A 57,671-nucleotide genomic window follows, 5' to 3' on the forward strand; every position below is an offset into this window, starting at 1 on the left:
GTCCGCTAGTACGCCTGCGGACCGATTCGCGTTCCGACGGAAAATGGTCCGCAGGGGTACCAGCGGACCCTACGAGACTGCAGACGCCCGTCCCCCGCCAGTTCCACACCACGGGCGGCGTACCGCCCGTGGCACCCGGCACGATAACATCCCGCCCGCCGCAGCCGGTCGCCGCGCGGTTAACCCTTGATCCCCAACACGTCCCATCTCATAATCCGACCCAACGGACGGCATACTGATCTGCGCGCGCCGGTCAGATTGTTCACTAGTAATGCAGCAGCAGGCCCCTGACATCACTTCGAACGACCTGATCGACTACCTGATGCAGCACTTCGGGCGGTTTGTCTCGGCCGACGAGAACCATGCGTTTTACCGCTACGTGATGTATGGGCCGCATGACCCAGGTCCGCCGGACTCTGGTGGCCTGGACGAGCCTGGCCTGGTCGTGAGACAATTACTGGCGGACGGATCGATCGAGTTCAAGCGGCGCATCGCTGAGCGCATTCTGCGAGAGCACGGGGACGCCGTGTTCTTGAATCTCTGCCCGCGCTGTCGGGGACTGTGCCGGACTCCGAAGGCGCTTCAGTGCTTCCGATGCGGTCACAGTTGGGAATAAGGATAAGGGGAAATAAGGATAAGGGGACATCACTCAAATTTGGGATTTGAGTGATGTCCCCTTATCTATTCCCCGTCCCTGTGCTTCCCCACCGACCGCCATTACACACAGACAGGTACCACCCTGTGCCACCCGCCGCGCCGATCATCAAGCCGCCCCCGCCCCGCCCGCACGATAGCATCCCGCCCGCCGCAGCCGGTCGCCGCGCGGTTAACCCTTGTCCCCAACACGTCCCATCTCATAATCCGACCCAACGGACGGCATACTGATCTGCGCGCGCCGGTCAGATTGTTCACTAGTTATGTGGCCATGGCCGAACGTCTCGTGAATCTTCGGCTGGTACACGGAGACGCCCGCGAGGTCCGAGCTGGGATGGCGGTCATCGGTCAGCGCAGTCCTGCGCACACATGGCTGGAGTCATGCGGACATTCGTTTCAGCCGGCGGACCTCAAGGCCAGTCACGCCAGGGCATTGTGGTGCTCGCCAGGTGAGCCGTGGGAACATGTAATATCGATCAGACCTCGAATCGGTCATGTCACGCAAACACGACTGTCTCATGACGTTCACGACGCGATCGGCTGGGGTTTGCGGCGTTGGCCAGTGAACGATGTCGTGATCATACCGCTCTTCTGGCGCGAGCCGGAGTTGGTCTCGTTCAACATCCTGCTTGCACTGTGGATATTGTCGTTCTCGCCGAAGCATAGGGTTGGGCGTGAACGACTGGACGTAACCTTCACAATCGCGTCGCTTGATTCCGTTGAACCGTTTGATTTCTGGCTGCGTGACGAGTGCCGTCAACTAAGAGCGGGAATTTCGAAGCTGATTATCTCGGGCACTGCCGGCGGCGAGTTCGCGCTATTCGCCCGGTTTCAGCCCACGTTCGATCAACCTCGATTCGCGGTCGCCGCCGGAGCCACATAACCAAACGCTGCAATGGACCGGCCCCGCGTTGAGCATTCTGGTAGATTGAAAGTCGGTCGGCGCGGTGCCGGCCATTGAACGTTGGTCCGTTATCCGGCAAAGATGAGCCTCTCGTACCGAACAGTCACGCAGTCCGCCCGGGTGCGCGGAGACATAACCGGCGTATCGGACTGGTTTATTGACGCGCCGCTCCAACGGCCCAACCGTAAGAGCGACATTTGGCACTTCGCGTCGGACGAATTGTGGACGCCTCTTGGAATTCCTTTGCGTGTTTCGGTGACGATCGGTCCGAAGAACTCGCTGCAAGTTTGGTCTGTTCAAACAAAGTTGTTAGAGGTCGGCATCGTAGACCTGACCATCCACGTAGAGCTTTGGCTTCCGACCGATGAGCGTCTCAGGGTGTGGACGGAAGAGAGTCGCACGGCCTCCGCGAATGCCGGATAACCACGCACTGGAACGGACCGGCCGGGCGGGTCGGTCCTTGTGAATCGTCAAATGGTCGAGCGCCCGGCCGGCCGTTCAATGCTGGTCCGTTATATCGCGGAGTCTATTCCCTTGTCGGAGCCGTTAACGAACCTGATCGACGTCCTGATCCGCACGCGGCAATTGCTGCTGCTGCCGGAGAACGACTTCTGTTGGTCACGATGGGACGACGCCGAATCCGCCGTCCGGGACATCGACGGGTTCATCCGAGTCTTACGCGAAGGAGACCTTCCGCCCAGGATGGACCTGAGCATCCTCTTCGCTCCGACGGGTTCGATACAGGACGTCAGTTTGAGTAGCGGTTGGGGCGACGAATTCATCGCCCTGTCGGAACAGTTCGACCGTGCGGAAGAAAGAGCGTACGGCCGCGCGGCCGCGGGATAACCCCGCACTGCAACGGACCGGCCGGGCGGAACGGTCCTTGTGATTCCAACGCGGCTCGGTGCCCGGCCGGCCGTTGAATGCTGGTCCGTTAAACCTTCTCTAAACGAGGTCCCATGCGTTTTGCTGCTCTTTCGATCGCGTGCCTGCTTGTCGTGAGTCTCTTGCCACCGGCGGTGTTCGTGCGAGCGGCCGAGGAGCCCGGGCAGTCACAGATTACCGTCCGGCCCGGCGGCGATTTGACGGCGCAGGAGTTGGCCACTCTTCTCGACGCGCACGTATGGAAGCTGAACGTATCTCTCCCCGAGGGCGCGAAGGAAGTTTCCATCAGGCTTGATCAGCAAGCCAACGGAAAGGATCGCGTCGGTTTTGGCGCCGGCATTAACACGCCACTGATGGCGGATACGAAGCGTGAGGTGCTTATCGCCATTGTCCCGATCGGCGGCGGCCTCTCGGAAGCCGAGAAAGTGCGGGTGACGATCATTGGATTCGGCATGGTGGCAAGTAGAACGGATGACAACCCGCTGCGCAAGCTCGGCATCGGAGGACCGGTGGGATCGCCTGAAGCAGCGGGTGATGGGACCTTCAACCTAATAGGCGGCTATGAAGGCGGCAACATTTCCAGCCCGGTTTCCAAGGCGGACAGGGTCATTTCTCTTAAAATCGAGACCCGGTGACGGCGAGAAGGTATGACCCGCCGTTGCACTGGACCGCGGCCGCGAAGCGTTTACTCTAATTCGAACGGTCGTCGGCGCGGCCGCGGCCAGTGAACGGCAATCCGTTATGTGCCGGAGGAGCCCGCGTGGCTGACGAGCTGCTGCAAGCTGACGAGGTCGTGGCACAACTGTCCGGTGGCGAGTGCGCTGTCGTTCACGAGGCGACGGGGACGGAAGTCTGGATCTTCCACGAGGCCGGCAACGGGTCCGAGCCATACCACATCAAGGCGCCCCTCCCCGACGTCCCGAAGCGAGCCGTCTTAGTGCAAGCCCTGCCGCTCGGGTTCGCTTTAACGTCCGACGATTCGTCGCTCGGGCCAGTCTTCCAACTGCAACGGCGGTGCTTCGGCGTCCGAGCGGCGGCACACAAGGCGCTGGGTCTGGCAAGGATTCTTGCCGGCGCGCCGTCCGATGCGCGGCTATGGATCACGACGACCGAGTACGACAATCGAGAGCCGCCGACGCCCGGCACATAACCCGCCAATGCACCGGACCGGGCCGGCGGTATAGTTTCTGTCGGTCGAACGCGGCTCGGTGCCGGCCGGCCGGTGATCGGCCCTACGTTATATCGCGGGGGAGCGGTCCTCGATGTCCAAGCAACTTCTCATCCTCGACGTGGACGAGACGCTCGTCTACGCCGACGAGAAGCCGCTAGCACGCGCCCCTGAATTCCGTGTCGGTCCGTTCCACGTCTACCGGCGTCCGTTCCTTCGCGAGTTCGTCACGGCCGTCGCCGATTGGTTCGACCTAGCCGTATGGTCCTCGGCCTCTGGCTCGTACGTTCATGGCGTCGTTGAGAACGTATTTGGTGTGCCGAACGCACTACGTTTCGTCTGGGCGTGCGACCGATGCACGCGGCGATATCATGCCGAGTTGCAGGAGCACTATTACGCGAAGAATCTATCAAAGCTTCGGAAGCTCGGGTTCGAGCTCGAACGGATTCTGATGGTGGACGATTCACCAGAGAAGCTTTCACAGCACTACGGCAATCACATCCGCGTGTCTCTGTTCACGGGCGACGAGTCAGATACCGAATTGCGAGATTTGCTGCCGTTTCTCGACTCGCTGCGAACCGCCGAGAACGTTCGGCAGATTGAGAAGCGATTCTGGCGGCAGTGACGTAGGGTCCGCCGGTACTCCTGCGGACCGTTCCCGTCCCCGACCGAGAGGCGGTCCGCAGGAGTACCAGCGGACCCTACAAGACTGGGTAATACGTCTACGGGGACGATATAATAGTAGTTATGCAGCACGAGGCGACTGCTCCCCCGACGCTGCCGTACGGCACGCCGCCGCGAAGCCGCAGGTGGCGCGTGTTCGCGTTTCTGATCGGTGGCAGCGTCGCGCAGTTTGCGCTGCTGCTCGTGCTCTCGTCTTATCGAGAGGTACGGTGGGTTGATCGGGTGGCGTGGGTGCTAGAGTGTCCGCTGTTTCGGATCATGTGGGACCTCGGCCTGCCTGTCACGAACACCAACGGCTACGCGCTCGGCCTGTTGAACGGCCTTTGCTGGTCGTCGTTCGCGGTCCTGGTCGTATGGTTGGTGCGGCGTGCGCGACGTGCTGCATAACCCGCCAATGCACCGGACCGTGCCGGCGGTATAGTTGCTGTCGGTCGGATGCGGCGCGGCGCCGGCTCGGCCACTGATCGGCCTCTCGTTATCCCGCTATGGCATCATTAATCGCCATCACTTCCGGCGCGGCGGACGGAGGGCTGCTAGCGCTCTGTCTCTTTGGGGTCGCCCCTGTCGCCCTGTTTGTACACTTGCTTGTGCGTCGGTTCGTTTTCGTCTCGCTGGTGATTTCGCTCGTGTTCGGCCTGTTTCTGCTTGGCCTCTGGCTCTATTTTGATGCAGGGGTTCCCGGGAGGAGATGGGTGAGCTTTCGGCTGGTGTGGGTCGGTTTCATAATCGCGATGGTCGTTAGCGCAATCGCAGGAATCCCCACGCTACTCGTCGGCGCATTCGGCGGTCCGAGAAGGCGGGATAAACAGCCGCTGCAGCGGACCGGCGACGAGGGTAAACTGTAGTGACGTAGGGTCCGCCGGTACACCTGCGGACCGTTCCCGTCCCCGACCGAGAGGCGGTCCGCAGGAGTACCAGCGGACCCTACAAGACTGGTTGTCTTTCAATCGGCGATCAGCGGCCGCGGTAGCCATTTGCTTTCGTATCGCATGTTGGCCCCGTCTCGGATTGCGAGCTTCGCGAACACGGCTTCGACGTATGGCCAGAAGAAGTGCTCATGCTTCTTGGCGACGTCGATTTCCGTCTCGCCCGTCGGTAACACAGCAAGCGCCCCCTCACGCTCGGCGATCCTCCAATGCTTCTCCGCACCGGTCCGGACGGCTTTCTTGAGCGAGGCGTAGTCCCGGCGGACGAATGCATCCACGATGGCTGGAGATGGCCACGCGAACGTGCGATCCGGCTTGTATTTCGCAAACTTCGCCGCCTGATCCCGTACCCGATCGTCGTCACCCAACACCCGGCCGGCGAGGATTCCCGTCCAGCTCTCGTGGAACTGATACCGGCTCGACTCGTCGGCGATGAACACCTTCTCCGCGACGCTTTCGGCTAACGCGACGTCGTCAGACAGGATGGCGCATTGCAACCAGAAGCTATCGAAACATTCTCGCAGTGCCCGGCCGGGCGCAAACGGGTGCACGTCGATCACCTTCGCGGCGCTGAGCGCAATCGCGCGAAGCACGTCATGCGAAGCATTGCGATCTTGGGAGCGATGCCACTCCAGGAACGCATAGTTGATCGCCGCACGGCATGCATGCATCGGCGGAGCCAGCCCCAGAGTCTCTACCGCTGTAAAACGCGGCTCGGGGAGGTCGACGCGAGAGAATGCGCGGAACAACTCCAACCGATTCCCGATGTTCTTGAATACGAGGTCCTTGCCAGCCATGGATCCCACCGTCCTACACGCTATACGCGCAAACTGTTCGTCCCCCGGTAGGTGGCACCGTGTGGGTACGGCCAACGGATGGGTGGATGGCTGCCGATGCCATTCTACCGCGTCGACGCATGGCGGGCCGCACGATCGCACAGGTTGCGCGTACACAACCTGTACCACCCAGCCGCCTGTGAAGGCAAAAAAGGTTATTCCCACTCGATCGTCGCCGGCGGTTTGCTGCTGATGTCGTACACGGTCGGAGATAAAGGGGTCGGGAGTCTATAATGCGGTGGAACAATGACTCCCGCCCCCTTGGTTGTCCCTTCCCCCGACAGCGGATAAGGACCAGCCTACTGGTCTCTGCCACCCGCCGGCCGTCGCAGCAGCAGCAGCACGGCGGTCCCACCGATGAAGGTGAGCGTTGCCGGCTCGGGCACGGACGTGCCGTTCAGTCCGATCGACTGCGCGAACGCGGCGCCCGCGTCATAGTTCAGGTCGAAAAAGTTGGAGTTGCGCAGGCTTGGCCCGGTGCTGGTGCCGATGCTGTTGGCACGCTCGGTCGAGGCGAGCAACAGGCGATTCTGCGTTTGCGAGAACGGCGTGAAGGCCACCCAGTAGTCCCCGGCCGGCAACGTGAGCGCCGCCGGTAACGAGGCCGTCAGGCTCGCCACGGGGTAGAGGTCGAAGATCACCATTTCACCCGTGAAGGCGGCCGACGCCGACGTGGTTCCGCTGGCGATCACGGTGCCGCCGTTGCCCGCGGACATGCCTTGGCGGATGTCGAATCGCCCCTGCGTGATCGCGCCGACCGACTCGCCGTCCTGCACGACGATGTTGGCGAACAGCCCCTGCACCGTCCACGTCTGGCTGGCGGGCACGGTGAAGGCGTTGTAGTTGCGGTCGAAGTAGTTCGCCGGGCTCTCGTAGTTCGGCGCGTGCCCCTGAAAGGTGGCCTTGCTGACGTCCCCGCCGTAGAACAACACCGCCGCCGACACGTGCGACGTCGCCATCGTCCAGGCGACGATCCCACCGCCCAACATCCACTTCCACGCGCTTCGCATCACGTTCCTTTCGGTAATCATCAAAGAAGGCCCACCCTAGCGGGCCCATCAATAGACTACTAAAGCAACGCGATAAAGTATTGCAAGACTTTGTTGCAAACCCCAGCAGTAATGTAGGGTGGGCACCGCCCACCGTTTCCCCCTTCAGTCATCATCATTAGCGGTGGGCGGTGCCACCCTACCGGCCCGCATCTTCCGCTTCACACGTGCCGCAGCTTGTTCAACCCGTTGAGCGCCGCGACCTTGTAGGCCTCGGCGAGGGTGGGGTAGTTGAAGACGTTGTTGACGAAGAAGTCGACGGCGCCGTCGAAGGCCATGACGGCCTGGCCGATGTGGATGAGTTCCGTCGCGCCGGTGCCGATGGCGTGGACGCCGAGGATCTTGTGGGTTTCCTGGTGGATGAGGAGCTTGAGCATGCCCTCGTAGTCGCCGAGCAGTTGGCCGCGGGCCAGTTCCTTGTACTGGGCGATGCCGGCCTCGTAGGGGATGCCGGCGTCGGTGAGTTGCTTCTCGGTGCGGCCGACCATGCTGATCTCGGGGATGGCGTAGATGCCGTAGGGGAACAGCTCGGGCAGCGACTTGGTGGGCACGCCGAACGCGTGGCAGACGGCCAGGCGGCCCTGTTCCATGGCGGTGCTGGCGAGCGCGGGGAAGCCGATGACGTCGCCGGCGGCGTAGATGTGCGGGACCTCGGTCTGGTACTTGTCGTTGACGTGCAGGCGCTCGCGGTCGTCGGCGTGCAGGCCGGCCTTGTCCAGTTGCAGCGCGGCGGTCGTGCCCTGCCGGCCGACGGCGTAGAGCAGGGCGCTGGCGCGCAGGTGCTTGCCGCTTTCTAGCGTCGCCTCGACCGAGGGGCCATGCAGCGGGCCTTCGCCGGTGGCGATCTTCTCAATCTTGGCGACCTTCTCGCCCATGCGCAGCGTGATGCCGGCGCGGCGCATGTGGTACTGGAAGGCTTCGGTGATCTCGTCGTCCAGGAAGCCCAAGACGCTGGTGCGGCCCTCGACGAGCGTCACCTTCACGCCGAGCGTGGCCATCATGCAGGCGTATTCGACACCGATGACGCCCCCGCCGACGACGATGAGCGTGCGCGGGAGCTCGTCGAGCTTCAGCAGGCCATCGGACGTGAAGACGTGGCCGGCTTCGAACGGCACGTTGCGCGGCGTGGCGGGCCGGGTGCCGGTGGCGATGACGAAGATGTCGGCCTCGACGATCTCGAAGTCGTTGGGCCGATCGACGCGCAGGCGCTTGGGGCTTTCGAACTTGGCGTCGCCCCAGATCAGCTCGACCTGGTTGCGGTCGAACTGGTCGCGGATAAGGTTCAGTTCGTTGTAGATGACCTGCTTGCTGACGTAGATGAGGTCGGAGACGGTGATGTTCTTCTTGACGCGGCCACTCTCGCCGCCGAACAGGCTGCGCGTGTTGGCGCCGGTGAGGTGCAGCACGGCCTCGCGCAGCGACTTCGACGGCACGGTGCCGGTGTTGATCGACGCCCCGCCGACGACGTTGTTCTTTTCAATGATGCAGACTTTTTTGCCCAGCTTGGCCGCCTGAATGGCGGCCTTCTGGCCGGCGGGCCCGGTTCCGATGACGGCACAGTCGAATTGGCGCATAAGGTTGATTAGCCCGGTGGAGGTTCCTTGGGCCAATCATAGGCGCGGGGAAGGGGGATGCCAGTTTCCGGCCCCTCTCCCGGTACTCCGGGAGAGGCTGGGTGAGGGTGATTCGAACTGCTGACGGTTCGTGTTATTCGCAATCACCCTCACCCTAGCCCTCTCCCGGAGTACCGGGAGAGGGGACCAGATAGTGAGTTTCAGGCCGCTTGGAGCAGCAGGCCGGTCTTTGTGCCCCACCGCAGCTTGCGGTAGGCCTGCACCATCACGTGGCTGCTTTGCAGCAGCGGTTGGAGCGTGTCGGCGGACAGATCGGACTGGTCGACGATCAGCCGCAGGCGCGGCAGTGGGTGGGCGTCGATCGACAGTTGGGGCAGCGCCATCGCCACCAGGCCGCGGTTCTCAATCAGCCAGTTATACGCACGGCCGATGAGCTTCAGGTCGCCCAACCCCGTGCGGGCGGCGGCCAGCAGGACCAGGCCATGGTTACGATCGACGGCCAGGCGGGCTTCGGGGCACATGGGCGGGCGGACGGCGCACTCGACGAGCGAGCCGGCCTCGTGCTGCACGATGGCCGACAGCAGCGAACCGGGGGAGGCGTCGGTGCCGGTGAGGTCGACGACGTCTTCGATGACTTCCATTTTGTCCGCCACGGGTTGTACGAGTTTGAACGGGTCGGTCTGGCCCACCAGCGGCGCGATCGCGCGGGCCGGCGCGGTGCCTGCTGGCGCGGGGCCCGTGGGGGTGGATGGGACCATTCGCGGGGCATCCATCGGGATGTCGGCGATGTGGCGGACGCTTTCGCCGGGTGGCAGGGGTTCGTCGCTCACCAGCGCGGCCAGCTCGGCCTCGTCGGTCTCGCTGGTCACGTGCAGTTCCTCGGCGATGCTCGAGAGGAAGTGCCCCACGATCTCCCAATGCGTCACGGCGTCGCTGCCGTCACTTGCACTGCGGGCGCGAAGCAGGGGCAGTTCGATGAAGTTGTTGACCGCCGACACGCGGGGCTCGCAGTCGATCGGCCACTTTAAGAACTGCTGGCAGACACTGGCCAGCTTGGCGAAGACGCGGTCCGACTCTTCATCATCGTCGCCAATGGTTGCCAGCGACAGGCACGGCGCGTTGGCCTTCGATTCAGCGTCCATCGTCGCTGCGGGGCGGAACTCCGTCAGCCCCTTCAGCGTGCGGTAGCAGGCGACGACGCCGTCGTGGTCGCAGGTGCTCAGCAGCAGCCACTGCCCGATCTGGCCCAGGATCTGCCGCGCCTCGGGCGAACGGGGGTTGGGCAGCAGGACGAGCCACTGCACGACATCTTCGTGCAGCTCGTTCATCGCGTCGGCCACGTGCGAGAGGTCGCATTCCTGCCCAAGCACAGGAATAGCGACCGGGTCGGTCGAGGTCGAAGCTTCATCGCCCTCCGTGGCGAGTTCGAAGCTCGACAGGCGCAGCTCCGCTGCGTCCAACTCGATCAACCCAACGCGCCCCACCCGGCTGGCCAGGTGTCGCGCGTATTCCTTCACCCGATCGAACTGCGACGAGCCAAGATGGTTGGCCAGCACCGCCGTCACGGGCACGTGGCGGATGGGGGCGTCGGCCGGTGCGCCGCACATCTGGGCGAACTCCTCGGGCGTCAGGTCGATGCTGACGTCCAGCTTCTTCCCGCCCGGCGGCACCCGCGTTGGCCGTGGTGCGCCACCGGTCTGCCGGTCGCGCACGCTGCTGAGGAACAGGTGCCCGATCTCGCTGAGGTTCTGATGGGGGTTCGGTTGGTCGGACATGGGAATTTTCGATTTGCGATTTTCGATTTGCGATTGTGAAGTTCGATTAGCGACGCCGACCTGATTCGCACAATCGCAAATCGGCAATCGCAAATCGAAAATCCCAACTACGCCACTTCCACCACGTTGTTCAGTTCACCGAACTCGTTCGACTCGACGGCGGTGTTGTTCGGGTCGTTGAGCCACTGGCCGTCAACGACGAAGCGGTACTTGTAGCGGCCGCGGGGCAGGGGCAGCGTGGTGGTCCACTGGCCGGGGGCCTTGGAGACCAGCGGCGTGCCGACCAGTGACCAGCCGTTGAAGTCGCCGGCGATCTGCACCTTGCGGGCCGAGTCGAAGCGGGCGGAGAAAAGGACCTCTTCACCCACCTGCTTCACGCCGTAGAAGTCTTCGATCTTCTGTTCGGTCGACTTCGCGGGTGCCGGGGTGACCGTGGCGGTTGGGTGGCCGAAGATCGACGTGCGCGGTGCAATCTCGGGCCGTTCGAGCACGGCAGTATTCGATTCGGTGATGACGGCGGGTGCCGCAGCGGTCATGCCGCCGCGACCAAACTGGATGTTCGTCAGTTGCGCCAGCGCCTTGGCCCGCTGAACCAGTTCCGCCGGACGCGACATCTTCTCCATCGGCGTCGCTTCCACTTCGCTCGGGCGGTGGCCCATCAGCTCGCGGGCGAGGTTCACGAAGTCCTTGTAGCCACGGCTGCCGGGGTCGTACTCGGTGATCGGCTGGCCGAAGCTGGCGGCCTCCTTCAGCTTCGTGTTGAAGTTGACGGTGCTCTCCATCAGCTGGTCGCGAAACTTGTTGCGCAGCTCGCTCAGCACCTCGCGGGCCAGCTTCGTGCGCGTGTCGTACAGCGTGGGCAGCACGCGGATCAGCACGTCCTTCTCGCACTGCTCCTTCAGCACCTGCAGCGTCTCCATCTGCTTGGCCAGGCCGTGCAAGCTGAAGAAGCCCGTCTCCACGGGCACGATGCATTCGTCACAAGCGCGCAGCGCGTTGAACGTCAGCAGCCCGACGCTCGGCGGGCAGTCGATGATGCACCACTCGTAGCTGTCCTTCACGCCGGCCAGCGCCTTGGTCAGCCGATCCTCGCGACCCACCCGGCCGGCGAAGACCTGCTCGAACGCGCTCAGCTTGATGTTGCTGGGGGCCAGGTCGAAGTCGCTGGCGATCTGCCAGACGACCTCGTTGAGCTTGGCGACCTTGCCATCGCCGGGCTCGATCAGCGCGTCGTAGATCGTGCGCTCGATCTGCTCCTCCGGCACCGCCAGCCCGACGCCGCAGTGACCCTGAGGGTCGATGTCGACGAGGAGCGTCTTCTGTCCCAGGCGCGCCAGACAGGCGGCCAGATTGATCGCGGTGGTCGTCTTCCCACAACCGCCCTTTTGATTGATGATCGCTACGATTCGCATCTCAAACCTTCCTTGGTTTGCCGCCGGCGCGCACGCCATGCGGAAAGTTCGCCAGTCCCTTGGCCCCTGAGTTTCTAAGAATGGACGGAATGCCCGGTTCCGATAATCACATCGGTGGACGGCCTGTGGAAACTTGAGAAAAGCTTTGTTTAAGCGTTGCCAGGGCAGGTTGTCGTACGTGTATTTGCGGTGCGGCAGATGTGGATAAGTCCGAGTTCGACGAAAAACGCGCCACGCGAGGGTGTCCTCCCAAAGGGAGCCTTGCCGACCTGAGGGATCTGGAATGACGAGCGATTCGCGCCAGTGGGAGATCCCTCAGGTCGGCAAGCCTCCCATCGGGATGACAGGCTATGACACGCTCTAGTTCATCGAACTTAGGCCGCCACACTTTCGCTGGACGTTAGCCTCAGTACCGTCGGTACGTCAGCAGCCGGTGCCGGCGCGCCATCCGGCCGATACTCCGGCACGCACCATGAGAGCGCCCGCACCGCATCTGCCCTGCTGCCACGGCTGGCAGTGTCCAACACCGTCAGCATCTGGTCGATCTCGCTCGCCGACGCGGTCGGCAATTGCCAGACGCGAATCATCGGGTGATTCGTCGGCACGGCCCGCTCGTAGTCGCAGGCGAGTTCCTCATACAGCTTCTCGCCCGGCCGAATGCCGCTGAAGCGCACTTCGATGTCGTCGCCGGGCTTCAAGCCGTTTCGGCGGATCAGCTCGTGGGCCAGGTCGAGGATCTTCACCGGCTGGCCCATATCCAGGATGAACACCTCGCCACCGCGCGCGATTGCGCCGGCCTGCATGACCAGCTGGCTGGCCTCGGGGATCATCATGAAGTAGCGCTTCATCTCCGGATGCGTCACCGTCACCGGCCCGCCGGCGTCGATCTGCTTCTGAAAGATCGGCACCACGCTCCCGCTGCTGCCCAGCACGTTGCCAAAGCGGACGGCGACGAAGCGGGTGGGGGAAGTGCCGAATGCCGAATGCCGAGTGCCGAATGAAAATGAAGCAGCGGAAGGGTCTTCCTCTTTCCTTCCACATTCGGCAATGGGCATTCGACATTCAGCATCGTTCAACGACTGCACATACAGCTCCGCCACGCGCTTCGTCGCGCCCATGACACTGGTGGGGTTGACGGCCTTGTCGGTGCTGACCATCACGAACGCGGCGACACCGTGTGCAGCGGCGGCGTCGGCGAGGGTTTTGGTGCCGAAGATGTTGTTCTTGATCGCCTCTCCGGGGTTCAGCTCCATCATGGGCACGTGCTTGTGCGCGGCGCAGTGGAACACCACCTGCGGTTGCTCGGCGGTGAAGATGTCGCCGATCCGGCCGGCGTCGCAGACGTCGGCAACGTACGGGCGAATGTCGGCGCCCATCCAGCGGTCGCGCAGCTCGCGGTCGATCTCGAACAGGGCGTTCTCGGCCCGCTCGACCAGCAATAGCCGCTGCGGACAGAACCGGATCGCCTGCCGGCAGATCTCACTGCCGATGCTGCCGCCCGCCCCGGTCACCATCACCCGTTTGCCGGCCAAAAATCGCTGCAACTCGGGGGTGTCCAGATTTACCGGCGGTCGGCCGAGCAGATCGGACAGGGAAATTGTCGCGCGCGCAGGCGCTGGGTTTCCCTGAAGGAGCCGGCTGACGAAGCTGCGGAAAAGCGATGCGCTCATGCCCGTACTTCGGTTATCGGTTCGCAAGTCGTTTCTGGATCAATTGATCAGGCAATCCGTAACATTTGGGACGCCACGGCGTCGTTGGAAAGCGGCCACGTCTTTACGGAATTTGAGGGCGGTTGCGCTGTTTTTATTGGCCAGGATGCTGCAACCTTTTCCGTCCAGATGCGTTCTAACTATGTCAGTGTTAGCGGGTCTTATCCAGCGACGCGGCCACGAAGGCCAGCCGAAAGGATAAGACGATGAAGACCGAGTTAAGCGACGATTTCGATGCTGCCCGCCCTGCCGGTAGCGCCGTAATGTGGATCGCGATTTTCAGCTACTTCGCTGTGTGCGGCATCCTGCTGGCGATGAACTGATTCGACTTGACTGACCCGCGGTTCGACCGCCTATGATACGAAAATAGCAACGGCACATTGAGAGGCCGGCGGTGGTTCAAGCCGTCGGTTTCTCTACCGGTCCTACCCTCCCCCTGAGGCCCCCAGCGTCTTCCCCGCGCTGGGGGCATTTTTTTGTGCTGTACTTTGGGTCGGAACGCAGAGGCGCGGAGGAAGAGGCGCAGAGTGACGCAGAGAAAGCGCGTTAAGGCTGGCGGACAGATCCCTGTCGCCTCTCCCGCGCTTGTCATCCCGATGGGAGCCTCAGGCGACCTGAGGGATCTCGAACCACGGACGGTTCGCGGCCGTGGGATCCCTCAGGTCGCTACCGCTCCCTTCGGGATGACAGTGCCTTGACCGCTACGATTGAAGTGAGAGTGCTCAAGCCTTTAGAGTGATGCTCTAAGGATCGTGAATAATTCCCGCGTTCGATGAGTTTCGCTGTCCTCCAAGTCTCTCTTCCTTCCGTCATTGAAGTTATCGATAGAAAAAGGGCGACGGTCGCATTCGACCGCCGCCCTCTGCTATCTACCGCAATTTCCTCAGCGTCCTCTGCGACTCCTCTGCGCCTCTGCGTTGAACCCGCAGATCGATCACTCATCCAGCGTGCCGAACGGCAGGTCCGCGGGCATCGCCTTGGGGCGCTCGAACGGAATCGCCGGCGCGATGAACTTGCTGCTGTCGGATGAATCCTGGAAGCCCTGCATCAGTTCGAGCACGCTCAATGCCAAATCGCCGCTGGCGCGGTGCGGGCGGCCACTGCGGATGGCGTAGGCCATGTCGGCGGCGCCGACGCTGCGGCCGTAGCCCTTGACGAACGTGTGCGGCAGGTCGGTCCAGTCGTTGCTGCCCCAGTCGGCGACGCTGACGGTGCCGTCGAACGTGTTGGGGTCCGGCACGCGCATCGTGCCCTTGTCGCCGAAGATCGTGATCGGCTGGTTGCCGTTGTAGTGGGCGCCAGGCGCAGCGAAGCTCTGGATGATCGTGCCGACGACGCCGTTCTCGAACTCGATCAAACCGGTGACGTGGTCGGGCGTCTCAACCTTGATCTTCTTCCCCTTCTTCGGCTCACTGGTGATCGTGCGCTCGGGCACGCCGACGGTGGTCATGCCGCTGATGCGCTTCACCTTGCCGAACATGTTCAGCAGCGCGGTGAGGTAGTACGGCCCCATGTCGAACATGGGCCCGCCGCCCACCTCGTAGTAAAACTCGGGCGACGGGTGCCAGCTTTCGTGACCACGGCCCATCATGAACGCGGTGAACGCGTGCGGCCGACCGATGGCGCCCTCCTCGACCGCCTTGCGAGCGGTCTGAATGCCGGCGCCCATGAACGTGTCGGGCGCGCAGCCGATCTTCACGTTGGCCCTGCGGGCAGCCTCCAGCAGTTGCACGCCTTCAGCAATGTTCACGCCGAGCGGCTTCTCGGCGTACATGTGCTTGCCGGCGGCCACGCACTGCAGGCCAACCGGCACGTGCGCCTTGGGAATCGTGAGGTTGATGACGAGCTCGACCGATTCGTCCTTCAGCAACTCTTCGACCGAGCAGGCCTTGGGAATGCTGTACTGCTCGGCCGCCTTCTTGGCAGCGTCGATGTTCAGGTCGGCGCACGCCACCACTTCCACCATCGGGAAGTTCTTGGCCATGCCGAAATACGCGCCGCTGATCTTGCCGCAACCGATGACGCCGAGCTTTACTGTCTTTGCCATGTCCTGGTTCCACCTGTAAATGTATGGGCGGGAAGTCTACCGCGGGGTGGTCGCGCTCACCATAGCCTGCCCGCACTGGCAGTTGGGTGGCTTCAACTGATGTGGCCGCAATGACGACGGCCGCTTGGTTTCCATGATCGCGCCGCAGCGCATGCACGACCAGACATCACCCGCCTTGGCGGCCTCGGGTGATGGTTCGTCGATCGGCAGCGGCTTGCCACCCCCACCGCTGCCGCCACCAATTTTATCGCCGACGTGATCGGCGTTCGTCACGTCGGCCTTGCGGTCCATGGCGAGGTTGGCCAGCTTGTCGGCCAGCTCATTCTTGTGCCGCAGGTTGTGATGGAATTTCGCCGACTTGAACTGGCGGATGACCTGCTGCGCTTCATCGAAGAGCACGCGCATGTCGGGGCTCTTCACGCGGTAGACGCCGGTCATCTGCTTGATGATCAGTTCTGAATCGCCGGTGATTTTGACCGCCGTCGCGCCGAGTTTCTGCGCTTCCTGCATCGCGGTGATCAGCGCCCGATATTCAGCCACGTTGTTGGTCGCGCGGCCGATGAATCGACCGAGCGTGACGATCGCCGTCCCATCCTCTGCCCGCACCACCACGCCGATTCCCGCCGGGCCTGGATTGCCGCGTGATCCACCGTCAAACTCCAACGTGAGCGTCTCATTCATTGCCGCCGGTTGTACCACGCGTGAGAACGGATTCCACACCACGACTAGACCTGACCTACACGTGCCTCCCTTGACCTTCCCGCCGCGTTCGCTACGCTTTCTTGCGGCCAATCAAGGTGGCCGACGGTCCGCGTGAAGGGAATTTCCCACCTGTTTGGCGTCGTCACAACTTCGCCTTCTTTCCTGCCCTGGATACGCGGACACCGGGCGTTGCCGAAGGAAGGTGCCTCATGTTCAAGTCGCTCCCCGAGCGTCCGAATCTCGATTTCTACCGCAAGGCCGCCCGCAAGCACCTGCACACAATGCGGGTCACGAACCCGCACGCGAACCTCGCAGCGGCCCAGTTGGCCATTGCGCGCGAGAATGGTTTCCCCAGTTGGCGCAAACTACGCATGGCGATCGAGCGCAAGTCGGCCCTTGCGCCGGTGCGGGCGGCGAACGCAACGCTGGAACCGGAACACGTGAAGGCGTTCGCCGACGCGTTGGCGCGCGATCGCGGTGACATCGACGCGATCCGCGCGTTGTTAGATGAATACCCGGCGCTAGCGAACTGTCAGCCTTGGCTACCCCAGTGGCCGCACACGGCGATCGAGGCGGTTGCGCACCAGTGCGTGTGGCATCGCCCGAAGATGCACGAGATCGCCAAGCTGCTGTTGGAGCGCGGCGCCGTCGCCGACCTGCCCACCGTTGCCCGGGCCGGGCTGCTGACCGAGGTGCGCAAGCGGCTGGACGCCAACCGCTCGCTGTTGAACGTGGCCGACGCCAAGGGCCGCACGGCGCTCTACCGCGCCGCCTGCAAGTACGGCGCAATGCCCGAAACCGAACCGGTGATCGCCGAGCTGCTGCGCCGCGGCGCCGAGGTCGACATCTTCACGGCTGCGGCGCGGTTGATGATCGACGAGTTGGAATCCATCCTCGCCGGCGACCGCGGCGCCGCCCGGGCGGTCGATTCCGAAGGCCTGACGGCGTTGCACTGGGTGACGCGCACCGATGCGAACGATCCGCTGCAAGTCGAGATCGCGAGCCTGCTGCTCGACCGCGGCGCGAACGTCGACGCGCCCGCGAAGGAGGGTGACGGCATGGGCCCGCTGCACTGCGCGGCCGAGTGGGCGTCGTCGAACGAGCTGATCGAGTTGCTGATCGACCGCGGCGCCGACGTGAATGCCCGCACGGAAGGTGGCAAGGGTTGGACGCCGCTGGACTTCGCGCTCGATCGCAACCGCGCCGGTGCGCGCGACGTGCTGCGCTCGCGTAACGCGCGCACGCGACAGCAGCTCGATGCGGCCCCCGATGCGTCGGCCGATGGTTTCCTGAAGCTCGTGCACAGCGGCGACCTGCCGGCCGTCGTCGCGGCGCTGGATGCGGAGCCATCACTGGCCAACACGCGCGCGGCCCATCCGCAATGGGGTGGCCGGCCCCAAGCCTTGCACATCGCGATCGAGCGCGGCGATAAGCCGATGTTCGACCTTCTGCTGTCGCGCGGTGCCGATCCAAAGGGTGACAACGCGCTGTACGACCACTGGTCGCCGCTCATGCTTGCGATCCACTGGAAGCGCGACGACATGCGGGCCGAGCTGCTTCAGCGGGTCGATGCCAGCCTGATCGACGCGCTGATGATGGCCGACGACGCTACATCGCTGCGCATCCTGCAGGCCGGCGCCATCATGCTGCAACGCGCGATGCCGAATGACGCAACGATGCTGCACTTCGCCCGCACCCCCGCGGCCGCTGCGCGATTGCTGGAACTGGGCGTGCCGATCGGGGCGACCGATAAGTACGGCAAGACCCCTCTCGACCTCGCCGCCGAGCGCGGTGATCGACCATTGATCGACTTTCTGATCGACCGCGGCATGACCGCGTCGCCGCAAACGTTCGCACGCCTGGGCGACTTGCCGCGCTTGAAGAAGGCCGCGGGGGATGGGCCGATTGATGCCGCCACGCTTCGCGCCGCCATCAACAGTGGCGACGAGAAGCTCGTGAAGTGGGTGCTGTCGCGCGGCGTCGACGTCAATCAGACAAACGACCACGGCGCGACGCCCCTGCACGAGGCCGCGTTTGCGGGACACCTGCCGATCGTGAAGCTGCTGGTGAAGGCCGGCGCGAACGTGCACGCGGAGGACGACACCTACAACGCCGCCGCCGCCGGGTGGGCGCAGCATGCCGCCGAGCATCTCAAGCGGACGGCGTGCGTGGAGGTCAGCGCATACCTCGAGAAGCAGATGGCGAAGAAGTGGTCGGCCAAGGCCCTGCCGCCCCACCGGCAGTCGCACAAGGTGGCGGGTTGGAAGCCGATCATGGATGCCGCCTTCAACGGCGACGCCGCCGAGATCGAGACGCTGCTGACCGCCGGTGCCGATCCGAACATCGTCAGCACCACACCAGCCGCGCATCGGCCGTTGCACCGCGCGATCGAACATAAAAAGACCGCCCCGCGCGGTCCTGGTCACGAGGCGGCCGTAAAGGCGCTGCTGGCAGGCGGGGCCGATCCGAAGCAACGCGCCACTGCCGAGCGCGTGACCGCGTTGGCACTGGCGGCGATGGGTTCACCGGGTTTTGTGCCGTTGCTGGTGGAGGCGTTCCAGCCGTTGGATCTGTTCCACGCCTGCATCCTGCTGGATTTGCCGCGCGTGAAGACGCTATTAAAGGCCGATCCGGCTACCGCGACGGCACGGGATGAGAATGGCTTCACGCCGTTGCACTACGTGACCGCGTCGGCGCACTTCTCGCAGTCGCCGAAGCACCTGGCTAACCAGCTGGCAATCGCACAACTGCTGATCGATAACGGCGCCGACGTCAACGCGACCTACGTCTGGCAAGGCGGCGGTGAGTGGCCGATCCCGGTGCTGTATCGCGCGTGCGGGCTGCACGATAACCCGGCGCTTACGGAACTGCTGCTGAAGGCCGGCGCGCAGCCCTTCGACAACGAGTCGGTCTATCACGCCGCCGATGAAGGCCACGACGCCAGTCTGGCCGCCATCGCCAAGCACGCCGACAAAAAGAAACTGGCGGCCGAGTGCTCGAAGTGCTTGGCGACGCAGATGCACTGGGGCAAGTCGCGCGGCGCCGCTTGGCTTCTCGCCCATAGGGCCGATCCCAACGCGCTTCACGAAGGGTCGGGCAACTCCGCCCTCCACTCAGCCATTATCCATGGCGCCGCCGCGAAGGTAATCACCATGTTGCTATCACATGGTGCGGACCCGAAGCTGAAGAATCGCGACGGGCAGACCGCGATCGATTTGGCAAAGGCTTCGAGCAAGGCTCGGTTGTTGGAACAGTTGAAGTCGTTCAAGAAAGCCAAGGCAAAGTAGGCTTGGTTCCCTCTCCCGGAACGCCGGGAGAGATTTGAGACGTGTCATCCCGATGGGAGGCTTGCCGACCTGAGGGGTCGCCCAAGGCCCCGAACCGTCCGTGGTTCCAGATCCCTCAGGTCGGCAAGCCTCCCATCGGGATGACAACCGGGCGCGAAGCGACAGAGTTTTATCCGTTAGTCTAGCCTGTAGGGTCCGCTCAGGAGGAAGCCAAGGCGGCTTGAGCCGGATTGCGAATGAAAAAGAGCGGGTCCCACACTGTGGGACCCGCTCTCATTCTACTTCCAAAATCTTACTTCCTAATCCATCTGCTTCGGCTGCTCGGGGGCCGCAGGCTCAGGGGGCGTCGACTCGCCAGGGGCTGGATCGGCCGGGGCTTCAGGAGCGTTGAACGCTTCCGGCGCCGCGGGGGCAGCGGGCGTTTCGGGTTCGTCGTCCTGAACTTGAATCGAACGCAGGATGTCCGACGCGTCGCTCTGGCGGCCGGCGCTGGCGGAGGGAATCTTGTCCTTGGCCATGCGCGGGGCGGGCTTGGTGTCGTCGTCATCCTCCACCTGCACCGATCGCAGCACGTCCACCGCGCTGCTCTGCCGACCGGCGGCGGCGGGCGGGGCCTTCTTCTTGAGCTCCTTACGCTCCTTCGGCTTGTTCACGGCCTCGGCCGGCGTCAGGTTTTCGGGAATGTACAAAATGCGGCCACAGCTGGGGCAGAAGACCAGCTCGTCGCGCGTGTGCAGTCGGTTGTAGACGTCGCGCACCAATTCCATGTGGCACGCGTTACAGAGGTATTCCTCGACGCGCTTGTCCGGGCGAATCAGCGGGCTCATGGCCTCGCCGTCGTACCGGTCGGCCAACCGCATGAAGGCGTCGCGGGCGCGGGCGGGAATCTTGCTGGCCAATTCGTCGCGAACCGGCGTCAGCCGGTTCACCTCGTCCTGCAAAGCTTTGGTCGTGTCGCCGATCTGTGATTGCAGCGCAACCAGCTTTTCCTGTTCGCTTGCCAGCGCGGTCTGCGTCTCGGCAGCGGTCGCCTGATCGGTCTCCAGCGACTGCATTACCTTCAACGACTCTTCCTCCAGCTTGGTCTTGTCCACCTTGCCGGTATTGATCTCGATCAGGAACGCCTGATATTCCTTATTGTTACGCGCGGCCTGCTGCTGGGTGCGGAGCTTTTCGATGTGCGCGTCGCGCGACTTCACCTCGAGCTCGTACTGCCCCACCTTGGCCTGCTGCTCGCGAATTCGGGTCTGCAGCCCCTTGAGCTTCTCGCCGGCGTCGGTGACGCGGCGCTGCTGCAAACGGACGTTCTTCGTGGCGGCGTCCAGCCGCGCCTGCGCGTCGCGCAGGTCACCTTCGGCACGAAACAACTGAACCAGAGCGATGTTCGTCGGACCCATATTCGAATTTCCCTCAGCGAAACCAGCAGGGCAACCATTATGCCCAAATGCCCGACGATGGGAAGGGGTGGCCGATTCATTCGGAATTGTCGTTTGCAGACAACGGGGTTGGCGGCGACCAGTCGAGAGTAATCAGTGAGCGAGGCGGGAAGGACCAAGATTCCCGTTTCACCGCCCCCTATCCACTGACCCGGGTCCACTTTTTTCAACCAGCTTTCAAATTCCTTGGTGGGATCACGGTGGCTCTGTCGCGTGAACGGGATTCCCCGCGGTAGGATTGCGACCCGTGCACCGCCGCCGCCGGTTGCTTTCCGATGAAGAACGGAGAGCGTGACCGGGTTCAAACGCCCTTTTCGATTGATGGAGACCGCGCCTCATGGCCAACGAGATCGCTGCCCGCGAGATGGAAATGTCGTACCTGCGGGTGCTGGCCGAGCAATATCCGACCATCTCGGCGGCGATTGCCGAGATCGCGCGGCTGTCGGCGGTGTTGACGCTGCCTAAGGGCACCATTCACGTCATTAGTGATGTACACGGTGAAGACAAGAAGCTGCGCCACGTGATCAACAACGCATCGGGCACGCTGCGGCCGCTCGTCGAGAAAATGTTTGCGCACCGCATGAGCGAGCGCGAGCTGCGAGAGTTTCTCACGTTGATCTTCTATCCCGCCGAGGTCACCGAACGCCTCGAGCAATCGCTGACCGACCCCCAAGCGCTTCGCGAGTACGCGACGCGCACACTGCGATATCAACTGGATTTGGCCCGCCTGCTGGCGTCGCGCTACAGCCTGCGGCGGGCGATCAAGTCTTTCCCAAAAGCCTACGTGGAACTCGTCAGCGAGATGCTGCACACGCACACCGATGACCGCGGTGACTTTCTAGCGGCGTTGGTCGACGAGCTCGCGGAGCGCGGCAGCGCGCTGGAAATGGTGCACGTGATGGGCCGCCTGGTGCGCAACCTGGCGGTGTACGAACTCATCATCGGTGGCGACTGCTGGGACCGCGGACCACGCGGGGACCGGGTGGTCGATTACCTGCGGCAGCAGCCGAACGTCTCGATGATCTGGGGCAACCACGACGCCGCCTGGCTCGGCGCGGCGCTCGGCAATGACGCGCTGATGTGCACGGTGTTGCGGCTGTCGTTGCGCTATCGCCGACTGGCGCAAATCGACGAGGGGTATAGCATTCCGCTCACGCCGCTCGACACGCTGGCGCGCAGCGCGTACGGCAACGATCCGGCGATCCACTTCATGCCGAAAGCGGAAGGCTCACGCCCGAAGTTCCTCGTCGCCCGCATGCAGAAGGCGATCGCCGTCCTTCAGTTTAAGCTGGAGGGTCAAATGATCGAGCGTCATCCCGAGTGGCGCTTGGACCACCGCCGGTTGCTGCACTTGATCGACTACGGCAAAGGGACGATCACGCTCGACGGCCAGACGTATCCGCTGCGCGACACGCATTTTCCGACCATCGACCCGGCCGATCCCTACCGCCTGACGGAGTTGGAAGAGGAGTGCGTCCGCCGGCTGCGCCACAGCTTCAACATGAGCCAGAAGCTGCAGGACCACATGAAGTTTTTGGTCGGCCAGGGATCGATGTACGAGGTGCGCGACGAGCACCTGATCTTCCACGGCTGTGTGCCGTGCGACAAGGACGGCAACTTCCTGCCCATGCCGATCGACGGCCGCGAGTTGAAGGGTCGTGAGCTATTCACAGCCATTCAAAGCGTCGCCGTTCGGGCGTTGGAGAAGCGCCGGCCCGACGATTTGGATGCGTTGTGGTACCTCTGGAGCGGCCCGCTGTCGCCGTTGTTTGGCAAGGACAAGATCGCGACGTTTGAGCGCGACTTCATCGAGGACAAGCACACGCACCACGAGACGAAGGACCCCTACTTCGAGCTGATTCACGAAGCGAGCTTTTGCCGGAAGGTTTTGGCCGAGTTCGGCGTCTGCCCAGACCGCGGGCTGATCGTGAATGGCCACGTGCCGGTGAAGATCGAAAAAGGCGAATCCCCGGTCAAACGCAGCGGTAAGGCGATCACCATCGACGGTGCCTTCAGCGAAGCCTACGGCGACCACGGCTTCACCTTGGTGCTGGAGGCCGACCGCACCCTGCTCGCCAAGCACCACCACTTTGATTCGGTTGAAACCGCGATCCGCGATGGCGTAGACATCATCCCCAACATCACGACCGTACGCGAGGGCCCCGTTCGCCGAATGTCCGATACGGAGCGCGGGCGGCAGATTAAGGCGGACATCGAATCGCTCGGCCGATTGATCGAGATGTATCGACAGAACGTGCTAAGGCAGCGGGAGGTTTGATGACCGCTATCCCTGCGCTGCGACCGGCGGGACGGTAATCTGCGACAAGCCGATCGAGAACGAGGGCACGCGAAGTCCGGAAGATCGATCAAACGCGCCGTTGCCCTTAATCGATGCATGCCCCGTCAGTCCGGCGACAGAGGTGGGTACAGTGCCCGCGGGAAGCAGACCGATCAGAATGGAAAGATCGATCTGACCGTCCACCGTCGCCTCACCGGCACCAGCAGCAAGCGAGCCGCAGGACACTCGCGCGTGCAGATGATCACCGATGTCGATATTCAGTTGAAGCGATGAGTTGGCGATGGTCATCAGATCGTCGTTGCCGTCCAGGCGCCCGGTCCCCTTCAACTGGCCCAGCGAGGCCGGCTGGTCAGTTCGACCGACAGATTCGCAGATGAGCGTAAGGTCGAACCCGTTGTTCGCACGCGACACGTCCATCAAGATACCGTCCACCACGGCCTCGTAGTCGGCTTGGCGGTATCGGACCTGACCACCCACCAGCAGCACTTTCTCCACTTCAACCGCAATGCGGCTGCTGGTGTCCGCGCTATTCTGCGTATGCGTGTCAGGCTTGACGGCGGAATTGGCGTCATCGTCCTCGCCAGGCGGCTCAGGCGCGAGGCGTTTGGGCAGGTTAAATGAACCATCGGGTTGGCGGATGAGGGAAACGATTGGCCGTTCGATTGTGATCGACTTGATGACGATCTCGCCGCGCAACGCTTTGGAGAGCGACAGTTCCGCCCGCAGCCGGTCCACGGTCAACAGCGGCACGCTCTGATCGTCGCGGGTAACGACCCGCATCCCACGTGCATCAATCGAACCGCCCAAAAGCGAAACTCGCAGATGCTCGAACGAAACGTCCGCCCCCAGGAGACTGGAGATACGACGTTGAATGGGGTTCTGGAGAAGAGCCATCGAAAATGTCCCGCTTTGGTGTCGCGCTTATGTCCGAGACATTCAGTCTCGCATCAAAACTTCTCGCTTCAGCCTTAAGCTAACGGACAAGAACCCCGCGTTGAACAGGGACGTCTCATCTCGAGGGGAGGCTTGCCGCCCTGCCGGATCTCCCAAGGCCTAGAACCGTTCGTGGTTCGAGATCCCTCAGGTCGCTTAGGCTCCCATCGGGATGACAACTGTGCGCGATCTGCCAGAGTTTAGTCCGATGGCATTTAATGAAGCCGCCCAGTCTTGGTAGCGATCCGGTGCACCTATGAATCGACGATCTTACACTCGTCAATGGGGTGGACCAGTTGAAACAGTGAAAAGTCGGAAGCGCAATGGACGACAACTGACACGGCCGGCAGAGATGGGAAGAGGTACCAACGAAAAGAGCCCGACCTCTTTCGAGATCGGGCTCTTCTAAAGATCTGCTCTTTAGCAAGTGAATAGTCGGTTTGCCGTACTGTTGATGTCACCACCAAAATCCAGCCGTTTAACGGGCTGACGAGGTTGTGCCTGACATTTAGACCATAGATCGCTCTATGGTAAATTCTAAGTAATCCCTTAGAAAGGAGGTGATCCAGCCGCAGGTTCCCCTACGGCTACCTTGTTACGACTTAGTCCCAGTCACCGAACCTGGCGTAGGGACCTCTGTGATGAGGCCACTTCGGCCATTTCCGGCTCCCATGACTTGACGGGCGGTGTGTACAAGGCTCAGGAACACATTCACCGCGGCGTAGCTGATCCGCGATTACTAGCGATTCCAACTTCACGGAGGCGAGTTGCAGCCTCCGATCTGAACTGGGGCGTTATTTCTGCGATTTCCATGAACTCGCGTTTTAGGTTCGCTTTGTGAACGCCATTGTAGCACGTGTGTAGCCCTGGGCATAAAGGCCATGAGGACTTGACGTCATCTCCACCTTCCTCCGGTTTGACACCGGCAGTCCCCTTAGAGTCCTCAGCATTACCTGTTAGTAACTAAGGGCAAAGGTTTCGCTCGTTAAGGGACTTAACCCGACATCTCACGACACGAGCTGACGACAGCCATGCAGCACCTGTACTAGTTGTACCCCGAAGGGCCTACTCTACTTTCATAGAGATAATCCTAGCGTTTCAAGCCCAGGTAAGGTTCTGCGCGTTGCTTCGAATTAAACCACATGCTCCACCGCTTGTGTGAGCCCCCGTCAATTTCTTTGAGTTTTAGCCTTGCGACCGTACTTCCCAGGCGGTCGACTTAGCACTTTTGCTTCGACCGCAATACCGTCAGAGGTACTGCGATCTAGTCGACATCGTTTACGGCCAGGACTACCGGGGTATCTAATCCCGTTCGCTCCCCTGGCTTTCGTGTCTCAGCGTCAGCACACTCCCAGCAACCTGTTTTCACCATTGGCGTTCCAAATGATATCTACGCATTTCACCGCTCCACCATTTGTTCCGGTTGCCCCTAAGTGGCTCAAGATTCCCAGTATACCCAGCAGTTCCACGGTTGAGCCGTGGGATTTCACAAGATACTTAAGAACCCGCCTACACACGCTTTAAGCCCAGTGATTCCGCCTAACGCTCGGCACCTCTGTCTTACCGCGGCTGCTGGCACAGAGTTAGCCGTGCCTTCCTCTGGAGTAGATCAGAACTTTCTTACTCCTGACAGTGGTTTACATTCCGAAGAACTTCGTCCCACACGCGGCGTCGCTCCGTCACACTTTCGTGCATTGCGGAAGATTCGTTACTGCAGCCCCCCGTAGGAGTCTGGGCAGTGTCTCAGTCCCAATGAGGCCGGCCAACCTCTCAGTCCGGCTACGCGTCGTCGCCTTGGTAGGCCGTTACCCTACCAACTAGCTGATACGAAATCGCCTGCTCCCAGACCGGCGGACCTTTGAACACCTCACCATGCGGTAAGGTGGTGTCATCTGGTATTACCCATCCTTTCGGATGGCTATCCCAGAGTCCGGGGCACATTAGCGATTCATTACTCTCCCGTTCGCCACTGAACACGTATTGCTACGTATTCCGTACGACTTGCATGTCTTAGCCACGCCGCCAGCGTTCAGGCTGAGCCAGAATCAAACTCTTCAATTAAATTTCTTGGCCCCATCGACATCCTCCAACGCCATGCGAGCCTTGCGGCTTGATGACGACTTACGGTTTCAGTGATGGGTTTTATCCTCGAAACGAGTTGATCCATCCCGGTCAGGTTAAGACAAACCCGACCAGTTTGTTACTGCCACTCCGCCGGCTACGACGGGTGGTCAGCCAGCAGAACACAACCGATGAAAGTCATGCTCCACTGGATATTCGCAAAGGCTCAAACATTCTCTAACTGGCTGCCCCAAGTGCGTGACACTTGGGGACTTTCTCAAAATTGATCAAGGAAGATCACTTTGTGGCACCACGAGAATGTTTGAGATCCTCAGATGCGCTAACCAACAGCTTGCCTTGCGGCCCCACTGCTGACTAACGACTTGGATTCGTGCATAAGCCACCATGTACACATGGCTCTTATGCTCACATCCTCGCGGCATTCCGACTATTCACTTGTCAAAGAACTTCACTTAATTTGGTGCCGAATCATATTCTGATTCGTCATCATTTTCAACCTGTTTCGCGAAGATTTTTTTAGTCGTTCGCGTCAGTCAGGTTGTTCTTATAGTACGCTGGCTAACCACTTTAGGTTCGCTACATACTCCTGATTTTCACTCGCGACTTGCGTCGCTTGCGTCATCAGGTTCGACTCGGTTTCCCGAATCGGGTCGCGGATAATATCGTTTCGTTTCGCGTTGTCAACCGGCTGTTTGAAGATTTTTTTAGCGTCTCTTCAAGACAGCAAACTCGACAAAACTACGGCGACGATTCAACTTTCCCGGCAAAGGCCCGAGAAGAATCGTCGGCCAAACAATATCCACTTTTAAAGTTACTTTCGTAACTGGCGGCACCGACCGTCTTTAACCGCCTCAGTTTTGAACACCGAGGCCAGTCGTTGCCGTTGGTTGGTGAACTCGACAGGGGAGATTATGCCGAGCGACTGGCGGTTCGTCAAGGGCTCGTCATCAAACTTTTCGAACCTGTCCCTAATCTTACGGCAATCATCCTGATTGGTTCGCCAACGCGTTCCAAATGCCAAGTTTTCTTTGGATCGGATCGGCAATGCCCGTTACGATCGCGCAACACCCTTTATACAGAACATCTTCCCATGAGCGACACCCAGCGATGCCCCAACTGCAGCAAGCGGCTTCCGCCTGCAAAGACCCTCAAATTCTGCCCGTTCTGTGGAAGCAAACTGAACTTCAGTAAGAGCAGCAAGGCCAATGCTGCGGATGAGCCAGTGCTGCTGGATGACTTCCCTGAGTTGATCGAAGCACCAGTGGCTCCGCTTCCCCCGACACGGCAGCAGAGCTTGGATCCAAGGCTGATCAAGCTCGGTATCTTGGGCGTCTTGTTGCTGGCCGTGGTGGTGGCCGGGGCGTACTTCATCACGTTGATGACCGGAGGTGACAACTCGCTGGCCACGGCGACACCGCCACCGGCGGCTCGACCGGTTGCCCCACCTCCCCTGCTGGAGTCACCGGCCGCAACGGTCGAACCTGCGCCCGCTCCCCTACCGCCGCCCCAGCCAGCTCCGGTGCCGGTCAACCTCGTCACACCGGCGTACGCCAAGCTCATGCCGCAGCCCGCGGTGATGGATCCGAAAGCAGTTGCCGTCACCGGTTCGGCCATCGACGCGTCCATGCGGCGCGGCGTCGGGTTTCTCCTGTCTCAGTACAAGGGGTACCAGCTCGCCGAGGTACAGAACGAGGCTTGGCGCGAAGGCATGCACTGCCTGGCTGCTCAGGCGTTGGTCTACGCGTCATACATGATGGACGACCCGCGACTTTCGCTGCAAGGCGACTTCATGCGCGGCGTGCTGGATTACCTAAAGACGTTCGAGTTCGAGGGCAACTATGAGGTCTACGGTCGCAGCCTTCGCCTGTCGGCGTTGTCGCTGGCCCGTCGCCCGCAGGATCGCCCGATCATGACCGCCGACACGCAGTGGTTGCTAAAGGCGACCGCGTCTGGCGCGTTCACCTACACTGCGGCGCCAGAGGGTAGACACCCCGACGGAATGGACAATTCCAATGGGCAGTACGGCGTGCTGGGCCTCGGCGCGGCGGTCGAGGCGGGATTGATCGTGCCAGGACAGTTTTGGATCGACGTCCACAAGCTGTGGCTCGAACGGCAGAACGAGGACGGAGGCTGGGGGTACTATGCCAATGACAAGCAGTCGACCTCGTCAATGACGGCGGCGGGCGTCACCTCTCTGCTGCTCGCTGCACAACCTGGCGCCCAGACAGGCGTCGGTCGTGATCTGGTCGCCGGTGACGCCGCCGTGCAGCGTGGCATCGCGTGGCTCGCCAAGGGCGACAACCTGACCGAACTCGGACCGCACCGGCACCCTGGATACACGCTGTACGGCATCGAGCGCGCCGGGCTGGCCTCCGGTTACCGCTACTTCGGCGACAAGGACTGGTACCTCACGCTGCTGCCCAAGGCGCTCGCTACGCAGCAGGAGAACGGCTCATGGATCGGAGAGGCCACGCCGATCGGTGAGACCGCGTTTCACCTGCTGTTCATGTCGCGCGGCTCGCTGCCCATCCTGATGTCCAAGCTGCAGTATGAGGGAAAGTGGGATGCCCGGCCGCGCGACGTGTCGCACCTTACCCGCTACGCCGGGACCAACCTCGAGCGAGGGTTCAACTGGCAGATCGTGCCGTTCACCCAGCCGTGGCAGAACTGGACCGGCAGTCCGGTCGTCTTCATGTCCGGCAACGCGCCGCCGAACATCGACGAAAAGGGCATCGAGAACATTCGCGGCTTCATCGAGCACGGTGGTCTGCTGTTCAGCAACGCTGATGGCGACGGGGCCGCCTTCACCGCCTGGATCGAGGCGCTGGCGGCGCGGTTGTACCCCCACTACCCCATGCAGGACGTGCCCGAGAACCACCCGATCTACCGCGTGGCGGCGATCATCAAAAACAAGCAGCCGTTGCGCTACGTGACCAACGGGTCGCGCATCCTCATGCTGCACAGCCCCACCGATGTCGCCAAGTTCTGGCACCCGGTGAACGAGCGCAACAACCCGGACGCTTTCGGCCTAGGCGTCAATGTCGCCGTCTTCGCGACGGCCCGCACGCCGTTCCGCGACCGGTTGCAGCAGATCTTCGTCAGCGACGACGAGCAGGTGACGGCCGAGTTTCCGATCGTGCGCATCCCCAACGATGCCAACTGGAACGCGGAGCCCACCGCGTGGGATAATTACGGCCGCTGGCTGAAGGGCGAGGCCTCCATCGGCATTGCCGCGACGCCCGTCGAGCCGACGAAGTTGGATCCGTTCGAGCAACCCATCGCGCACCTGACCGGCACCACCGCCTACGTTCCGTCAAAGGACCATCTCGACGCGATGCGCAGCTACGTATCGGCCGGCGGAATTCTGTTGGTCGATGCGACGGGTGGCGCCGAGGATGTCGCCGAGTCGATGTTGAAGGTGGTGAACGACCTGACCGAAGGCGCGGAGATGCAGCCACTGACGCCGAAGCACCCACTGATCTCCCCCAGCGGCGACTGGGCCGACGTCGGCGAGGCAACGGTGTGGCCAACCGTCGGCGGTCGACCTGACGGTGTCGATCTGTCGCCACGGGTGGCCAACGTCGGCGAAGGGTTCGTGATCTACTTCGACCGCGACCTCACGACCGGCCTGATGGGCGGCAACGCCTGGAACATGCGCGGCTACACGACCAACTGGGGCCGCCAAATGATGAAGAACCTCATCATCGCGGCGATCGAACGAGGGAAGACAAGAACGAAGGAAGTACCGGCGAGTGGGCCAGCGGCCGCCCCGTCTCCGAACCCGTAACCAAGGGCCAGCAGAGGACAACTCGGGCAAGATGCATTAACCGTGGCATGGGCGTCTCGCCCATGCCACGGTTAAAGCCGGTTTGCCGCTAATCTCCTACCGCCCTGCCTTCGGCGGGCGGCGAGTGGGCTTGGGGGCGTTCTTCTTCGGGCGGGGCAGCTTGGTCCGTACATCGATCTTCTTCCCACCCGCTCGCCCGGGGGCGGAGGCGTCGGTGTCGGGCAGCTCTTCGACGCCTTCCGGTCGCCGGGCCTCGCGCCCGCGGAACAGGAGCTTGATCGGCACCTCGGCGTAGGGCAGCAGCTCGCGCATCCGGTTGATCATGAACCGCTGGTACGACTCAACGATGATCTCCGGGTTGTTCACGAAGACCACGATCGTCGGTGGCGCCACCTCGGGCTGCGTCACGTAGAAGATGCGCGCCCGCCTGCCGTTCTGGCTCGTGGGGCGGCGCTCTTCCATGATCGTCTTCATCACGCGGTTCAACTCGCCCGTACCGCAGCGGTAGGTGGCCTGCTTGAACAGGTTCTGCGCCAGGTCCAGCACCATCTGGACGTTCTTGCCGTCCTTGGCGGTGATGAACGACACCGGCGCGTAGTTCAGGTGCGGCAGCTCCTGGTCGAGGTAGTTGCCGTACTCCTGCATCAGCAGATCACTGCTGAAGGTGGCCCCCTTCTCGTGCGCCTGCTCGCGGGCGTCGGCCAGCACCTTGTCCCACTTGTTCACGACGATGATCACCGGCTTAAACTGGTCGGCGATGTACTTGGCCAGCTTCTTGTCCGGCTCGCTGATCGGCTCGGTGCCCTCGATCAGCATGAAGACCACGTCCGCCCGGCGGATCGAGCGTTCGGCACGGTGAAAGCTGTAAAACTGGATGTCGTCGGTCACCATGTGCCGCTTCTTGCGCACGCCGGCGGTGTCGATGACGGTCAGCGTCTTGCCGTCCTTCTCGAAGCGCACGTCGACGCTGTCGCGCGTGGTACCGGGCACCTCCGATACGATCACGCGGTCGCCGTGCCCCTCGTACAGTTCCGCGACGGCGTTCACGAGCGTGCTCTTGCCAGCGTTGCGCTTGCCGACGATCGCGATCATCAGTTCCGGCTCGGGCACGTGCGACGGCGCCTTGGTCAGATCGATGTTGTTGGCGATCGCGTCGATGATGAGATTGATGTTGCGCCCGTGCAGCGCGCTGACGCCGATCGGTGTACCCAAGCCCAATCGAGCGAAGTCAGCCAGGTTCGGATCTACCTTGGCGTTGTCGGCCTTGTTGGCGACCAAGACCGTCTTGATGTTCTTCCGCCGCAGCAGGTTGGCTACCTCTTGGTCGGCCCCGGTGAGACCTTCCTCGGCATCGACAATGAACATGCACAGCTCGGCCCGCGTCATTGCAAGCTCAATCTGGTGCTTGATGTGCTCGGTCAGTTCGTCGGGGTCAACGAAACCATATCCGCCGGTATCTACGAGGTTTACGTACTTCCCATGAACCTCCAGCGGCATTTCGATGCGGTCACGGGTCACGCCGGGCATGTCCTGGACGATGCTGATTCGGATCTTGGACAGCGCGTTGAGCAGTGAACTTTTGCCGACGTTGGGTCGGCCGACGATTGCAACCATGGGGAGACGCATTCGGACGATTGTAGTGCAGCGCAACCAAATAGATCAGTGGCCCGCGCGCAGAATTTTGTTTGCGTAACTTCTATTTCCATTTGCCCGGGTTCAAAACCGCTTCATACTTCCTGTTTACGGGGACCCGTTTCCTCTCATGCGCACCGGCCTTGCCACTTAACTGGCAAGGCTCCTCGGGCGCTTGCAGAACGCCAGTCCCCGTCACATTTCGCGAACAGAGAGGAGCCATCCCATGACACAGATTCAAGACGTTCTGGCGCGCAAGGGGTTTGAGGTTCACACGATCGGTTCGTGCGAGACGGTGCTGGCGGCCACGCAGATGATGAGCGACCGCAGGATCGGCGGCATGGTGGTAATGGATGACGGTCGAATCGTCGGCATGTTCACCGAGCGCGACGTCCTACGCCGGGTGGTCGCCGCAAGACGAGATCCGCAGTTTACCTACGTCGGTGAGGTGATGACCCGCGACGTGTTTCACGTGCCGCCGACGGCATCGTTGGAGCAGGTGAGTTCCGTGATGAAAGCCCACCGCGTGCGGCACGTGCCGGTGGTGAGCGATGAAGGCGATCTGATGGGCATCGTCTCCATGCGCGATCTAAGCAGCTACACCGCCGAGCCGCATCGGATCAGCGCGTACGCCTGGGGCGAATCACTCGTCGCGGCTAGCGCGTAGGATGGAAACGATCTGGTCCCTCTCCCGTGCGTACACGGGTGAGGGACCAGACGCAGGTTGCTTCTCACTTCGATTTCCCGCCCAGCTTCTCCTGAATCTTCCCGACGACGCCTTGGGCCTTGCCCTTGGCTTGCTGGCTCGAGTCGCCCTTGATGGCGCCGACCACGTCGTTCACTTTGCCTTTGACCTTTTTCGACTTACCGGCCGCTACGTCTTCTCGTCCCATTGGAGCTCCTTTGTAAAGGTGAAGGTAACAGAGCAATAGCAGTGCCAAACAAGACAATGCGCGACATGATTTGGGAACGGGATCCGTGCAAGGTGCACCGGTGAGCTGGCCGGGCGTGCGGGAGCGAAAGACGACGTTTCTACCGACCGACAAAGCGTGCCATCAGCTGTTCGCGGCCATGCACGCCGAGTTGCTGATAGATCGCCTGCACGTATTCGCGAATCGTGTGGACGCTGAGATCAAGCTCGCGCGCGATGGTCTTCGGGTTCTTGCCCGATAGCAACCGGTCCAACACCTGCTGCAGGCGTGGCGAGAGTTGAACGTCGCGCTGGGGATAGAGCGCCAAATGGCCGCGCTCGATCAGTCCGCGGATCTCCTGTATGGCCAGCCGAGCCAGTAACGGATCGCTCGGCCTCGATGGGCGATCGCCACGACTGCGGTGCAACGAGAAGCCGACAAGTCGGTCGCGGTTCAGCCCGGTGCGGAACGTGCAGATCATGCCGTCGCCGATCTCGATCGTCTGAATCAGGTCCATCGCATTGCTGAACTGGCGCTGCGCGCTCAGGTCGGGCAGCACCTGCCGTCGCGACCAGACCTGTAACGGCTCGTCGGACACGATGCAGGCGTTCGCGTACGGGTCCGCTTCCGGTGGATTGTGAACGGCGAAGTCGGCCTGATACTGCACCCACTTCGGATGCCCACCCGACGCCGCGATGTGCTGTTTCATCCGCAGCTGCCGCCCGGGCCGCGCATCATCGGCGACGAACAGCGCGCCCTGCGACGCCTGGAAGATCGCGCCCAGCCCGTCGATCAGGTGCTGCCACTGCGCCGTGGGGTCGTGCTTCAACGCGGCCACGTCGGCCAGGTGACGCATCACCTGCACCAACTCGTTCATATTGGGTTGCGTCCGTTTGCCCATGCTGAAGCACCACCCAGACTTACAACATAATGCTCCGCCCGGCCCCCCACAACCGCGTACCCCCTAATTTAGGGGATTGTTACGGAATAATTCGGTGTTACATTCGCTGTATACAACACTTGCAGACGCATCTTAACGGGTGAGCAGATACGTGTAGGAGAACATAAGAAAGGGCCTGTGGCAGGGGGTGGCCACAGGCCCTTTTTCGGTTTAATGAACCGCCCGTCCCCCCGCTTCACGCAGGTGATCAAGAACGAAATCGGCCATCATCACCGTGGCATGGGCGTCTCGCCCATGCAAGTGGATTGGAACGGGAACTTCGATTTTTTGGGTATAGTTCCGACCACGCAACGAAACAAATCGAGTCATCCGGCCTCATTGCGAGCATGGGCGAGACGCTCGGTAGTGGGTCCGTTTGAAGTGGCACGGGTTTCCAACCCGTGTTCTGGAGCGAAGACACGGGTTGAAAACCCGTGCCACGGGGGAAGGTGTCGAAACTGACCCACTACCGGAGCCGGTCCCACCCGTGCTAGGCACTGCCTGACGGATTGCGCGTGGACGAGAAGCATGTCATCCCGATGGGAGCCTAAAGGCTACAGGACAAAACCCCGCGCAGTGCCCAACCTGTCCCCCCGAGGGGAGCGGTAGCGATCCGAGAGATCTCCCATAGCCACGAACCGTCAGCCGGTCGAGATCCCTCAGGTCGCCTTAGGCGACCATCGGGATGACAACCGCTCGGAGGGGAACTCACTTTGACCCATCAGACAGTGCCGAATCTAACCGCTTTCACGATGACGAGGTCGCGACAAGCGTGTAGCCCAAAACGAAATGGCCTGCGACATCCCGTAGGAAGCGCAGGCCATTTCTGTTCATTTCAGACGATACCGTGAAGTCTCGGGACGACTACTTGTTGTCCTTCACTTCGAATTCAGCGTCGATGACGTCGTCGTCCTTCTTCGCATCGCCACCGGTCGTGCCGCGGTCGGCTTGGGCTTCGGGGGCGGCGTCCGGGGATGCGTCAGCACCGGCGGCGCCGACCTGGGACTTGTACATCTCCTCGGCCAGCTTGTGGCTGACCTTCTGGACGTTCTCCATCGACTTCTTAATCGCGTCGCCGTCGTCGCCCTTCAGGTTTTCGCGAAGGCCGGACAACGCCGACTCGATCTCGCCGCGCGTGCCGGCTTCGACCTTCTCGCCGTAGTCCTTCAACGCCTTCTCGGTCTGGTAGGCGAGCGATTCACCCTGGTTCTTCAGGTCGATCACCTCACGCCGCTTCTTGTCCTCGGCGGCGTGGACGTCGGCGTCGGCCTTCATCTTGTCGATCTCTTCCTTGCTCAGGCCACCGCTGTTCTGCACGGTGATCTTCGACTCCTTGCCGGTGCCGAGGTCCTTGGCCGAGACGTTGAGGATGCCGTTCACGTCGATGTTGAACGTCACCTCGATCTGCGGCAAACCGCGCGGCGCCGGTGGGATGTCGGCAAGGTTGAACGTGCCGAGCAGACGGTTGTCTTTCGCGAACTCGCGCTCGCCCTGCAGCACGTTGATCGTGACGGCCGTCTGGTTGTCGCTGGCCGTGCTGAAGGTTTCCTTCTTGCTCGTGGGGATCGTCGTGTTGCGTGCGATCAGCACGGTCATCACGCCGCCCAACGTTTCGACGCCCAGGCTGAGCGGCGTCGCGTCGAGCACCAGGATGTCCTTCACGTCACCCTTGGCGATGCCACCCTGAATGGCGGCACCGATGGCCACCACTTCGTCCGGGTTCACCGAGCGATTGGGCTCCTTGCCCGCGAAGAGGTCCTTGACCATCTTCTGCACCATCGGCACGCGGGTGCTGCCACCGACCAGCACGACCTCATCGATCGCAGTCGCGGCCAGGCCGGCGTCCTTCAGGGCGTCCAGCACCGGCTTGCGGCACTTGTCGACGAGCGGCTGAATCAGCTGCTCGAACTTGCTGCGCGTCAGCGTCAGCTGCAAATGCTTCGGTCCGCTCTGGTCGGCGGTGATGAACGGCAGGTTGATCGTGGTCTCCTGCGCGCCGCTCAGCTCGATCTTGGCCTTCTCGCTGGCTTCCTTCAGGCGCTGGAGCGCCATCGGGTCCTTGCGGAGGTCGATGCCTTCCTTCTTGCGGAACTCTTCTGCGATGTAGTTGATCAGGACTTCGTCGAAGTCGTCGCCACCCAAGTGGGTGTCGCCGTTGATCGACAGCACTTCGAAGACGCCGTCACCGACGTCCAAGATGCTCACGTCGAACGTGCCACCACCCAAGTCGAACACGAGGATCTTCTCGTTCTTCTTGCGGTCCAGCCCGTAGGCCAGCGCCGCAGCCGTCGGTTCGGGCAGTACGCGAAGGACGTTCAACCCGGCGATCTCACCGGCGTCCTTGGTCGCCTTGCGCTGCGCGTCGTTGAAGTACGCGGGCACGGTGATGACGGCTTCCGTCACCTTCTCACCGAGGTAGTCCTCAGCCGTCTTCTTCAGGTCGGCAAGGATGAAGCTGCTGATCTGCTCGGGGGTGTAGTCCTTGCCGCGCACGTTAACCTTCACGAGCTCTTCGCTGCCACCCGTGACGGTGTAGGGCACCATCTTCTCTTCCTGCGCCACCTCGCTGTGCCGGCGGCCCATGAAGCGCTTGATGCTGAAGATCGTGTTGGTCGGGTTGGTGACCTGCTGATGCTTGGCGGTCGTGCCGATCAGCCGATCTCCCTTTTCCGTGAACGCCACGACCGACGGCGTGATGCGGCTGCCCTGTGCGTTGATCAGCACCTTGGGCTGGTCACCTTCCATAACCGCCACGCAGCTGTTCGTCGTGCCTAAGTCGATACCAATGATTTTTGCCATATTATTCAAGCTCCTCTACTCCGCCCCGGCGCGAAGGACACCAGCGGACGGACCAAGACAATTACAAGCGGCGTGCCAAAAGGCCCCACCCCGGCATCTTTCCGAAACCCGGATTATCGCGTGACTTACGTCGCTTCAGGCGGGACCTGTTTTTCCCGTGAGAATGCCGTTCTGGCAGATGCGAGTGAAATGGATGCCAAAAGCAAAGCCCACGGATCGTGATCCGTGGGCTTGGGCAGAATTTCCAGTGACTCCATCGCGCCGTTAGCGTCGTCGGGCGAGCAGCGCAAGGCCGCCGATCATCGCGATACCGAGGCTGGCCGGTTCGGGCACTGCGGCAACGGTACCGTTCAAGACGACATTGTCGACGCGGAAGGCGTCGCTGCTCTCCGTGCTGCTGACGGTCTCATAGAAGTAGATGCGGAACTCGGTGGCGGTCGTCAGGCCCTGAAACGCCGCTGCCGTCAACTGGACATCACGCTGGACGCTGGCGTTCGCTATTCCTGCCGACTGGCTGAACGAAGCGATATCGCTGGCGAACGCATCGACGCTGCTACGCACGAAGAAGCCCACGTCGGTGCCAGTACCGCTATTAAACCGCGTTAGCGATTCGAACGTCAGGTTCGTGAGGTCCATCCGGTAGTCGACGGTGGGCGTGACGGTAAAGCCGAAATAATCGTTATTGGTAATCGCGGCGTTGGCATCCTGCGAGGTGATGCTGGCGTAGGTCTGGATGGCGCTGTTCGATCCCGATGAGATCGTTCCGCCTCCCGCAGTAACGAAACTCCCAGCGACGGAGTTCGGCTCCGTGTCGCGACTGGCCGCTCGCGGAGATGGCGTCGCGTTGAAGTCGTAAGACGCAATGACTGCCGCCGACGCCTCTGTCCCTGGGATCGTCAAACCCACGGCCGCCACTACGATCGCCGACAATGCCTTCAAATTCTGGAGCATTTCGAATCCTCAGTTAGTTAAGTTGGATGCCTCTGTTGTCCGGATTCAAACGTACATCGCCGCCAGCCATGGTTTGAGCAAATTGCGTTGCCCAACGGGGCGCATCGCTTATACTTTTTTCCAACCTATGACGAAAAAAGGCCTTTCCAACTCCGATGTTCAGCGGGCCGAGGCCTATCGGGCGAGCCTTATCGGTGCCGAGGGCTTGGGGTGCCGCTTGTTATGGGCGTACGTTGGCCCCGTACCTGCGCAGTATCTCGAAGCCCCTTACCAACCGGTTGCGACGAAGGCGTGGTTTATCCAGCGCGGTAGCGTGCGATTGCGCCAGTACGCTGGCGACACGCACGCTCGAGCCGGGCAGTGGTTCTTCCCCGGTGATGAATGCGGCTGGCAGTCGTTCTCGTCCGATGCCCGGATCGTCTCGATTCACTACGTGGTGGCATGGGCCGACGGCACCCCGCTCTGCGCGCACGACCGCCCCCTCGCGTTCGATGCCGCCGACCACCCCGTGCTTGCCAGGCGTGCGAAGGCCCTCGTCACCGCCTCCGTGGGCATCGCCGACGTGCCCCGGCTCGACCGAAAGCCCTTCGCCCCCGCCCCGGCCGATCACTTCCGGTTGCAGCAGCATTTGCATGGGTGGTTGGCCGAATACAGTCAGACGATGGAGCGGTTGGGATACGCGCCACAGATGCGTCCCAAGCAAGAGTCGACGATCGCCGACGTGCTGGACTGGGTCGACGCTCATCCGTTAAACAAACCCCTCCGCGAGCGCGACGTCGCAGCGCGCTTCGACATGACGGTGGCCCGATTGAACCGCCTCTTCGTCCAGGCCGTCCGAGCGACCCCCAGCAAGCGCTTCGACGCCCGGCGGCGCGAGTACGCGGTGACCGCGATCGAATACGGGCAGGAGCAGATGAAATCGATCGCGCTAAAGCTCGGTTTCAGTTCGCCGCCGCACTTCACGCGTTGGTTCCGCAGGCAGACGGGAAAGTCGCCGACCGACTATCGCATCGAGCGGGAACGTGCGGGATGATGAACGCGCTCATCCCGCCTCCCTGCAGGCGGGGCGATTGACGGCCGGATACGATGTGGTTGCTTTCTTGTATTATTTGATATGGAATCGCCCAAGCCACTACCGTATCCCAGCCGAGCGTTTCTGCTGAAGAATGGCGCGAACAGCCCGATCGGGCGCGTGGCCTGGGCCGGCTTCGACGACGACGCGACCGGGCAGTTGAATCGGCAGATGCGGCCGTACGGGGCGTACGCGCTGGTCTACGTATTGTTGGGGACGGGCGAGTACGTTGACGCCCGCGACCGCCGCGTGATGCTGAAGCCCGGCAGCCTGATTCTCACGTTTCCCGACGTCGCCCGACGTTATGGCAACCGCCAGACGCTGACCGGATGGCGCGAGTTCTACATCGTCTTCGACGGGCCCATCTTCGACCTCTGGCGCCAGCGTGGAATGCTGGACGACACCAATCCCGTCCGCCAACTGGAGCCGATCAACTACTGGGTTCGACGGCTGAAGCAGGTCGCGTTGCAGAAAGGCGAGGGCCAGCGCCAGGTGCTGGATCGGGTGTGCGCGCTGCAGACACTGCTCTCCGAGATCCACGACTACGACCGGCAGCAGTCGCTTGGCAAAGATGACCGTGCCTGGCTTGCCCGTGCGTACGAATTGCTGGACCGGATCGACCTGAAGGAGCGTCCGGACTATTCGCCTCTTCTGGAGGCGCTGGACCTCTCGTACGCCGGCTTTCGCAGCCGCTTTACCCGTCTTTCCGGGCAGTCGCCGGGGCGATACCTCGCCGACGTGCAGATCCGGGCGGCGTGCGACTTATTGGAAAAGACGCCACGGAAACTGCGCCAAGTGGCGCGCGAGTGCGGCTTCACCGACGAATTTCACCTTAGCCGCCGGTTCAAGCAGCTCGTCGGCCTCACGCCGCGCGATTTCCGCAAGCGCGCCCATCGAAACGACTAACGCCGCGACTGCGTAGCAAATCGTACAAGCCATTAGCAACGGTTGCATTTTTTGCGCCGGAACTCGTGACATACTCCAGTTCGAAGCCCATCGCCTGATTGGGGATCGGTCTACCGGTTTTCCGGAGGACTGAGCACTCACGGGGCCGACGGGCCGCTCCGGTTGATCCCGCGCATCTGATGCACGAAAGGGATCAAACGGGAACGCATCCCTTGCATTTTCTGCTTCATTTCTCTTTGGAGGGTCTGATGTCGCTGAAGTTCGCTCTCGCTCTGGGTCTGTCGAGCCTCGCCTTTGCCACCGTCACCAACGCCGCGGTTCTGGAGAACAATCCGTGGCCGTCGTGGACTGGGACTCAGCCCGGCACCGATGCAAACGGGAACGCCTGGACGGTATACGTGGCCAGCAACGGCGACGCAGATCAGTCGCTGAACTCGCCGGCGTCATGGTCGACACCGATGATCTGGAACGGCACCCGCAACGGATACCGCAACCCCGCCGATGAATGGAACACTCCTGAGGGCTTCAACGCCAACCGCACCTACGGCGCGGGTAGCGACAAGGGGCCCGGCTTCCTGATTAACACTGACCAGGCAGGAACCTATTCGTTCACTGGCAGCTTCGTCAGCAATGGCGGCGACCCGGTCACGCTGCAGTTCAGCCTGTACACGCCCTCCACAGGGACCGTGACCCCGCTTGGCAACGTGACATACAACTGGAGCAGTTCGGCTCAAACGGTGTCGCTCGCCAGCACCTCCGGCATCCAGAACTTCGATGTGGCCGACGATCAGCTGATCGCGGTGAACGTCGCGGCACCCAGCAGTGGCGGCTGGGTCGGTGGCGACCTGACCGGCATCACGCTTGAGCTCAACGCGCTGGCCAGCGTCCCCGAACCAAGTTCACTGGGACTGGTCGGACTCGGCGCGCTCGGCGCGCTTCGTCGCAAGCGCGCCTAACGGCTCCCGCTTCGAAAATTCGTAAATCAGACGGCGTGGCCACCTTCCATAGGTGGCCACGCCGCTTCTTTTCACGAACCGGTCAAGCAGCTCGGTGCTGCTGCTGACCGGCTACGTCGCGCGTCCCTTACGCCCGCATCGCCGCTTCGGCATTAATGTGCGACTCGGCGAGCTTCGTCAGCTTCTTATCCGTGTTGCCTTCCTCGTCCAGCGTCTTCTGGAAAATCGTGGCGGCGTCGTTCAGGCCGGCTTGACGGGCGAGCGTACGCAGGGTGCCGTAGGCGGCAATCTCGTAGTGTTCGACGCGCTGGGCGCTGGCGATGAGCGCTGCGTCCTTCACCTTCGGGTCGCCGCTGGCGTTGATCGTCTCGCTGCCTTCCTTGATCAGGCCCTTCATCGCCGGACAGGTCGTGCGCTTCGGTTCCTTGCCGAGTAGCTGGAACACCTGCTCAAGCCGCTTGGCCTGCTCGCGCGTTTCCATCAGGTGCGTGTTGAACGCGTTCTTCAGGTCCGACGAGCTGGCGGCGTCGGCCATCTTCGGCAGGGCTTCCATGATCTGATGCTCGGCGTCATACACGTCCTCGAGCTGGTGGGTCATTAGATCGTCGAAATTGTTAAGGCTTTCGCTAAACAGGCCCATTGTGGCCTCCTTGTCTCTATGCGGGAATGAACTGGCCGCTGAAGCGAACAATCGAATAACGCTCCGGCGCGTTCGTCTTCGTATCAACGCGTCCCCATGCACGGCCCGATGCCGTGACGTGGCGTTGACGCGAGAGCCTCTCGCAAGGTCGGTGCCGTGGTCTCGCAATCCCGGAAGATGTGAAACAAAAGAAATGCCCAAGCGAGTACTGCAGGTACGTTCGATCGGATCGGCACGATGCGGAACGACCGAAGCTGCCCAAGTTATAACGTTGGAGCCGTGGCGGCCGAGAGACGGGTCCCACACCTTGTCGTCCTCGTCGCACAAACTGTCGTTGGAATGCAACCGAGCACGGCCGTGAAGCACGCGAAATGATATGCGTCAGGAATTGTTTGCAGTTAAGCGGTCGCTGGTGCCCGGCGGCCATGCAGCAGGTAGATCAACCCGTACGAGACCGCCCCACCGGTTGCCAGGCAGGCGCCCAGGATCCAGAGGTTGTCCTTGCTGCCGGCGGTCACCGCGCCGTCGCCAGCTGCGGTCGGCGCGTGCGGATCGACCGCCGTGGCGTGCGCGGCATTATGGGCCTGTGGAGCCGCGTGCGAAACAGGATGCGACTTGGCCTGGGCCGCATGTGGTTGGGGGGCAGGATGAGCAGTGGGCTTCACGCTTGGATACGCGGGCGCGGCCATCGGCTTCACGTCCGACATCGCGCCATTCGCGGGTGCGATCGCGGTCGGCACTGGCGGGGCATCCAGCCAATCGACCTGTCCGGTGTGAATGTCGTACACCCCGCCGATGATCTTCAGCTTGCCCGACTTCACGTACTCGGCCAGAAGTGGGCTGCGTTCGGTCAGTTCCACCGTCGCCCGGCGGACGTTGGCGCGAATAGCGCGGGCCACCAATGGCCCACCGGTTAGCACCGGCGTCGCCCGGCGCGCCTCTTCGGCGGCGGGGACGATGTTGTCCACGAGCTTGGCAATGCTCGGCGTGACGTGCGCGCCGTCGACGACGGCTGTCACCGCGCCGCACTTGCTGTGACCGATGACCACGACCGCGGTGATGCCCAGGTGCTCGACGCCGTACTCCAGCGTGCCGGTCTCGTCTTCATCGGCCACGTTGCCCGCCACGCGCACGACGAACAGGTCGCCGATGCCCGCGTCGAACACAAGCTCGACCGGCACCCGGCTATCGGCGCACGACAGCACGGCCGCGTACGGATGCTGCCCACCGACGAACGTTTCGCACAACCGCGCCGCAGACTGGTTCGGCCGCGATGGCGTGCCACTGGCGAACCGTGCGTTGCCCGCAGCAAGCATGCCCAAGGCTTCGTCGGCAGGTATCGACCTATGTTCCGAATGAGCCGCCGGCGCCACAGGCGAAACCGTGACTGTCGATGAGTGATGAGCCGTAGCAGGCGCGGCGTGATCGTCAGACGCGGGATGCGCGTGCGCCGCATCCACAGCCACGGCGGGCACCGCGGGCGCATGTGTCGCGGGCGCATGCCCATGGTCATCCGCGGCGATCGCCGTCCGTCCGATAAACGGCGAAAGAACCGCCACCATCGTGAGCGTAGCGATCAGGCGTGCGCGGTTTGACTGGTGCATGTCGATTCTCTCTCGCCACGATCGGCGCATCGGCCGTGCCGGCCCTCCATTCGGTATCGACATATCCACCGCCCCACTTTCGCAACATCTGGCCAGCCGCCTCCCCTACGCGTCGCCCCGCTCTTTCCGCAGCCGCTCCGCCGCCACCGCGATCGTCTGCACGTGCAGTTCCCCGGTCATGCCGGGCGACTTGTTGTATCCCCCGCCGTAGACGACGACGGTCGGAATCGACCAATCGCGGCACAGGTTGATCGCAAACGCATCGCGCTGCGCCATGTCGGCGGTGCTGAGGCGCATCTGACCGAAGCGGTCGTCAACGTGCACGTCCACACCGGCGTTGTAGAAGACGAGGTCGGGCTCGAACCGCTCGACGGCCGCCGGCAGCGTGGTGTGTAGGTTGCTGAAGTACTCGTCGGCGGACGCGAAACGCGTCAGGCCCACATCGAGGCTGCCGGGCACCTTTTCGCTCGGGTAATTCTTGGCGACGTGGACGCTGTAGGTGAAGGTGAAGGGGTCGCTGGCGAAGATCGCGTTGGTCCCGTTGCCCTGATGCGCGTCGAGGTCGATCACCATCGCGTGCAGCAACGGCTCATCCTGGCGCAACGCGCGAATGGCAACGGCGACATCGTTGAACACGCAGAACCCCTCGCCACGATCGGCAAAGGCATGGTGCGTGCCGCCGGCGAGATTGGCGGCGATTCCATCCACCAGCGCCGCCCGCGCCGCCGCCAGCGTGCCGGCGGTGGCAGCGTGACTGCGATCGCTCAACCGCTGCGACCAAGGCAGTCCCAATCGCCGCTGCGTGACCTCGTTGTACCGCCCACAGCGGATCGACTGCACGTACGCCGGCGTGTGCACGCGCAGCAAGTCGGCATCGCCGATGCGCCCGGGGTCGATCACGTTCCCGATCCCCCGCTCGCGCACTGCCGCGGACGATTGCGCAAACTTCTCCATCGGGAACACGTGCCCCGGTGGCAGTGGCGCCACGTACGCGTCGGAAGAATAGCAGCGAAGCAGCGGCGTCATGCGGACGAATGATAGGCGTGGCCGACGTGCTTCTGCATCACGTGCACAGCCGTGCGATCGTCCGCTGAAGTTGACGGCAGAGGCGGGCCATCTGATCGATGTCCAGCGTGGCAAGACGATCGGTGGCCTGGTGGTAGTTCGGGTTGCGCAGGTGCGCGGTGTCCGTCACCATTAGCGCCGGAAAGCCCTGCTCCCAGTATCCGCGATGATCGGAAAGCGCGATGTCCGGAACCCATCGCACCGGAAGCGCCGCCGGCAGGTAGCGGAACCACCCACTGGTGGCGAACCGGGCGAGAAACCGCAGGCCGAACCAAGCCGACGGCGTGTTCGCGACGATCGCCACGAACCGCCCGCCGAGCAGCCGGTTCGCCAGGCGTAGGATCCAAATCGCGTCGCCACGGCTTTGCGGCTTCGCTGGGAAGTAGCCGAGCGATTCGAGACAGACCATGCCCATCAGGCGTTCGCCGGACCGCCTAAGCATCGCGGCGTGAAACTGGCTGCCCATCTCGCCGAGGTTGAAGTGCGGCGGCTCCTCGCAGTCAAAGAAGACGATTCGCACCGTGCGCTTCACCTTCCGCCGTGCCAGATCGCGCGCAATTTCGAGCAAGATCGCCACCGCCGACGCGTTGTCGTCGGCGCCGGGCGTACCGTGGGCCGAGTCGTAATGGGCGCCGACGATTAGCGTCCCCTTCGCCGGCCGACTGCCGGGCAGATGAACCTCGAGGTTCAGGGCGGTCCGCCGGCTGGTTTCGAACGGTTGATCGACGACGACGTGCCCCATCGCCGTCAGTTCGCGGCGCAGGTAGGCGCGCGTTGCGTCCAGCGCAATAGGATGGGACGTGTTACGCTCTCCGATTAGTTCCGCTAACATGTCCACATGCCCGCGGAGCTTGGGTAACAAGTCTTCCATTACCCGCCCAACCTACCATCGGGGACGATCGGTGCGTCAGGCCGATTCCAGATCATTCGGCACCGGCATTTCTGGTCCGGCGATTGCGACATGAACGCTTGTCGACGTAGAGGCCGGATCGTCTTGAGAATAAGGTAGCCACTATGAGTACGCGTGCCATCCGCCGATCCGACCGCTGGTCGATGCTGCCATTGACCCTGGTCGTAGCGATCGTCCTGTCGTTGGCTTCCACCACCAGCGCGGCCGACCCTCGCGTCCGCGATAGTGGACGGTTCTTCTCGCCGGCCACGGTTGAGGCGGTGGAACGGCAACTGGAGGATTTACACCGACAGACTGGCCGTCAGGTGATCGTTGAAACGTACGAACGGCCCCCGATGGCGATCGGTTCGTCCGTCGACATGCAGAACACCGACGCCCGGGCGGCCGTGTTCGGTGAGTTTGCCGCCGATCGCGCAAAGCAAATCGGGGCCGACGTCTATGTGTTGGTGAACCGAACGCCATCGCACTTGCGCGTTTTCGAGTTGAACGAGTTGAAGCAAGCGGGACTGCCCCAGGCCCAGCGCGAGCGCGTAGTGCAGACGATGCTGGTAGCGTTCAAGGACAAACAGTTCGACCAAGGGCTGACCAGCGGCGTCGCGATGCTGACTGGATCATTAGCGGCCGGGCCACCCGCCGGGGCCGCCACCCCCAATGCAGCGAACGAAGGTGGCGCTCGTGGCCCTGCAGCGGCTGCGCCATCGGCTTCGCGCGATTTCGAACCCAAGGGCTCATCGAGCGGCGCCAGCCCGGAGGGCGAGACCGGCAACGGCAGCGGCGGGCTGGGCATCTTCGGCTGGATCTTGTTGATCGGTGGAGTGTTCATCGCGTTCCGCCTGATCCGCTCGCTCTTCGGCAACCGCCAGCAGAACACGCCCTATGGCCAATCAGAGCCGATGAACCCACAGCAAGGCCCCGGTGGCATGTACGGCGAACAAGGTGGCCCCTACGGTCAACAACCGGGTGGGTTCGGGGGCGGTGGTGGCTTCGGACGCGGCATGATGGGCGGCGTGCTCGGTGGTGTGCTCGGCTCGATGATCGGCAGCCGCATCGGGCACGGCCAGACCCCCACGCAAGATCCGAACGCCTCCGCCGGTGGCGCCGACGCTGACCCCGAAATCAACCGCAACTCCGGATACTCCGGCAGTGGTGGCGACTTCGACAGCGGCGGCGGCGGTGGTGACTTCGGTGGTGGCGATTCGGGCGGTGGGGACTTCTAATCGATCCACTGATTTTCATTACGCCAGCAGGAACCAACCAACCGGAGACCATCATGCCAACCGATGAACAAGCCCAGCGCAGTGAAGTCCACGAAGCCACCGGCGACGCCTCCAGTAGCCCGGTTGCCCAGGAACGGGGCGCGACATCCACCCCCGGCTCCGCCCCGCAGCAGTACGCCGTCACCGACGACGTAAAGGTCATCCCCGAACCGCCGGTCGACACAGAGGTGATTCGCGACGACACCGCCGACGGCGGGCCGCTCGTCATCGAATCGAATGACCCCGACCTTAAGCGCCGATCCAAGCCCGGCAACGATTAGTGGTCGTGATCGCGACACGAAAACAGCCCCGCTGGCCGTTCGGCCAGCGGGGCTGCATTGTTATCGCGTTAACCGACCAGACAGCGGCTTAGTAGCGGTAGTGCTCCGCCTTGAACGGCCCGTCCTGCGGAACGCCGATGTAGTCGGCCTGTTCCTTGCTGAGCTTGGTCAGCTTCACGCCGAGCTTGTCCAGGTGCAGCCGCGCGACCTTCTCGTCGAGCTTCTTCGGAAGCACGTAAACCTTCTTCTCGTACTGCTTGTTGTTCGTCGCCAGTTCGATCTGGGCGATCGTCTGGTTGGTGAACGAGGCGCTCATGACGAAGCTCGGGTGGCCGGTGGCGCAACCGAGGTTCAGCAGGCGACCTTCAGCCAGGATGAGAATGCTGTGGCCGTCGGCGAACGTCCACATGTCGTACTGGGGCTTGATGTTGGTCTTCTTGATGCCCTTGACCTTCTTCAGGCCGGCCATGTCGATCTCGTTGTCGAAGTGACCGATGTTGCCGACGATCGCCTTGTCCTTCATCTTCGCCATGTGGTCGGCGGTGATGATGTTGTAGTTGCCGGTCGTCGTGACGAAGATGTCGGCGTAGCTCAGCGTGTCTTCCAGCGGCAGCACCTGATAGCCTTCCATCGCGGCCTGCAGGGCGCAGATCGGGTCGATTTCCGTCACGATCACGCGGGCGCCCTGGCCCTTGAGGCTCTGACAGCAGCCCTTGCCCACGTCACCGTAGCCGCACACGACCGCGACCTTGCCGCTGATCATGACGTCGGTCGCGCGAAACAGGCCGTCGACCAGCGAGTGACGGCAGCCATAAAGGTTGTCGAACTTGCTCTTGGTGACGCTGTCGTTGACGTTGATGGCGGGGAACAGCAGCTTGCCGGCCTTCTGCATCTCGTACAAACGCATGACGCCGGTCGTCGTCTCTTCCGAAACGCCCTGCACGTCGCGGGCGACGGCGGTCCAGCGGGTCGGGGTCTCCTTCACGGTCTTGGCAAGCAGCTCGAGGATGACCTTGTACTCTTCGTTCTCGGTCGTCTCAGCGCCGGGAACCTTGCCGGCCGCCTCGAACTCGACGCCCTTGTGGATCAGTAGCGTCACGTCGCCACCGTCGTCGACGATCTGCTGCGGGCCCTTGCCGTTGCCGAAGTCGAGCGCGCGCTCGGTGCACCACCAGTACTCTTCCAGGCTCTCACCCTTCCACGCGAACACCGGCACACCCTTGGGATTTTCCACGGTGCCCTCGGGCCCGACGACAATCGCGGCGGCGGCGTGGTCCTGCGTGCTGAAGATGTTGCACGAGCACCAGCGGACGTCGGCGCCCAGGGCCGTCAGCGTCTCGATCAACACGCCGGTCTGGATCGTCATGTGCAGCGAGCCCACGATGCGCAGCCCCTTCAGCGGCTTGCTGGCGCCGAACTCCTCACGGCAGGCGATCAAGCCGGGCATCTCCTGCTCGGCGAGCATCAGCTCCTTGCGCCCCCAGTCGGCCAGCGACAGGTCGGCAACCTTGAATTCCAATGCATCCTTCGCGCCCGAGGTACGAGCGGCGGCCGGTGGGGTGAGGGTCTGGGTCATAAGGTCAGGTCTTTCAGTTGACTAAAATCAGCAGCAATGCCGGACGAACTCCATCCGACCATCCGGATATATTAGTAGACTATTTCCAGCTAAGGTCAAGCATTTTCAAACAATTTGTGCCGCTGCAGGGGGTGGTTAATTGCTGCCGCCACGGATGCAGTTGTTCGAGACGTCCGTCAGGAACCATCTAATCCGTCGGTGCGAAGCCGTTGCGGTTGATCGGGCTGGCCTGGCTGAGCTCGACCTGGCTCAGGTCAAGCTTGCGCGGGTGCTTCTTAGCGCATTCGATGCACGTCGTAACGCCCGGCAGCGCCTCCAGCCGCGCGGCCGCGATCGGCTGGCCGCACAAGGCGCAGGCCTTTGACTTGGTTGTCGTACGCTTCATCCCGGTATTACGAGTCAGCCGGCCAAGGGGTTTGCCGCGTTCGGTGATCACCCGGATTAATCTCGTCGTCCCGTAGCCAGGAACAGCGCCGGCCCCTTTGCCGATTCTTCAGGCGGCAAGGGCGTGATCTTCAGGTGTCGCAGTTGCCCGGCCGCCATCATGGCCTCGAGGTCCTTTGCGTCGATCCCCAGCGACACCTGCCCCAGTTGCCGGCGGAAGTCGTCGCGGTCGTGGGGAAGCAAATCGACGATGATCAACCGTCCGCCGGGCCGCAGAATGCGGGCGGCCTCGGTGACGGCGCCGGTGGCGTCAGGGACGTACGTCAACGCGAGGATCAGCAGCGCGGCGTCGATGCTGGCATCGTCCACCGGCAGGCTCGTCAGGTCGCCGCGGCGAAGGTCGACGTTCGGCAGGTCGGCGGTGCGCTTCTTGGCGGCCTTCAGCATCGCCGGGGAGTTGTCGACGCCGATTACCTGCTTCACGTGTGGCGCGAGCATCGCCACCAGTGGCGCGGTGCCACAGCCAAGGTCGGCGACCGTCAACTCTGGCGACAGCATCGCAAGCATGGCGGCGGTGGTGAAGCTCTCGCCGTACAGTTCGCCGCGCAATTTGTCCCACTGCGACGCGGCGCCGGCGAAGAAGGCCTGGGCATCCCCCTGCCGTTGGCTCAAGCGCCGGGCGAGGCGCAGTTCGTCCTGTTTGATCGTCGCCCAGTCTTCCGTCTGTTCGCGCGCCAGCAGCCACAGTTTGCGGGCCGCCGGTTCAAGTTCGTCGACGATCGTGCGGTACAGGTGCGTGGTCCCCTGCCGCCGGCTGCGCGTCCACTGCCCGTCGGTCAGCACCTTTAAGTGCCGGCTGACGGTGCTCTGCGGCATCTGCAGCACGTCGCAGATCTCGGCGACGCCCAACTCGTGGCGTTCCAACAATCGCAATAGACGCAGACGCGTATCGTCGGCGAGGCACTCCAGCTGTAGCAGGAACTGGTCGGGTTGGGCGGAGGGCTTAATCATCGCTTCATCCGAGTTTTCGGATGAATAGATGATGGAGTCAAGGAAATTGCGTCTCGCGCCAGCGGCGAACCGGCCACCCCGTCACGATAACTGCCTGCTCGATATCATTGAGAAGCGCCTCCCCCGGCGTACCGGGAGAGGGGCCAGAGCAAGCGCGCGATCGCACAGACCACCTTCTGAGGTATCCCGAAGGATCCCTTCGTCTGCCGTAGCACGGGCGGCCCGCCCGTGGAGCCGCGGTACCCCGCGGCGTCGGACGGTACGCCGTCCGAGCTAAAGCGCGCAAGCGATCTGCTCTGAAAAAATCGGTCCGCGTGCCACGGGTGGTACTCCACCCGTGCTTGCAATCTGACAGAAACAGGCGGACTACCACCCGCGGCACCCGGAGATTTCCCTTCTCTCCGCCTAACCTGCTGTCCCTTCGCTGGCGCGATGGCTTATTGGGACGGTGTACAGTCCGACGCGTCGGAGGACCGACGCCATGGGCGAGCCGCCCATGCTAGGGGCAGACGTCGTCGACCCGGTCCTCAATCACCCACTCCGGATGACAGGGTTCTGCGACCTAAAGCCACGTTCCCAAAAAGCAAAACCGCAAGCGGCAACGCTTGCGGTTTTGCGGGATCGATTATGCCTCGCGCCTTAAGCGATTCAAGGTCGCGGCCCGTGGTACATCACCTATACAAGTTCAACTCCGAAACGCTCCACCAGTAGCCCGCGCTGGACGTGCAGACGATGCGCACGTAGCGGGCGGTGACGTTCGAGGCGAGGTTGATGTCGACCACGGCCCCGGTGCCCTTTCCGGTGGCGACCGCGGTTTGGGTGGACCAGTCGGTACCGTTGTTCGACACGTATACGGCGTAGCCGCGCAGGTAGTCGTTCGTCGAACTGCCGGAATCGAGCTTGATTCGCCGGAACGATTGCGCGCCGCCCATGTCGATCTGGAACCACCCGTTGAGCGGGTTCCGGCCGGTGCTCCAGCGGGTGCTTTGGCCATCGATCGCGCGGGCGGCGCCCTCGTTCGAGGCGTTCGAACTGGCGGTGGCCGTCCAACCGGTGCGGCTGAGCAGCGTGGTGGTCGGTGAAGCAGGCGAGGACGTCACGTAGCTGGTGGCTCCGATCGACACGTTCGTGAACGTGCCCGTCGCCAGCGCCGCGGTGTTTCGGCTGGTGACGGCAAGGCCGGCGCGATAGGTGGCGTTGGTGAACGTGACGTTCACCGGCGTCCCCACCTGAATCCACTGGCTGCTCGTCGGGGTGCCGCTCACGGTGGCATAGTAGCCGGTGTAGGTGGTGCCGCTGCGCACCAGCTTCACCCAGGTGGGCGCGGCGACGCCGGCGACACTGACACCGTTGGTCCACTGGCCGGTCGCCAGGCGATGCTGGAAGCGCACGCCACTGCCGGGCATTACCACCACCGCCGCGTTGGCCGAGCCGACATGGGTCGAATCGCGGAACATCACGCCGGCCTTGGCCGACGAATGGGTGTTGGTCAGCGAGGTGACGCGAGCAACGATCGATTGGTCGCCACTGACACCGGTGGAGGCGAAGTGGAACGCGTCGGTGCCACCGCCGATGTCGGCCCCGGCGCCGTTCACGGTGAACGTGCCACTGGTGTAGGTGCTGGAGCCGGCGACACCGACCGCACCGATGCTGGCGTTCGTCCACCCGGCCGGCAGCGCCGTGGAGGGTGGCGCGCTGGCAACGCCGGGTACGGTCGAGAGGTTGATCTCGGTGATCGACCACCAATCGCTGTAGTTGGCGGCCGGCATCAGGCGCAGGTAGCGGGTGTTGACGGGACTGTTGAGCGTGATCGTCACGTTGCGCCCACTGATCGCGGTCGTGCTGCCCGCGCTGGTCCAGGTGGTGCCGTCGCTGGAGATGTAGGCGACGTAGCCGCCGATCTGCTTGTCGCTGGCGGCGTCGTGGAGGATGTGGGCACGCTGGAATGCCATGGAGCTGCCCAGGTCCATGTTGAACCACATCGCCGACGTCGCCGACTGGCCGGTGAGCCAGGCGCTGGTGAAGTTACCGTCGATCGCGCGGGACGTGGTCGAGTACGCCGTGTGGCTGGCGGTTGCGGTCCACCCGGTGCGGTCGAGGATCGCCGGCGTCGCGCTCACGTTGTCGAACGTCGCCGTTGCCAGCGACGTGTTCACGTGCGACGTGACGGCCAGGCCCGCCTGGATCTGCGTGGGCATTGCGATCGTCTGCCCGGCGGCCACCGGTGACCAGGTGGTGCCATTGGTGCTGTAGAAGCCGCTGAAGACGTTGCCGTTGCGCGTCAGGCGCAGATAGGTAGCGCCACTGGGGATCGCCAGCGTCGACTGCTGCACCGCCGCCCCGGCGGTCGTGCGATACTGGAAGGCGACCTGATTGTTGGGCATTTCCACCAGGCTGGCGAAGGGCGCATTGGCGGCCCAGCTTTGCCGCATCATGACGCCGGCCTTGGCGGATGAATCACCACCGGTGAGGCCCGTCAGGCGCGCGGTCATCGTGCCGTCACCGATGAGGATCTTCGACGCGTAGCGGAACTTGTCGCTCGTGCCGCCGATATCGGTGCCGCTGCCGGCGATCGTGTATACGCCCGAGCTGTACGACCCGCTGCCCGCGGCGCCGGGCGAACCGATGTCGGTCTGGTTGAAGCCGTCGTTCAGGTTGTGGATCGAGACCGGCATCGTGTTCGGGTTCACCGAATACCCCGAGCCGGGCGCGACGACCGGCTTGGCGGGGTCGCTCGAGTAGACGCGGACGTAGTCGACGTCGTACGTGTTGTTGAAGTTCGTGTTTGCGTTGACGACGTTGTTGTTCCACCCGCCGATCGCCAGGTTCACGAGCATGTACATCGGCTCGTTGGAGTGGTTGACGCCCGTCTTGGTCTTCACGCCGTCGACGTACCAGCTGATGGTGCTGGCGTTCCACTCGAACCCGTAGGTGTGGTAGTCGGTGGTGGTGTCGATGATCGTCTCGTAGACGAACTCGTCCTTGGCGCTGTAGTTGTTCCAGTGCTGGGTCTGATAGGCGGCATCGGGATTGTTGCCGAGGCCTTCCAGGATGTCGTACTCAGCGTTGTTGTTGCCCAGCGGCATCAGCCAGAACGCGGGGAAGAAGCCCGAGCCCAGCGGAAGCTTGGCGCGCATCTCGAAGTAGCCGTACTTCTGACTGAAGCCGACGCCACCGGGGTTGGTGCCGTACTGGTTGCGCTTGGCCGTGGTGATCTCGCCGGAAACCCACGACCGGCCGTCGGCATCGAAGCCGGCGGGCGTGGGCTGAGCCTTGATGCTCAGCGAACCGTTGGCGATCGAGAACGGGTTGTACGACTCGGTGAGCGGGTTGGAATAGTACTGCTTGTCGATGCCGACGTAGTGGTTATTCCAATAATCCAGCGCCGACCATGGCCGGGTGTCGGTCGCGCTCTGCGCAAGCTCGAGCGGCGAGCTGAATTCCTCGCTGAAGGTGAGGTGATATGCGGTAAGCAGCGTCCGCGCCTCCATCGATTCAACGACTGCCCGTTGGACCGCGGGGTGGCGGCGCTTGGGAGCCTTGGGGCTCTTGGGATTGTCGAAACGATCAGACAGAACGCGGGCGAGGGAACCGAGCGACCGATACATAGCGATCCTCCGTGCGCGAGATGAAGCGAATGAAATGATGGGAGACGATCGAGGGGACCAACGTGCGGCATCGCACGTCACGCCGTCATGATTTTCAATCGTTGGCGTCGTTACAACCTACATCACGTTCGTTGCGAGATCGCGAAAAACATCTGTCGCTTTGCGTCAACGTTGATGGCGCGTTGCGCGCGCGTTCACGTTCTTGCGGTTGGGGGTTAAACTTCGTCCCGCCATGTCGACCACTGCCACCACCACTGCCGACCTGCTTGCCGTCGATTCGGTCTCCAAACAGTTTGGGACCGTGCGCGCGTTGGACGGCGTGAGCCTGTCGCTGCGCGCCGGTGAGGTGCACGGCATCGTCGGTGAGAACGGCGCGGGCAAGAGCACGCTGATGAAGATCCTGTCGGGCGTCGAACGCCCCACCAGCGGGCGCGTGCTGCTGGAAGGCGCCGCCACGACCTTCCGGACACCGGCCGAGGCGCAGCGGGCGGGCATCGCAATGATCCATCAGGAGCTGAACCTGATCGACGAGCTCTCGGTGGCCGCCAACATCTTCCTGGGGCGCGAGAAGCACCGGCTGGGCTTCGTCGACTCGCGCTGGGCCCACCGCAATGCCGCCGACGTGCTGGAGAGCCTGAACTGCCCGATCAACCCCGCCGCCCGCGTGCGCGACCTGTCGCTGGCGAACAAGCAGATGGTGGAGATCGCCAAGGCGGTGTCGACGAATGCGTCGGTCGTCATTATGGACGAACCGACCGCGGTGCTGACCCGCCGGGAAGTCGATGCGCTCTTCGGCCTGATCGGTCGGCTGAAGGCCAAGGGGGTGGCGATCGTTTACATCTCGCACATTTTGTCGGAAGTCGTGTCGACGTGCGACCGCGTGACGGTGATGCGCGACGGCAAGGTTGTGGAAACGCTGGACCGCCAGCGCGTGCAGGAGGTTGGCGAGCGCGGGCTGGCGACGCTGATGGTCGGCCGACCGATGGGCGATCATTTCCCGCCGCGCAACCGGCCCGATGCGCGCATTGCCTTCGAAGTGCGCAACCTGAACGTTACGGGCAAGGTCCACGACGCCACGTTCGCCATTCGCGCCGGTGAAGTGCTGGGGTTCGCGGGCCTCATCGGCGCCGGTCGCACGGAGCTGGCCGAGGCGATCGTGGGCGTTCGCAGGCGGTCGAGTGGTGAGATCTTCATCAACGGCGACCCGGTGAAGTCCGACACGCCTGGCCGGGCGGCGCGGGACGGCATCGCCTACCTGTCGGAGGACCGCAAGGGCACCGGCCTGACGCTGGGCATGGGCATCGCCGAGAACACGACGATGGTGTCGCTGAAGAAGTACGCCCGCCCGTTCATCTCGCGCCGCGGTGAAGAGGCGGCCACACGGCACTACGTGAACACGCTGCGCATCAAGATCGGCCACCCACGCGACGACGTCGCGACGCTGAGTGGCGGCAACCAGCAGAAGGTGGCGCTGGCGAAATGGCTGGAGGTGTCGCCGAAGGTCTTCATCATCGACGAGCCGACGCGTGGCGTAGACGTGGGCGCCAAAGAACAGATCTACGCCCAGATCCGTGCCTTGACAGCCGCCGGCATGGCTTGCATGTTGATTTCGTCCGAATTGAACGAGGTGATCGGTTTATCAAATCGCGTCGCCGTGATGCGCGGTGGCCGGATCGTCGCCACGATGGACTCGACCGACGCCACCGAGCAAAAGATCATGTTCCACGCAGCGGGAGTAACGAACTGACCCACGGTCAGCCTGCGAGGTTTCCCGACACCGCTTCAACCGACGATTACCGAAAACCAGAAATGACCGACACCCCCGCTACCGACCTTCCGCTCCTCCCCCGCCGCCGGTTCAACGTGGGGTCGATCCTCGGCACATTGGGCCCGTTGGTGGCCCTCATCGTCATCATCATCGTCACCGCGATCCTCGAGCGCTACCTGACAGGCGGCAGCCGGTTTCTCACGATCGAGAACCAGCTGAACATCCTGCGGCAGTACTCGTTCGTCGGCATCGTGGCGCTGGGGATGACGTTCGTCATCATCAGTGGCGGCATTGATCTATCCGTCGGCTCGATCGTCGCGTTCGCCGGTGGGCTGGGCATCTGGACGATGAACACCGCGCTCACCGCCAGCACGATCATGAAGGCGCACGGGCGCGCGATCGAGCGCGAGATGGATTCGCCCTACTCGCCATTCCGCCTCTGGCTGGCGCAAACCTTCTCCGATCGCGGCCTGGCCGAGAGTGAGTCGACCGCTGTCTGGATCGCCGTGGTTACCGTGCTTCTGGCGGGCATGCTCGCGGGGCTGATCAACGGGCTGCTGATCGCAAAGGGCAAACTGGCACCCTTTATCGCCACGCTCGGTGGGTTCGCGGCTTACCGCTCGTTGGCGCTGGCGATGGCGGATGGTGGAGAGTATCGCTCCAGCAGTTCAAAGCTGTTCCCCATCCTGGGCACGAAGGGCATCGAGGTGCCGTGGATCGAACTGGGGCCCAACCGCGTGATGACGCTGCCGTGGTCGGTCATCATCTTCTTCGGCCTGGCGATCGTGCTCTCGATCGTGCTGAACCGCACGCGCTACGGTAGATACGTGTACGCCGTCGGCAACAACGAGCGCGCCGCGCGCTACTCGGCCATCGCGGTCGACCGGATCAAGATCATCACTTACACGCTGATCGGCGCAACGTGCGGTTTATCGGCGATGCTGCTCAGCAGCCGGATGAACAGCGTCGCCAGCAGCACGACCGGCCAGCAGTACGAGCTGGACGCCATCGCCGCCGTCGTGATCGGTGGCACGCGCATGACCGGCGGCGCCGGCAGCATCTGGGGCACCGTCATCGGCGTCCTCATCCTCGGCGAGATCGGCAACATGTTGAACTTCCTCCAGGTGTCGCCTTACCTGCAGGGGTTGGTGAAGGGCGTCATCATCATCGCTGCGGTGCTCGTGCAGCGCGTGGGCCGGAAGACGGCTTAACGTTCGAAATCCCAAGCCCCAATGCCAAGCAAATGACCAAGCACCAAATCCCAATGGGAGTGGTGCGCCCCGCGACGACTCGTCATCCTGAGGTACCCCGAAGGATCTCCCCCCGTATTCGCTTCGAGAAGGAAGAGATCCTTCGGAGTACCTCAGGATGACGGGGCCCGTAAATCAAATGACGCGACACAAGTGAAGTTAAAACCCGTTAGCGCGCACCGGCGATCGCCTCGTTCAGCGCCGCAGTCAGCGATTCCAGGTCCCGCTGGCCGACGAACTTGAAGCCGTTGATGAAGAAGCTGGGCGTGCCCTTCACGCCGCTCTGCAGGCCGCTCTGGTAGTCCCGCCGCACCTTCTTCGAGAACCGCTGCGATGACAGGTCCGACTGGAACTTGTACACCTCCAGCCCCACGCGCATCGCGTAGTGACTGAGGTCGGCGTCAGCCAGATGGTCCTGCTGCTCGAACAGCACGTCGTGCATCTCCCAGAACTTCTGCTGCGCCCCGGCGCTCTCGGCGGCCTGGGCGGCGGCGGAGGCGTGGGGGTGGATGCTGGCGACCGGGAAATGGCGGTAGACCAACTGCATCCGATCGCCGAAGTCGGCCTGCAGCTGCTTCACGATTGGGAAGGCGCGCCCGCAGTAATCGCACTCGTAGTCGCCGTACCACAGCAGCGTCGCCGGCGCGTCGGCCGGGCCCTGCGTGTGGTCCTGGGGTTCGATGGGGAGGACCAGCGCGATGTTCGGGTCGATCAGCATAGTGGCCGATTGTATGCCGGGCGGGCTCGATTGGCGTGGATGGCGGTATGCCCCTTTCCGGCCCCTCTCCCGGTACTCCGGGGGAGGCTGGGTGGGGGTGATTGTTCCTCCGAGAACCGTCAGCAGTTCGAATGCACCCCCACCCTAACCCTCCCCCGGAGTACCGGTAGAGGGGACCGGAGCCTACACCGTCGCCAGTTCTGCATCGGCATCGGCGCTGATTCGGCCGTGGCTGTCCACCTGGTCGAACTTCACGGCCACGCGCTTGCTCACGCCCTGCTCCTGCATCGTCACGCCGTACAGCGTGTCGGCGATCTGCATCGTGCGCTTGCTGTGCGTAATGACGATGAACTGGCTGCGGTCCAGGAACTCCTGCACGATCAGGTTGAATCGCCCGTTGTTCGCCTCGTCCAGCGCAGCGTCCACTTCGTCCAGAATGCAGAACGGACTCGGCTTGCTCTTGAAGATGCTCATTAGCAGCGCGATGCACGTCATCGTCTTCTCGCCGCCCGACAGCTGGCTGATCGTCACCGGCTTCTTGCCCGGCGGATGGGCGAGGATTTCGATGCCGGCATCCAGCGGGTCGATGCGCTTCATGATCGGCAGCTGCGTCTGACCGTCCGGCCCAATCGTGGCGGCGTGACCGGCGCGGTCCTCGATCTCCGTCTCCAGCACGATGTCGGCCTTACCCCCGCCGAACAGCTTGCGGAACATCGCCTGGAAGTGCCCGCGGACGGTGTTGAACGTCTCCTCGAACCGCTTGCTGGATTCCTTGTTGATCTCGTCGATCAACTGTTCCAGCTGCCGCTTGCTGTCGGTTAAATCCGTGATCTGCGTCGCCAGGAACTTCTCGCGCGTCTCCAGCTCTTCCAGTTCGCTCAGCGAGTCCAGATTCACGTTGCCCAGCCGTTGGATCTTCTCCTTCAGCTCCTTGATCTCGCCAGCCACCGCGGCCCAATCCATGTCCTCGGCCTTGTACCCTTCGCCGCCTTCCTCGCTCAGGCTGGCGTACTTGGCGGGCAGATCGAGTTGAAGTTCCTCAAGCGTGCGGGCGACCAGCGATTCCAGTCGCACGCGCTGCTCGCCGGCCTTCATCTGAAGGGAATGCAGTTCCCCTTCGATGCTGGCATGCTCGCCGCGCAGCGACTCGACCTGACCGCTCAGTTCCCGCACGGCGTCGCCGACGGTCTTCACCCGCTCGGTCAGCACGGCGATCTGCTCGGTCAGCTCGTTCTGATTCTGCGTGAGCGCGGCCTGCGCCTGTTGCGCCGCCTGCAGTTCGTT

General features: G+C 62.7%; 44 protein-coding genes and 1 rRNA gene (1 of these 45 running past the window's edge). 19 read left to right on the forward strand and 26 right to left on the reverse strand.

Going from position 1 to position 57,671, the window contains the following annotated elements; all coding sequences use genetic code 11:
• Positions 1 to 271 precede the first annotated feature (271 nt).
• From VGN72_15335 to VGN72_15370, 8 genes are all read left to right on the forward strand, one after another.
• A complete protein-coding gene (locus tag VGN72_15335; protein HEV7300738.1) occupies positions 272 to 616 on the forward strand; it encodes a hypothetical protein in 345 nt (114 codons plus the stop codon).
• Positions 617 to 925: 309 nt separating this feature from the next.
• Positions 926 to 1,537, forward strand: a complete 612-nt coding sequence (locus VGN72_15340; GenBank protein ID HEV7300739.1) for a hypothetical protein — start codon at positions 926 to 928, stop codon at positions 1,535 to 1,537.
• A gap of 495 nt (positions 1,538 to 2,032) precedes the next feature.
• A complete protein-coding gene (locus VGN72_15345; protein ID HEV7300740.1) occupies positions 2,033 to 2,404 on the forward strand; it encodes a hypothetical protein in 372 nt (123 codons plus the stop codon).
• A gap of 113 nt (positions 2,405 to 2,517) precedes the next feature.
• Positions 2,518 to 3,078 carry a hypothetical protein gene (locus VGN72_15350; GenBank protein HEV7300741.1) on the forward strand — a complete coding sequence of 187 codons (561 nt, stop codon included), beginning with the start codon at positions 2,518 to 2,520 and terminating at the stop codon, positions 3,076 to 3,078.
• Positions 3,079 to 3,203: 125 nt separating this feature from the next.
• Positions 3,204 to 3,593, forward strand: coding sequence for a hypothetical protein (locus VGN72_15355; protein HEV7300742.1), 390 nt, complete (start codon positions 3,204 to 3,206; stop codon positions 3,591 to 3,593).
• 112 nt (positions 3,594 to 3,705) lie between these two features.
• Positions 3,706 to 4,236, forward strand: a complete 531-nt coding sequence (locus VGN72_15360; protein HEV7300743.1) for an HAD family hydrolase — start codon at positions 3,706 to 3,708, stop codon at positions 4,234 to 4,236.
• A gap of 122 nt (positions 4,237 to 4,358) precedes the next feature.
• Positions 4,359 to 4,682 carry a hypothetical protein gene (locus VGN72_15365; GenBank protein ID HEV7300744.1) on the forward strand — a complete coding sequence of 108 codons (324 nt, stop codon included), beginning with the start codon at positions 4,359 to 4,361 and terminating at the stop codon, positions 4,680 to 4,682.
• A gap of 98 nt (positions 4,683 to 4,780) precedes the next feature.
• Positions 4,781 to 5,140 (forward strand): hypothetical protein, encoded by a 360-nt coding sequence (locus VGN72_15370; GenBank protein ID HEV7300745.1) that lies wholly within the window; start codon positions 4,781 to 4,783, stop codon positions 5,138 to 5,140.
• 98 nt (positions 5,141 to 5,238) lie between these two features.
• Here VGN72_15370 and VGN72_15375 read toward each other — a convergent pair whose 3' ends face one another.
• The 8 genes from VGN72_15375 to VGN72_15410 form a co-directional block, all read right to left on the reverse strand.
• Positions 5,239 to 6,018 (reverse strand): hypothetical protein, encoded by a 780-nt coding sequence (locus VGN72_15375; GenBank protein HEV7300746.1) that lies wholly within the window; start codon positions 6,016 to 6,018, stop codon positions 5,239 to 5,241.
• Positions 6,019 to 6,356: 338 nt separating this feature from the next.
• Positions 6,357 to 7,067, reverse strand: a complete 711-nt coding sequence (locus VGN72_15380; GenBank protein HEV7300747.1) for a hypothetical protein — start codon at positions 7,065 to 7,067, stop codon at positions 6,357 to 6,359.
• 200 nt (positions 7,068 to 7,267) lie between these two features.
• The gene (sthA, locus tag VGN72_15385; protein ID HEV7300748.1) at positions 7,268 to 8,680 is read right to left on the reverse strand and encodes a Si-specific NAD(P)(+) transhydrogenase; all 1,413 of its coding nucleotides are present in this window, start codon (positions 8,678 to 8,680) and stop codon (positions 7,268 to 7,270) included.
• A gap of 200 nt (positions 8,681 to 8,880) precedes the next feature.
• Positions 8,881 to 10,455, reverse strand: coding sequence for a hypothetical protein (locus VGN72_15390; protein ID HEV7300749.1), 1,575 nt, complete (start codon positions 10,453 to 10,455; stop codon positions 8,881 to 8,883).
• Positions 10,456 to 10,562: 107 nt separating this feature from the next.
• Positions 10,563 to 11,867, reverse strand: coding sequence for an AAA family ATPase (locus VGN72_15395; protein ID HEV7300750.1), 1,305 nt, complete (start codon positions 11,865 to 11,867; stop codon positions 10,563 to 10,565).
• Between the two features lie 374 nt (positions 11,868 to 12,241).
• A complete protein-coding gene (locus VGN72_15400; protein ID HEV7300751.1) occupies positions 12,242 to 13,537 on the reverse strand; it encodes a nucleoside-diphosphate sugar epimerase/dehydratase in 1,296 nt (431 codons plus the stop codon).
• Between the two features lie 973 nt (positions 13,538 to 14,510).
• Positions 14,511 to 15,623, reverse strand: a complete 1,113-nt coding sequence (locus VGN72_15405; GenBank protein HEV7300752.1) for a Gfo/Idh/MocA family oxidoreductase — start codon at positions 15,621 to 15,623, stop codon at positions 14,511 to 14,513.
• A gap of 36 nt (positions 15,624 to 15,659) precedes the next feature.
• The gene (locus VGN72_15410) at positions 15,660 to 16,304 is read right to left on the reverse strand and encodes a ribonuclease HI family protein (GenBank protein HEV7300753.1); all 645 of its coding nucleotides are present in this window, start codon (positions 16,302 to 16,304) and stop codon (positions 15,660 to 15,662) included.
• 230 nt (positions 16,305 to 16,534) lie between these two features.
• Here VGN72_15410 and VGN72_15415 point away from each other — a divergent pair, with 230 nt between their 5' ends.
• Positions 16,535 to 19,612: an ankyrin repeat domain-containing protein gene (locus VGN72_15415; GenBank protein HEV7300754.1), complete on the forward strand. Its 3,078-nt coding sequence runs from the start codon at positions 16,535 to 16,537 to the stop codon at positions 19,610 to 19,612.
• A gap of 299 nt (positions 19,613 to 19,911) precedes the next feature.
• Here VGN72_15415 and VGN72_15420 read toward each other — a convergent pair whose 3' ends face one another.
• On the reverse strand, positions 19,912 to 20,979 hold the full coding sequence (locus VGN72_15420) for a C4-type zinc ribbon domain-containing protein (protein ID HEV7300755.1): 1,068 nt from the start codon (positions 20,977 to 20,979) through the stop codon (positions 19,912 to 19,914).
• Between the two features lie 406 nt (positions 20,980 to 21,385).
• Here VGN72_15420 and VGN72_15425 point away from each other — a divergent pair, with 406 nt between their 5' ends.
• Positions 21,386 to 23,326: a fructose-bisphosphatase class III gene (locus VGN72_15425; protein ID HEV7300756.1), complete on the forward strand. Its 1,941-nt coding sequence runs from the start codon at positions 21,386 to 21,388 to the stop codon at positions 23,324 to 23,326.
• Between the two features lie 6 nt (positions 23,327 to 23,332).
• Here the strand turns inward: VGN72_15425 and VGN72_15430 are convergent, their stop codons facing one another.
• Both VGN72_15430 and VGN72_15435 read right to left on the reverse strand, forming a co-directional pair.
• Positions 23,333 to 24,241, reverse strand: coding sequence for a hypothetical protein (locus VGN72_15430; protein ID HEV7300757.1), 909 nt, complete (start codon positions 24,239 to 24,241; stop codon positions 23,333 to 23,335).
• 592 nt (positions 24,242 to 24,833) lie between these two features.
• Positions 24,834 to 26,341: ribosomal RNA gene (locus tag VGN72_15435) — 16S ribosomal RNA — on the reverse strand.
• A 1,111-nt stretch (positions 26,342 to 27,452) separates the two neighbouring features.
• Here VGN72_15435 and VGN72_15440 point away from each other — a divergent pair.
• On the forward strand, positions 27,453 to 30,149 hold the full coding sequence (locus VGN72_15440) for a DUF4159 domain-containing protein (protein HEV7300758.1): 2,697 nt from the start codon (positions 27,453 to 27,455) through the stop codon (positions 30,147 to 30,149).
• A 96-nt stretch (positions 30,150 to 30,245) separates the two neighbouring features.
• Here the strand turns inward: VGN72_15440 and der are convergent, their stop codons facing one another.
• A complete protein-coding gene (gene der, locus VGN72_15445) occupies positions 30,246 to 31,775 on the reverse strand; it encodes a ribosome biogenesis GTPase Der (protein HEV7300759.1) in 1,530 nt (509 codons plus the stop codon).
• Positions 31,776 to 32,007: 232 nt separating this feature from the next.
• Here der and VGN72_15450 point away from each other — a divergent pair, with 232 nt between their 5' ends.
• Complete coding sequence (locus VGN72_15450) at positions 32,008 to 32,448, forward strand: CBS domain-containing protein (protein ID HEV7300760.1); 441 nt, start codon at positions 32,008 to 32,010, stop codon at positions 32,446 to 32,448.
• 64 nt (positions 32,449 to 32,512) lie between these two features.
• On the opposite strand, the gene VGN72_15455 is transcribed toward VGN72_15450, so the two are convergent.
• From VGN72_15455 to VGN72_15470, 4 genes are all read right to left on the reverse strand, one after another.
• The gene (locus tag VGN72_15455; GenBank protein HEV7300761.1) at positions 32,513 to 32,674 is read right to left on the reverse strand and encodes a hypothetical protein; all 162 of its coding nucleotides are present in this window, start codon (positions 32,672 to 32,674) and stop codon (positions 32,513 to 32,515) included.
• 139 nt (positions 32,675 to 32,813) lie between these two features.
• Entirely contained in the window at positions 32,814 to 33,593 is a 780-nt protein-coding gene (locus VGN72_15460) for a helix-turn-helix transcriptional regulator (GenBank protein ID HEV7300762.1), read from the reverse strand.
• Between the two features lie 903 nt (positions 33,594 to 34,496).
• Positions 34,497 to 36,431: a molecular chaperone DnaK gene (gene dnaK / locus VGN72_15465; protein ID HEV7300763.1), complete on the reverse strand. Its 1,935-nt coding sequence runs from the start codon at positions 36,429 to 36,431 to the stop codon at positions 34,497 to 34,499.
• A gap of 264 nt (positions 36,432 to 36,695) precedes the next feature.
• Positions 36,696 to 37,382: a PEP-CTERM sorting domain-containing protein gene (locus VGN72_15470; protein HEV7300764.1), complete on the reverse strand. Its 687-nt coding sequence runs from the start codon at positions 37,380 to 37,382 to the stop codon at positions 36,696 to 36,698.
• A gap of 127 nt (positions 37,383 to 37,509) precedes the next feature.
• On the opposite strand from VGN72_15470, the gene VGN72_15475 reads away from it, so the two are divergent.
• The 3 genes from VGN72_15475 (at position 37,510) to VGN72_15485 (ending at position 40,316) form a co-directional block, all read left to right on the forward strand.
• Positions 37,510 to 38,415, forward strand: coding sequence for an AraC family transcriptional regulator (locus tag VGN72_15475; protein ID HEV7300765.1), 906 nt, complete (start codon positions 37,510 to 37,512; stop codon positions 38,413 to 38,415).
• 81 nt (positions 38,416 to 38,496) lie between these two features.
• On the forward strand, positions 38,497 to 39,360 hold the full coding sequence (locus VGN72_15480) for an AraC family transcriptional regulator (GenBank protein ID HEV7300766.1): 864 nt from the start codon (positions 38,497 to 38,499) through the stop codon (positions 39,358 to 39,360).
• 248 nt (positions 39,361 to 39,608) lie between these two features.
• On the forward strand, positions 39,609 to 40,316 hold the full coding sequence (locus VGN72_15485; protein HEV7300767.1) for a PEP-CTERM sorting domain-containing protein: 708 nt from the start codon (positions 39,609 to 39,611) through the stop codon (positions 40,314 to 40,316).
• A 127-nt stretch (positions 40,317 to 40,443) separates the two neighbouring features.
• On the opposite strand, the gene VGN72_15490 is transcribed toward VGN72_15485, so the two are convergent.
• The 4 genes from VGN72_15490 to VGN72_15505 form a co-directional block, all read right to left on the reverse strand.
• Complete coding sequence (locus VGN72_15490) at positions 40,444 to 40,956, reverse strand: ferritin-like domain-containing protein (protein ID HEV7300768.1); 513 nt, start codon at positions 40,954 to 40,956, stop codon at positions 40,444 to 40,446.
• Between the two features lie 398 nt (positions 40,957 to 41,354).
• On the reverse strand, positions 41,355 to 42,560 hold the full coding sequence (locus VGN72_15495; protein HEV7300769.1) for a carbonic anhydrase: 1,206 nt from the start codon (positions 42,558 to 42,560) through the stop codon (positions 41,355 to 41,357).
• Between the two features lie 105 nt (positions 42,561 to 42,665).
• On the reverse strand, positions 42,666 to 43,586 hold the full coding sequence (locus VGN72_15500; protein HEV7300770.1) for a histone deacetylase: 921 nt from the start codon (positions 43,584 to 43,586) through the stop codon (positions 42,666 to 42,668).
• A gap of 37 nt (positions 43,587 to 43,623) precedes the next feature.
• On the reverse strand, positions 43,624 to 44,496 hold the full coding sequence (locus VGN72_15505; GenBank protein HEV7300771.1) for a M28 family peptidase: 873 nt from the start codon (positions 44,494 to 44,496) through the stop codon (positions 43,624 to 43,626).
• 143 nt (positions 44,497 to 44,639) lie between these two features.
• On the opposite strand from VGN72_15505, the gene VGN72_15510 reads away from it, so the two are divergent.
• Together VGN72_15510 and VGN72_15515 are read left to right on the forward strand one after the other, a co-directional pair.
• Positions 44,640 to 45,752 carry a TPM domain-containing protein gene (locus tag VGN72_15510; GenBank protein HEV7300772.1) on the forward strand — a complete coding sequence of 371 codons (1,113 nt, stop codon included), beginning with the start codon at positions 44,640 to 44,642 and terminating at the stop codon, positions 45,750 to 45,752.
• A 53-nt stretch (positions 45,753 to 45,805) separates the two neighbouring features.
• On the forward strand, positions 45,806 to 46,072 hold the full coding sequence (locus VGN72_15515; GenBank protein HEV7300773.1) for a hypothetical protein: 267 nt from the start codon (positions 45,806 to 45,808) through the stop codon (positions 46,070 to 46,072).
• An 88-nt stretch (positions 46,073 to 46,160) separates the two neighbouring features.
• Here the strand turns inward: VGN72_15515 and ahcY are convergent, their stop codons facing one another.
• The 4 genes from ahcY to VGN72_15535 all read right to left on the reverse strand — a co-directional run bounded on the left by ahcY (position 46,161) and on the right by VGN72_15535 (position 52,651).
• Positions 46,161 to 47,648 (reverse strand): adenosylhomocysteinase, encoded by a 1,488-nt coding sequence (gene ahcY, locus VGN72_15520; GenBank protein HEV7300774.1) that lies wholly within the window; start codon positions 47,646 to 47,648, stop codon positions 46,161 to 46,163.
• Between the two features lie 187 nt (positions 47,649 to 47,835).
• Entirely contained in the window at positions 47,836 to 48,033 is a 198-nt protein-coding gene (locus tag VGN72_15525) for a TraR/DksA C4-type zinc finger protein (GenBank protein HEV7300775.1), read from the reverse strand.
• Positions 48,034 to 48,089: 56 nt separating this feature from the next.
• Positions 48,090 to 49,043 carry a metalloregulator ArsR/SmtB family transcription factor gene (locus tag VGN72_15530; GenBank protein HEV7300776.1) on the reverse strand — a complete coding sequence of 318 codons (954 nt, stop codon included), beginning with the start codon at positions 49,041 to 49,043 and terminating at the stop codon, positions 48,090 to 48,092.
• 671 nt (positions 49,044 to 49,714) lie between these two features.
• Complete coding sequence (locus VGN72_15535; GenBank protein HEV7300777.1) at positions 49,715 to 52,651, reverse strand: discoidin domain-containing protein; 2,937 nt, start codon at positions 52,649 to 52,651, stop codon at positions 49,715 to 49,717.
• A gap of 232 nt (positions 52,652 to 52,883) precedes the next feature.
• On the opposite strand from VGN72_15535, the gene VGN72_15540 reads away from it, so the two are divergent.
• A complete protein-coding gene (locus VGN72_15540; protein HEV7300778.1) occupies positions 52,884 to 54,398 on the forward strand; it encodes a sugar ABC transporter ATP-binding protein in 1,515 nt (504 codons plus the stop codon).
• 62 nt (positions 54,399 to 54,460) lie between these two features.
• Positions 54,461 to 55,630, forward strand: a complete 1,170-nt coding sequence (locus VGN72_15545) for an ABC transporter permease (protein ID HEV7300779.1) — start codon at positions 54,461 to 54,463, stop codon at positions 55,628 to 55,630.
• Positions 55,631 to 55,838: 208 nt separating this feature from the next.
• On the opposite strand, the gene VGN72_15550 is transcribed toward VGN72_15545, so the two are convergent.
• Together VGN72_15550 and VGN72_15555 are read right to left on the reverse strand one after the other, a co-directional pair.
• Positions 55,839 to 56,387 (reverse strand): DsbA family protein, encoded by a 549-nt coding sequence (locus tag VGN72_15550; GenBank protein HEV7300780.1) that lies wholly within the window; start codon positions 56,385 to 56,387, stop codon positions 55,839 to 55,841.
• 183 nt (positions 56,388 to 56,570) lie between these two features.
• Positions 56,571 to 57,671, reverse strand: partial view of an AAA family ATPase gene (locus VGN72_15555; GenBank protein HEV7300781.1) — the 3' portion only. Its footprint extends 2,742 nt past the window's final position; 1,101 of the gene's 3,843 nt are visible here — the last part of the coding sequence; its start codon lies off the right edge, out of view; the stop codon is at positions 56,571 to 56,573.

It is taken from the genome of Tepidisphaeraceae bacterium, from assembly GCA_035998445.1.
Lineage (GTDB): Bacteria > Planctomycetota > Phycisphaerae > Tepidisphaerales > Tepidisphaeraceae > DASYHQ01.

Coding starts and splice junctions, on each gene's coding strand:
- VGN72_15335 (HEV7300738.1), top strand. CDS start 272: ATGCAGCAGCAGGCCCCTGACATCACTTCGAACGACCTGATCGACTAC.
- VGN72_15340 (HEV7300739.1), top strand. CDS start 926: ATGGCCGAACGTCTCGTGAATCTTCGGCTGGTACACGGAGACGCCCGC.
- VGN72_15345 (HEV7300740.1), top strand. CDS start 2,033: ATGGTCGAGCGCCCGGCCGGCCGTTCAATGCTGGTCCGTTATATCGCG.
- VGN72_15350 (HEV7300741.1), top strand. CDS start 2,518: ATGCGTTTTGCTGCTCTTTCGATCGCGTGCCTGCTTGTCGTGAGTCTC.
- VGN72_15360 (HEV7300743.1), top strand. CDS start 3,706: ATGTCCAAGCAACTTCTCATCCTCGACGTGGACGAGACGCTCGTCTAC.
- VGN72_15365 (HEV7300744.1), top strand. CDS start 4,359: ATGCAGCACGAGGCGACTGCTCCCCCGACGCTGCCGTACGGCACGCCG.
- VGN72_15370 (HEV7300745.1), top strand. CDS start 4,781: ATGGCATCATTAATCGCCATCACTTCCGGCGCGGCGGACGGAGGGCTG.
- VGN72_15375 (HEV7300746.1), bottom strand. CDS start 6,018: ATGGCTGGCAAGGACCTCGTATTCAAGAACATCGGGAATCGGTTGGAG.
- VGN72_15380 (HEV7300747.1), bottom strand. CDS start 7,067: ATGCGAAGCGCGTGGAAGTGGATGTTGGGCGGTGGGATCGTCGCCTGG.
- sthA (HEV7300748.1), bottom strand. CDS start 8,680: ATGCGCCAATTCGACTGTGCCGTCATCGGAACCGGGCCCGCCGGCCAG.
- VGN72_15390 (HEV7300749.1), bottom strand. CDS start 10,455: ATGTCCGACCAACCGAACCCCCATCAGAACCTCAGCGAGATCGGGCAC.
- VGN72_15395 (HEV7300750.1), bottom strand. CDS start 11,867: ATGCGAATCGTAGCGATCATCAATCAAAAGGGCGGTTGTGGGAAGACG.
- VGN72_15400 (HEV7300751.1), bottom strand. CDS start 13,537: ATGAGCGCATCGCTTTTCCGCAGCTTCGTCAGCCGGCTCCTTCAGGGA.
- VGN72_15405 (HEV7300752.1), bottom strand. CDS start 15,623: ATGGCAAAGACAGTAAAGCTCGGCGTCATCGGTTGCGGCAAGATCAGC.
- VGN72_15410 (HEV7300753.1), bottom strand. CDS start 16,304: ATGAATGAGACGCTCACGTTGGAGTTTGACGGTGGATCACGCGGCAAT.
- VGN72_15415 (HEV7300754.1), top strand. CDS start 16,535: ATGTTCAAGTCGCTCCCCGAGCGTCCGAATCTCGATTTCTACCGCAAG.
- VGN72_15425 (HEV7300756.1), top strand. CDS start 21,386: ATGGCCAACGAGATCGCTGCCCGCGAGATGGAAATGTCGTACCTGCGG.
- VGN72_15430 (HEV7300757.1), bottom strand. CDS start 24,241: ATGGCTCTTCTCCAGAACCCCATTCAACGTCGTATCTCCAGTCTCCTG.
- VGN72_15440 (HEV7300758.1), top strand. CDS start 27,453: ATGAGCGACACCCAGCGATGCCCCAACTGCAGCAAGCGGCTTCCGCCT.
- der (HEV7300759.1), bottom strand. CDS start 31,775: ATGCGTCTCCCCATGGTTGCAATCGTCGGCCGACCCAACGTCGGCAAA.
- VGN72_15450 (HEV7300760.1), top strand. CDS start 32,008: ATGACACAGATTCAAGACGTTCTGGCGCGCAAGGGGTTTGAGGTTCAC.
- VGN72_15455 (HEV7300761.1), bottom strand. CDS start 32,674: ATGGGACGAGAAGACGTAGCGGCCGGTAAGTCGAAAAAGGTCAAAGGC.
- VGN72_15460 (HEV7300762.1), bottom strand. CDS start 33,593: ATGGGCAAACGGACGCAACCCAATATGAACGAGTTGGTGCAGGTGATG.
- dnaK (HEV7300763.1), bottom strand. CDS start 36,431: ATGGCAAAAATCATTGGTATCGACTTAGGCACGACGAACAGCTGCGTG.
- VGN72_15470 (HEV7300764.1), bottom strand. CDS start 37,382: ATGCTCCAGAATTTGAAGGCATTGTCGGCGATCGTAGTGGCGGCCGTG.
- VGN72_15475 (HEV7300765.1), top strand. CDS start 37,510: ATGACGAAAAAAGGCCTTTCCAACTCCGATGTTCAGCGGGCCGAGGCC.
- VGN72_15480 (HEV7300766.1), top strand. CDS start 38,497: ATGGAATCGCCCAAGCCACTACCGTATCCCAGCCGAGCGTTTCTGCTG.
- VGN72_15485 (HEV7300767.1), top strand. CDS start 39,609: ATGTCGCTGAAGTTCGCTCTCGCTCTGGGTCTGTCGAGCCTCGCCTTT.
- VGN72_15490 (HEV7300768.1), bottom strand. CDS start 40,956: ATGGGCCTGTTTAGCGAAAGCCTTAACAATTTCGACGATCTAATGACC.
- VGN72_15495 (HEV7300769.1), bottom strand. CDS start 42,560: ATGCACCAGTCAAACCGCGCACGCCTGATCGCTACGCTCACGATGGTG.
- VGN72_15500 (HEV7300770.1), bottom strand. CDS start 43,586: ATGACGCCGCTGCTTCGCTGCTATTCTTCCGACGCGTACGTGGCGCCA.
- VGN72_15505 (HEV7300771.1), bottom strand. CDS start 44,496: ATGGAAGACTTGTTACCCAAGCTCCGCGGGCATGTGGACATGTTAGCG.
- VGN72_15510 (HEV7300772.1), top strand. CDS start 44,640: ATGAGTACGCGTGCCATCCGCCGATCCGACCGCTGGTCGATGCTGCCA.
- VGN72_15515 (HEV7300773.1), top strand. CDS start 45,806: ATGCCAACCGATGAACAAGCCCAGCGCAGTGAAGTCCACGAAGCCACC.
- ahcY (HEV7300774.1), bottom strand. CDS start 47,648: ATGACCCAGACCCTCACCCCACCGGCCGCCGCTCGTACCTCGGGCGCG.
- VGN72_15525 (HEV7300775.1), bottom strand. CDS start 48,033: ATGAAGCGTACGACAACCAAGTCAAAGGCCTGCGCCTTGTGCGGCCAG.
- VGN72_15530 (HEV7300776.1), bottom strand. CDS start 49,043: ATGATTAAGCCCTCCGCCCAACCCGACCAGTTCCTGCTACAGCTGGAG.
- VGN72_15535 (HEV7300777.1), bottom strand. CDS start 52,651: ATGTATCGGTCGCTCGGTTCCCTCGCCCGCGTTCTGTCTGATCGTTTC.
- VGN72_15540 (HEV7300778.1), top strand. CDS start 52,884: ATGTCGACCACTGCCACCACCACTGCCGACCTGCTTGCCGTCGATTCG.
- VGN72_15545 (HEV7300779.1), top strand. CDS start 54,461: ATGACCGACACCCCCGCTACCGACCTTCCGCTCCTCCCCCGCCGCCGG.
- VGN72_15550 (HEV7300780.1), bottom strand. CDS start 56,387: ATGCTGATCGACCCGAACATCGCGCTGGTCCTCCCCATCGAACCCCAG.